The sequence below is a fragment of the Terrabacter terrigena genome (assembly GCF_042676085.1).
Lineage (GTDB): Bacteria > Actinomycetota > Actinomycetes > Actinomycetales > Dermatophilaceae > Terrabacter > Terrabacter terrigena.
The window spans coordinates 167,545-223,427 of the sequence record NZ_JBHTKH010000004.1; the positions used below are offsets into that span (position 1 = coordinate 167,545).

Consider the following 55,883-nt stretch of genomic DNA (forward strand, 5'->3'; position numbering starts at 1 on the left):
TCAGCGCTCGCCCGAGGCCCACTTCCCGTATTCGTCGTACTCGTCGTCGTCGACGGACCGCGGCTGGTTGGACGAGTCGCGTTGCGACGGCCCGTGCAGCTCGCGCTCCAGCGCGCTCAAGTCCGTGTCAGGTGTGTAGTACTTGAGCTGCCGTGCGACCTTGGTCTGCTTGGCTTTGGCTCGGCCGCGCCCCATGGCGTGACCCCCTCGTGCGTCGTGCCGGGACGGCATCGCTCCTCGGAGAACCGGGTGGTCCTTCGATGTCCGCGTAGCGGCCCCGGGAATGTGTGTGTTCTCGTGGGGCTAACGCTACATGAGTGAGGCAAATCCTGCGCCCACGGACCCCCGTGCCGGTGTCGCGTCGCCGGCCGTGGCGGAGAGCGCCCGCCAGGGCCCTTCCGAGCCCGTCGGACCCCATTACACCCCAGGGTGGCATAGGGGGACGATTTGACTCTTTTCTGTGATTAACCGCCATTGGACGGGTCCAGACTTTACTCTTGCTTTACCGAGCCCCGCTTGGGGCGATGCGTGTCGCTGCACCTAGCGACAGGGTGGTGGGGAAATGACAATGACGACTCAGGATCGACACGAGACCGAGAAGCTGCTGACGCCTGCCGAGGTTGCGGCCCTCTTCCGAGTGGACCCCAAGACGGTCACTCGATGGGCCAAGGCAGGAAAGCTGACTTCGATCCGGACCCTTGGTGGGCACCGGAGGTACCGCGAGTCAGAGGTACGCGACCTTCTGGGTGGCGGGCACTGACTCAGTCGCTGGTTGGGGGCATCCAGCGCCACACGCAGGGGAGGGACACCACGGTGTCCCTCCCCTGACTCTTTCAACCTCATATCGTGGCGGGCATGACGACCCGCCCTGACCTGTCCGCCGTCACGCTGGGCGTTCGCGACGTCGAGGCCTCTCGCGCGTTCTACGTGGACGGCCTCGGCTTCCGGGAGGTGCTGCACCTTCCCGGCGACATCTGCTTCGTGCAGGCCGGGCCGGGCCTGCTGCTCGCCCTCTGGAACGTGGGCCAGATGCCGAGCGAGTACGGCGACGTCGCCCACGGCAGCGCCGCGCCGCCGATGTCGCTCGGGCACAACGTCGAGCGCCCCGAGCAGGTCGAGCAGCTGTATGCGGCCGCGATCGCTGCCGGGGCGACCTCCGTCACCACCCCAGCCGTTCGCGAGTGGGGCGGGTCGAGCGCCTGTGTGGCCGACCCCGACGGCTTCCGGTGGGACTTCGTGCACAACCCGGGCTTCCGCGTGGACGCCGACGGCACGGTGCACCTCGGTGCGGGCTGAGCCGGGCTCGGACCGGAAGGTGTGAGCGGGCGTCAGGTCGCGGCGTCGAGCAGGGCGTGCCACGGGTGCCCCGGTGCGTGGGTCCTCACGAACTCGGCGAGGAAGGTGCGCTGCGCCCTGGTGAGCAGGGGGAGCGCGGCCGCGAGGTCGTCGTCGTCCTTGGGGCGCCCGGTCGCGACCTTGTGGCTCAGCACGAGCTCGGGGGCGAGGTAGCGCACGCCGTCGCGTTCCCAGGTGACGGCCTCGAGTGGCGCGCTGAAGGTGGTGTCGCGCTTGGACTGCCAACGGCCGTCGACGTCGCGGTTGAGCAGCAGCTCGCAGCTCCACGGAGCGAGGGCGTGCTCGCGCACCCAGACCTGCTCGGCGATGTCGGGCAGGGCGCGACCTGGGCGAGGTGCAGCAGTCCCTCCTGGCTGGCGGCCCAGAGGTGGAAACGCGACTCGAGGTGCGTGCGGACCGCCGGCAGGTCGCGCCGGAACACCGACAGGTCGAGGTCCTCGTGAGGTCGGGCCACGCCGGTGAACGCCTCGATGGCGCAGCCCCCGACCACCCACCACGGCACGTCGAGCCCGGCGAGGATCTCCCCGGCCTGCGCCGGCGTCCACGCTCGCACCGGGCCGTAGATCCGCTCGAACTCCGAGTGGGTGAGCCAGGTCCGCGTGTCGCGTTCGGCCGTCGCCTCGCCCATGCCGGCCACGGTATCGAGGTCGCCCGGTCGGGTGGGCCGAACGTCAGTGTCCGAGTGCCCGGAGCTGCAGGCGCAGGGCCAGGCGCGTCTCGGGGTCGTGCAGGTCGAGGTCGACGACGTCGGACAGGCGCTGCATGCGGTAGCGCAGGGTGTTCGGGTGCACGTGCAGCCGGGCTGCGGCCTCGCGTGGGTCGCCGGGGTGGTCGAGCCAGGCGGCCACGGTCTCGAGGTATGCCGTCTGGTGCGACTCGTCGTGGTCGCGGATCGTGGCGACCGGGCCGAGCAGCTCCTCGGTCCAGATGCCGCCGAGGGCGCGGGCGTTGGTGACGGCAGCCCAGGCCTCCTCGACCGTGGTGGTGGTCCCGGTCACCCTGCCGATGTCGCGCAGGCGCTGCACCTCCGTGGCCTCACGGCGCGACCGGTCGAGGTCGACGGCGCGGGAGACGCGACCACCGGCGCTGGCAGTGGCGCTCGGCGTGGCGCCGGCGACCTCCTCGACGACGCCGAGCAGCCACTCCCAGGTGCCCGGCGAACCGTCGCCGGGCACGTCCCGCACCAGCGCGAGGGCGACGCCGTCGAAGATGGCGAGGAGCGGCTGGCGCCATGACCGGCGGCGCGCCACCGACTCCCAGACGTCGAGCTCCCGGTCGGCATCACGAGGCGCGGCCGCCTCGCGGGCGGGCGCTCCGCCTGAGTCCCGGGCTGTTGCCGCTCGAGGACGAGGGCCTATCGGACCGTCGTCACGGTGTGCTCCGGACAGCACGACGACGCGCCACGGTGCGGCGGGGAGCCAGCTCTCCGCCTCGAGCGTGTCGCCGCTCAGCAGGGCCCTGAGCCGGTCGGCGGAGACCCGACGCGCCAGGTCCGCCTGCGACCTCATCCGGAGCAGGTGGAGCGCCACGACCGAGGCGGTCTGGGCGAGCGATCCCATGACGTGCTCGGCCGGCTCGTCGTCGACGACGGCCCAGATCGAGCCGAGCCACTCGGTGCCGGCGCGGACGGGAACGACCACCCGGGCACGCAGCCCCCGCCCGGCGGGCACGAAGAAGGGCTCGTCGGACCGGGCCAGCCGCCGGAAGACGCCGCGTCCACGCAGGTTGGCGATGACCTCGTCGGGCACCCGGCGGCCGACGATCGTCGACACGCGCGCAGGGTCGGCGACGTCCTGCGTTGAGGAGTAGGCGAGCACCCGCGACTGCGTGTCCTCGATGGTGATCGGGGCGTCGACGAGGGCCGCACAGGCGTCGGCCAGGGCGAAGAGCTCGTCGAGCACGGGTCCCTCGGCGCGGACCGCCGGGCCGCTCGCCGCCCGGTCGAGCACGCCGCGCAGCAGCCACACGACGTGCGCCCACGAGGCGTGGTCGGCCAGCTCCACGAGGCTCACGCCGAACCGGGCGGCGGCGGTCTTGACCTGCTGGTGGCGCGCCGCGGCCCGCCGCAGCACCACGGCACCGGTGTCGACGGCGGCGGCCGCCTCGAGCAGCGCCGTCGCCTCCGCGGGCCGCTCGACGCCGACCCCCAGCAGCAGGTCGCCGGCCTGGCCGAACACCCCGGAGGCAGGCTCCGCCAGGGTCACGTCGTCGACGGGCGGGCCGCCCGCGTCGACGACGACGGTCAGCAGGCCCCCGCCGAGTGCCCCCACGAGCTGGGCGACCGGGAGCCCGACCGGGGTCGTGGACGACGTACGCGTGGCGCCGGCGCGCGAGCGTCGGGAAGCCGGGGCGGACCGGGCGGACGGCATACCTCATCATGCCGCACGTGCTGTGCTGCGCGCACAAGCAGAGGCGCGAACTCTGTCAGCACGGCACCAAGGGGTCGTCCCGCGCAGGCACCACCATGGTCGCAAGGCACCCACCCACCCACAGGAGTCGATCCGCATGCCTGCCGTGAACACCGCTGGTACCCCGGTCCCCGAGCGCGTTGCCGTCGTCGGAGCGGGCATGGTCGGTCTCGCGACCGCCTGGTTCCTCCAGGAGCGTGGCGTCGAGGTGACCGTCATCGACCGCGACGGCGTCGCCGCGGGTGCGTCCTGGGGCAACGCGGGCTGGCTGACGCCGGGCATCGCGACGCCGCTGCCCGAGCCCGCCGTGCTCAAGTACGGCCTGCGCGCCGTGCTCAGCCCGAGCTCCCCGGTCTACGTGCCGCCGAGCGCACGCCCCGACTTCCTGCGCTTCGTGACCGGTTTCACGCGCCACAGCACGATGAAGGCGTGGAAGAAGGCGATGGGCGCACTCGTGCCCGTCAACGACCTCTCGCTGCAGAGCTTCGACCTGCTCAAGGCCGGCGGCGTCGACGCCGACACCTACGAGGCGAAGTCGTTCACGGCCGCCTACCGCACCGCCGAGGAGCGCCAGACGCTGCTCGAGGAGATCGAGCACATCCACGCCTCCGGCGGCGACATCACCTTCGACGTCCTCTCCGGCGACGACGCCCGCGCCATCGAGCCGGCCCTCTCCGACGAGATCGGCGCCGCGATCGTGCTGCACGGCCAGCGGTTCATCAACCCCGGCGCGTACGTCGCCGCGCTCGCCGACTCGGTCACCGCCCGCGGCGGCAAGATCGTCACCGGCAGCGCCGTCGCGCGCGTCACAGACACCCCGACCGGCGTCCTCGTCACGAACGACTTCGGTCAGGCCGAGCACTACGACGCCGTCGTGGTCGCGACGGGTGCGTGGCTCGGCAAGCTGGCGCGCGACTTCGGCGTCAAGCGTGTCGTCCAGGCCGGCCGCGGCTACTCGTTCTCGGTCGAGGTCGAGGACCTGCCGAACGGCCCCGTGTACTTCCCCGCCGCCCGCGTCGCCTGCACGCCGGTCGGTGACCGCCTGCGCGTGGCCGGCATGATGGAGTTCCGCCAGCCGGAGGCCGCACTCGACCGCCGCCGCATCGGGGCCATCGTCGAGTCGGCGCGCCCGCTGCTCAAGGGTGCCGACCTCGACCACCGCCAGGACGAGTGGGTCGGCTCGCGCCCCTGCACCATCGACGGCCTGCCGCTCATCGGCGCGTCGCAGAACCCCAAGGTCTTCGTCGCCGGCGGTCACGGCATGTGGGGCATCACGCTGGGTCCCGTCACCGGCCGCCTGCTCGCCGAGCAGATCGTCACCGGCAAGGCCCCCGAGCAGCTCAGCCCGTTCAACCCGCTGCGCTGAGAAGCACCGGCACCGCCGGGCGGACGGACAAGGCCCACCTGACGAACCTCGTCAGGTGGGCCTCCGTGCGCGTCCCCCCGCGCAACCGAGGCGCGGCAGCGTGCCCGCACCGACGGCTGCCGCCGGACCCCTCAGTTCGGCGGCGGCCGTCGACTGTGCTTCGGAGACGTCACGGAAACGGATTGCTGCCGATCGCTCGTGGACGATCCCTCGAGCGGCGCGACGCGCGTGCCGTCGGCCGGATCGAGCACCCGGGCAGTGACGTGCACACCTGCCGCCGCGTCAGGCCGGGGTGAGGACGACGAGGGTGTACGCGCCCACCGAGACCGTGCCGCTGGCGGGCTGGTCGTCCAGGGACTCCTCGACCGCGTCCACGTCGTGGGTCTCGTGACCCGCGAAGAGGGCGCTGTAGGTGGCCGCGTCGGAGTTGAAGCGGACCACCCACGGGCCGGCGGACGGCATACCCGTCGTGATGTCACGTGCCTCCGCACTCGCGTTGACGGCGACGACGGCGACGTCGTCGCCGGAGCGCCGTGCCCACACGAGGGCTTTGGCCTCGTCGTCGAGGTGGAGCACCTCGAAGCCCTCGCCGCGCAGGCCGCGTGAGACGCCGTCGACGTCTCGGCGCAGGTGGATGAGGTCGCGACCGAGGCGGACGATGTCGCGGAACTGCTCGGCCCGCTCCCAGTCGAGCGGCACGTCGTCGCGGAACCACTCGTCCTCGAGGAACTCCTGGCCCTGGAAGAGCATCGGGATGCCCGGCGACGTCAGTGCGATGGCGAGGCCGAGGGTGGCCCGCTTCTGCGCCGCCCAGCCGCTCGGGTCGTCCCCGTCGACCTCGTGGGGGATGCGGAGCTTGCCGTTGGCCACCTCGTCGTGGCTCTCGGTGTAGACGATGCGCCGGAACGGCTCGTCGGTGCCGCCCAGGGCGTCGGCGAGGTCGGTCATGGAGCGCTCCGCGTCGTCGACGGCCGTCAGCAGGCCCCTCACCGGGTGGACGAAGCTCGTGTCCCACTGTGCGTGGAACCCGGCCCCACCGTCGTCGGTGGAGGTGATCGCCGGGTCGCCCTGGAGGTCCTCGGCGATGAGGATCTTGTCGGGATGCCGCTCGCGGACCGTCGTCGTGATCGAGCGCATGAGGTCCCAGCCCTCGGGCAGGTCGCCGGTGCCGAGACCGTCGATGGTGCGCACGTAGAGCGTCGCGTCGAACCGGAGCCCGTCGAGGTGGAACTCCTCGAGCCACATCATGGCGTTGTCGTGGAGGTAGGTGCGCACCTCGTCCCGGCCGTAGTCGGGTCGGGTGTCGCCCCACGGGGTCGACGAGCGCTCGTCGTTGTAGAAGTAGATCCCGCCCTTGCCGTCCTCGCTCCAGCCGTCGAACTGCCACAGGGAGAGGTCGCTCGGGCCGTAGTGGTTGATGACGACGTCGAGGATCACGGCGATGCCGTGACGGTGTGACTCCTTGACGAACGCCTTGAGCGCGTCGGCGCCTCCGTAGGTGCTCTCGACGGCGAACGGGTTCGAGGGGTTGTAGCCCCACGAGTAGTCGCCGGCGAACTCGGCGACGGGCATCAGCTCGACGGCGTTGATGCCGAGCTCGGCGAGGTAGCCGAGCTTGCCGGCCAGACCGCCGAGGTCGCCCGCGTCACCCTCGGTCGCGACGAACGACCCGATGTGGGTCTCGTAGATGACGAGCTCGTCGTGCGGCGGGCAGCCGAACGTGTCGCCGCTCCAGTCGAAGGCGTCGCGGTCGTAGACGACGGCGTTGCCCGACGAGCTCGTCACGACGCGGGCGCGGGGGTCGACGCGCATGAGGCGCTGATCGCCGTTGGTGATGACGAACTGGTACTCGTCGCCGGGACGCACGCCCCGGACGTCGGTGTACCAGTGCCCGTTGTCCTCGGCCACCATGGCGTGGCCGTCCTCTGACCAGTCGGTGAAGCTGCCCGTGACCGCGACGGCGTCGGCGTTGGGCGCCCACACACGAAAGGCGGTGCCGTCCGCGTGGGGTAGCGAGCCCAGGCCGGGGCGGTGGGCGTCGTGATCGGACATGCGGGACTCCAGTCGGCTGGTGAGGGTGCCCCGAGCCCGGCCGGGCTGTCGAGGCCGACCTGGGACGTACCCGATCGGCGCAGCCGGCCCCCCGGGGTGTCCATCGGGGGTTCGCCGGCGCTCGGGCGTCAACCGGCGAGCAGGTATGCCGGGTGCTCGGGAACGCTGCCTTTCTCGAGCAGGTGCCGGGCGAGCAGCAGTGCGCCGTCGAGCGCGCCGCCGAGCGCAGGTGAGCGGGCGACCCCCGTCCGGGCCAGTGCGGCGTCGAGGGCGTCCACCACCGGTGGTGCCGCCAGCAGGCCGCCGGTCGCGGTGAGGCTCGGTGACGGGAGCCCCTCCGCGGCGCGGAGCAGCGCCTGTGCGAGAGCCGAACCCGTTCGCGCGCACAGGTCTCGGGCGACGGGGTCGTCTGCGGCGGCTGCCGTGACGAGCGGGGCGACGGCGGCGAGACGCTCCGGCGCGTCGGGGGTCGTCATGACCTGGCGCGGCCACGTCTCGGGTGGTCCGAGCAGGGCGGTCGCCGCGTCGAGGAGGGCGGGCGACCCGTCGGGGAGGCCGTCGTGGGCCCGGAGTGCCGCCCGCAGGCCTCCCATCCCCAGCACCGCGGCGGACCCGGCGTCGCCGAGCACGTGACCCCACCCGTCGACGCGCCGCCACTGTCGTTCGAAGTCCGTGCCGAAGGCGACCGCGCCGGTGCCGGCCGCGACGACGGCACCCGGACCGATGCGTCCGGTGGCGCCGACGAGGTTGGCGACGGCGTCGCTCACGACGACGGTGCGTCGGGCGCCGAGGCCGTGCACCACCGTGCGCAGCACCTCCGCGCGGTCAGCGAGGAAGAGCAGCCCCCGCATCGACCACACGACGACCGCGGGGGGTCCTGCGGCAGAGGTCAACCCGTCGTCGAGAATCCGGCGCGCATCCCCGACGAGCGCCGGCACGTCGATGCCTCCGGCCCCGACCCGCACGCCCGCGGCGGTGCGCACGGGACCCGGCGAGCCGGCATACGTCTGGAGGCGAAGACCCGAGCCGCCGACGTCGACGGCAACCACCGTGTCGGTCGGCTCGCTCACGTGAGCGAGCCGATCACTTGGCCATGCCGGCGGTCAAGCCCGCGACGATCTGCTTCGTCGCGACGAGGAACAGCACGATGAGGGGGACGGTGGTGATGACGAGCCCGGCGAAGACGGCCGAGTAGTTCGTCGCGTTCTCGCCGAAGAAGGTCGTGAGGCCGACGGGGAGGGTGTACTTCTCCTCGCGGCGCAGCAGCACGAGCGGGAAGAGGAAGTCGTTCCAGATCGGCACGAAGCGGAAGACCGCCACGGTCGCCAGGGCGGGACGCACGAGCGGAACCATGATGCGCCAGAACGTCTGCCAGCTCGTCGCGCCGTCGAGGGCCGCCGCCTCCTCGAGCTCCTCGGGCAGCTGCCGGAAGAACGTCGTGAGCACGAAGATCGAGAAGGGGATGCCTGACGCGGCGTACATGAGCATGAGGCCCAGCCGGGAGTCGACGAGCCCGAGCCCGTCGAAGAGGTAGAAGATCGGCAGGATCGCGAGGTGGATCGGCAGCATCAGCCCCGAGAGGAAGAGCGACTCGAGCCACCGGAAGATGCGTGAGCGGCTCCGCGCCAGGGCATACGCGGCCATCGTCGCCACCGCTGTCGAGATGGCCACGGCGCCCACGGTGACGGCGAGCGAGTTGCCGAAGTACGTCGCGAAGCTGCCCGTGGTCCACGCCTCGACGTAGCTCGCCGTCGTCGGAGGGCTGGGCAGCCCGAGCGGGTCGGTGATGAGGTCGGCGTTGGTGCGGAAGCTGTTGCCGACCATGAGCAGCAGCGGGACCAGCGCGAGTGCGGCATACCCCCACAGGAGCACGCCGGCACCCGTTCCGCCCACGGGACGGTTGGGCCGGGGTGGCCGCCGCCGACTGCGGGGGGCGGACGACGTCGTGGCCTGCCGCGCGGGTGCCTCGGGAGTGACGACGGCGGTCGTCATGCGGTGATCCTCCGCTCGTGTCGGCGCAGCACGGCCGTGGCCGCGTAGGCCCCGCCGAAGATGATGAGGAACAGGAGGGTCGCCAGGGCCGACGAGCTGCCGATGGCGTCGGTGGCGCCCGAGTCGAAGGCCGTGCGGTAGAAGAGCAGCGAGACGAAGTCCGTTGCGCCTGCTGGGTTTCCGGTCGAGCCGCCGAATGCGTACGGCAGGGCGAAGGCCTCCATGGCGAAGATGAACGTCAGCACGGAGACGGTGCCGACAGCGGGGACGAGCAGCGGCAGCGTGATGCGGAAGAACGCCTGGCGGTTGCTCGCGCCGTCGACGCGGGCAGCCTCGGTGAGCTCTTCGGGCACGCCACCGAGAGCCGCGCCGTAGAGCAGCACCGGGAAGCCGATCCACTGCCAGACGCTGACGAGGATGACGACCCACAGGGCCGTCTTCGGGTCGCCGAGCCACGGCAGGGCCCACGACTCGAGGCCGACCCTCGTCAAAAGGGTGTTGACCGGCCCGAAGGTGGGCGAGAGCAGCAGCGTCCACAGGTAGCCGATGACGATCGGGCTCACCAGGTAGGGCATCGCGTAGAGCGTCTGCAGCACCCGACGGCTGCGCGGGCGGCTGTGGAGCAGGTACGCGATGGTGAGCCCGACGGTGTTCTGGATGAGCATCGTGCCGACGAAGAAGAGCACGTTGTGCAGCAGCGCCTGGGGCAGGTCGGTCGTGAAGGGTGCCCGCGTGAAGAGGGTCGTGAAGTTCGCGACCCCGGAGAACGCCCCGCGGGTCGTGCCCTGCCAGTGGAAGAAGGCGTACGAGAACGCCGTCACCATCGGGTAGAGCACGAACACCGCGAAGAGCGCGAGCGCCGGGGCCACGAAGAGCAGGCCGGTGCGCCGCCTCATGCCGTGCCTCATGCCGTGCCTCATGCCGTGCCTTTCGGGTCGGGCGTCACGCGCTCGGCTTGAACCACGTCTTGATGCCGGTGTCGAGGTCCTTGCTCACCGTGGCGGCGTCCTTGGAACCGAGCAGCATCTGCTGGATGCCCTTGCCCAGCAGCTCGGTGCCCGAGGGGGCGCCGTAGCGGAAGTCGGTCAGCAGCAGGTAGGGCGAGCCGGACTTCGCGTAGTTGTCGCTCATCTGCTTGAGCAGCGGGTCGGTCGGCTCGACGCCGGGCACCGCGGAGAGCTGCTTGATCTCGTCGTTCACCATCTGGCCGAACTGCTTGGAGGTCATCCACGTGACGAGCTCGGTGGCCTCGGCGGGGTGCTTCGACCGGGCGGACACGGCGAAGTTGCCATCGGCCCATCCTGCCGTGGTCGCGGCCGAACCGCTCGGCGAGCCCGGGGCCGGCGGCACCTGGAAGATCCCGATCTTCATCGCCGGGTTCGCCTTCTGGAAGACCGACAGGTCGAAGCTGCCACCGGGGATCATCGCGGCCTTCTCGGCGGAGAACAGCGTCTGCGCGTCGGTCTGGGCGACGCCGGTGACGTTCTTGGGCATGTACTTCGCCAGGTCGGCGACGACCTTGACCGAGCCCACCCACTCGGGGTCGGTGAAGGACTTCCTGCCCGACTGCACCTCGCCCTGGAAGGCCTTGCCACCGAAACGGGCACCGGCGAGCACCTCGTGGACGATCGGCAGGGTCCAGTCGTCCTTGGCGCCCACGGCGATCGGGGTGACCCCGGCGGACATCAGCTTGTCGTTGGCGGCGACGAACTCGTCCCACGTGGTGGGGGCCTTGATGCCGAGCTTGTCGAACAGGCCCTGGTTGTAGAACATCTGGACCGTCTGGCGCGCGAGCGGCACGGAGTAGGTCTTGCCGTCCTCCTTGCCCTTGGCGCTCGCGACGACGTTCTCGTCCCAGCCGGACAGGTCGACCTTGCCGTCGAGCGGCAGCAGCGACCTGCTCGCCACGGTGCCCTGCAGCTGGCCGTAGGAGCGGACCTGCGGCACGTCGGGACCGTTGGCGCCGGCCAGGCCGGTCGCGAGGATCTTGTTGTACTCGGTCGCCTTGAAGGCCTTGAACTCGACGTTCACGTTCGGGTGGGACTTCTCGTAGGCGTCGAAGATCTTGTTGTACGCCGCCTCGTCCTCCACGCGCCACGACCACACCGTCAGGGTGGTCCTGCCGTCGTCGCCGGCGCCGGTCCCTCCCGAGCCTCCCGACGAGGACGGCGAGCAGGCCGTCACGACGAGGGCTCCGGAGAGGACGGCGATCGTGAGGACGGTGCGGCGGGCCCGCGACGAGCCGGTGAGGTGTGGGGCGAACGTCATTGTCGTGCTCCTGTCGGGTTCTGCGTGGTGCCGGTGGCGCCGGTGGTGGGGGAGGGCGGTGCGGGAGTTCGGGGCGGGGAGGAACGGCGTCAGCGCACTGCCGTGCTGCCGAGGGACGGGCCTCCGAGCGCGACGAGGGCCTTCGCGACCGACCCGTCGTGCTCGGCGATGGCGCGGCGGGCCGTGGCGGCGTCGACGCCGGCGAGCATCGACAGCAGCGCCGGCTTCAGCTCGCCCCCGGCCTCGTCGAGGGCGGTTCTGGCCTGCCCGGGATCGGCGCCCGTCGCCTCCTGGAGGATGCGCAGCACGCGGCCGCGCAGCTTGGCGTTGGTGGCGACGACGTCGACCATGAGGTTGCTCCACGTGCGCCCGAGCCGGATCATCACGGCCGTCGAGAACGAGTTGAGGACCAGCTTCTGCGCGGTGCCGGCCTTGAGCCGGGTCGACCCGGTCAGCGCTTCGGGCCCCGTCCGCACGTCGAGGAGGTGGTCGGCGTGCTCGGCGATCTCGGCGTGCGGGTTGGCGGTGACGAGGGCGGTGACGGCGCCGCGCTCGCGGGCACGTTCGAGCGCGCCGGCCACGAACGGCGTACGCCCTGAGGCCGTGAGGCCGACCGCGATGTCTCCCGAACGGAGGGTGTCGGCCTCGGAACGACCGAGGTCGGCGTCGTCCTCGACGTTCTCGACGGCTCGGACCAGGGCTTCGGGACCGCCCGCGTGGTGGGCGACGAAGAGGCCCGCCGGAACGTTGAACGTCGGGAGCAGCTCGGCGGCGTCGAGCACGGCGAGGCGCCCCGAGGTGCCGGCGCCGAAGTAGTGGACGGTGCCGCCGGCTCGCAGCGAGTCCACCGCCCGGTCGACGAGGCGGGCGAGCTCGGGCAGCACCTCGCCGACGGCGGCCGCGACGGTGGCGTCCTCGGCGTTGAGGGCCCGGAGGATGTCGAGCGAGGTGTGGGTGTCGATCGACGTCGTCCCCGGATGGCGCTCCTCTGTGGGGGCGTCCACGGTCACCTCTTTGCTCACCCGATGGAGGTTAGTTTCCTACGCCTATGCCGTCAATGCCGTAAATGAGTCACGTGCGCGTCACGACTGGTGGGAGTCGGCAGGCGGAGGCACTCCTAGTCGGTGACGTGGTGGCCGGCGACGGCCTCGCGGGTGTCGGCAACGGCCTTGCGGGCGCGGCGCAGGTTGCGCTGGGCCACGGCGATGTAGAGGCAGTCGACGACGGTGAGGGCCGCGATCCGGCTCGCGGTCGCACCCGACCGCAGGCTGGTCTCGCGGGCGGCGGTGGTGAGCAGGAAGTCGACGCCCGAGGCCAGGCGCGACAGGGGGAAGTTCGTGATCGCGAGAGTCCTGGCTCCGGTGGCGCGCGCGGCTGCCAGGGCCTCGATCGTCTCGGTCGTGGTGCCGGAGTGCGAGATGCCGACGGCGACGTCGCCCGGCCCGAGCAGCGTGGCGCTCGTCAGGGCGATGTGCGGGTCGTTCCAGGCGAAGGCCACGATCCCGATGCGGTGCAGCTTCTGCTGGAGGTCGGTGCCGACGATCGAGCTGGCGCCGATGCCGTAGATGTCGATGCGCCCGGCCCTGGCGATGGCGGCCGCCGCTGCGGCGAGGGCCTCGCGGTCGAGCTGCTGGGCCGTCTCCTCGACAGCGCTGGCGTCGGTGAAGGCGACCTTGGCGATGATGTCGTCGATCGAGTCCTTGGCACTGATGTCGGTGCCGCTGCTGCTCATCGTGCGCGGCTGCGCGGACTCCTCGGCGAGGGCCAGGCGCAGCTGCGGGTAGCCGGGCAGACCGAGCCGTCGGCAGAACCGCAGCACCGTCGTCTCGGACGTGCGGGCTGCGGTGGCCAGCTCGCTGATGGTCAGGCCGGCGGCCCGCCGGGCGTCGGCCAGCACGATATCGGCCACGCGGTCCTCGGCGGGCGAGAGCGAGGGCTTGATCCCCCGCAGGCGGATGAGCAGGGACGCGCTCGCTGCGCTCGGCGCACCTGCGGGGGCGGGGGCCCCGCCGTCGGTCCTGGGCATGGGCCTACGCTACGGCGTCGCGACCCTGCAGCCGCCACCCGTCGGAGGTGAACGCGCCGGGTGTCTTCTCGCCGTCGAGCAGGACACCACCGGGGCCGTTGACGACGATGTCGTCGACCGCGACGCCGCGCCCGAGGTAGCCGCCGTCGGTGGTGTGGCGCCAGCGCAGCTGCTGCGAGCCCGCCGTCAGGTCGGCCCGGACCTGCACCCAGCGACGGGTGCCGGCGCGGGAGACGACGCCGTCGGCGCTCTCGGTCTCGCCGCGGTCGACGACCTCGAACGGCACCGCCGACCAGGTGGCGCCGCTGTCGGTCGACCGCTCGAGATGGAGCAGGTCGGTCTCCTCGGTGTCGAGGAAGAGGTCGAAGCCGAGGCGTGCGCCTCCGGGACCGACGGCGAGGGCGGGCGTCGTCAGGGTGGTGGTCGTCGCGTTGTCGGACCCCGTGAACCAGGCGGTGTCGCCGTGGCGCGGGCGGATGCCCATCGACGCCGCGAGTCCGTGGGCCCACTCGCGACGGGCGAGGTTGATCGATCCCCAGCTGCGGGAGGGGTGCACGCGGTTGGTGAGCAGGATCGCGAACGACCGTGACGTGAAGTCGATGACGATCGACGTGCCGGTGTAGCCGGTGTGGCCCGCGGTTCGTGGCCCGGCCAGGGCGTCCATGTACCAGCGCTGGTCGAGCTCGAAGCCGAGCCCGTGGCTGTCTCCGGGGAAGTCGCCGTTGAAGTCCGTGACGAGCTGCTCGACGCTCCTGCGGCTGAGGACGCGGCGCCCCTCGTAGGTGCCGCCGTTGAGCAGCGCCTGGGAGAGGACGGCGAGGTCGTCGGCCGTCGAGAAGACGCCCGCGTGCCCGGCCACCCCTCCGAGCGACCACGCGTTCTCGTCGTGCACCTCGCCGCGGACCAGGCCGCGCGGTGGGGCGGTCTGGTACTCCGTCGCCGCGGTGCGTGCGCGGTCGGTGGGGTTGTAGCCGGTGTCGCCCATGCCGAGGGGCGCCGTGATGCGGTCGTGCACCACGCTGTCGAGCGGCGCGCAGCGCAGCTTCTCGACCATGACGCCCAGGGTGATGAGGTTGAGATCGCTGTAGAGGTAGGTCGACCCGGCAGGGTTGGTCAGCGGCTGGTCCATGACGGCCTTGATGCGCGAGGCCTTGTCGGGCCACTTGCTCCACAGCGGCAGCCACGAGGTGAAGCCGGACGTGTGCGTCAGCAGCTGGCGCACCGTGACGGCCCCCTTGCCGCCCGCGGCGAACTCCGGGAGGTAGGCCGCCACTGGGCTCTCGAGGGAGACCTTGCCCTCCTCGACGAGCTGGACGACGGCGATCGAGGTGAAGAGCTTCGACACCGACGCCAGGTCGAAGATCGTGTCGGTGCGCATCGGCTCCCACTGGTCGCGCGGGAGCTCGGTGCTCGCGTCGGCGTAGCGCAGCGCCCAGCCGCTGGCGTGGCGCTCGACGATGCGCCCCTCGTGGCCCATGATCCCGACGGCACCGGCGAAGAGCGGGTGGCCGCTCGCGTCGACCTGCTCGTGGGCGTGGATGCGGTCGACGGCCTCTGCGATCGGGTCGGGGTCGAGACCCAGCGAGGCCGGGCTCGCGTCGGACAGCACGGTGTTGGGCGGGGCGAAGCCGCGGTCGGGCTTGCTGAAGTCGTCGGCGCGGGCGGAGCCGACGGGCCCGGCCGTCACGAGGCTGCCCGCCAGGGCGAGGCTGCCGAGGACGGCCGGGACGAGGGTGCGCAGGCGCATGTCACTCCTTGATCGTGCAACAGGTCGTGCAGCGGGTGGTGAGCCGGCGGACAGGTCAGTGCGAGGGGCCGCGGTAGAGGAGGTACTGCTGGCGCCGCGCGTCGAAGGCGGCCAGCTCGTCGCGCCACGCCCCGACCACCTCGTCGGCCGGTGCGCCGGCGAAGATCTGCGTGCGCAGGCGCTGCGAGCCGGTCAGCTTGTCGATCCAGTAGGGCCGAGCCGGGTCGTAGGAGTCGTAACGCCACGCGAAGTCGCGGTAGAGGGCCTTGGCCGCGACGAGCATCTCGACGGTCGAGCGGATCGGGTCGAAGGCCCCCGGGTCGGTCACGTGCAGCTGCACGCCGCCGCAGACCGCGCCGACGTGCTTGCTGAAGGTCGGCGTGAAGTAGGCCTCGCGGAACCCGACGCCCGGGAGACCAAGCGCCGCGAGGCGCTCGGCCCACCTGTAGTCCACGTAGGGCGCGCCGATGAGCTCGAACGGGCGCGTCGTGCCGCGTCCCTCGGAGAGGTTGGTGCCCTCGAACATCCCCGTGCCGGGGTAGACGAGCGCGGTGTCGGGGGTCGGCATGTTGGGACTCGGCATGACCCACGGCAGCCCGGTGACGGCATACGGCACGTCGCGGCGCCACCCCTTGACCTGGATGACTGTCAGCTCGGTGAGACGTCCTCCCGCGTCGGCGGGGAGGAACTCGGCGTCGAAGTAGCGGGCCAGCTCGCCGACCGTCATGCCGTGCGCCTGGACGATCTCCTTGGCGCCGACGCCCGAGGTCCACGGCGTTGTCATCATCGGCCCGACCGCGTTGCCGCCGATGGGGTTCGGGCGGTCGAGCACGACGAAGCGGGCCCCGACGGCGACGGCCGCGCGCATCGCCGTGTACATCGTCCAGATGTAGGTGTAGAACCGCGAGCCGACGTCCTGGATGTCGAAGACGACGGTCTCGACGCCGGCCGTGCGCAAGAGCGTCGTCATCTTGGCCGCGTTGGCACCGTAGGCGTCGTAGACCATGAGCCCGGTCCGCGGGTCGGTGTGGTTGCCCTCGGAGTCGCCGGCCTGCGCGGTGCCGCGGAAACCGTGCTCGGGGCCGAAGACGCCGACGATGTCGACGGCGCCCGACTCGTGCATCTCGTCGACGACGGTGCGCAGGTTGGTGAGGATGCCGGTCGGGTTCGTGATGACGCCCACCTTCTGCCCCGCAAGGGCGGACCAGCCGGCCGAGGCAGCAGCCTGCGCGCCCGTCGTGACCTGGTTGCTCGGGTAGGTCCGGGCGTATGCCGCCGGGCCGGCCTGCGCCGCAACGGAACCCGTCGCTGTGGCCGGGACTGCGACGGCGCCGAGGGCTCCTGCGGTGAGGAGCTGCCTGCGGTTGAGGTTCGTCATCGGGAGCTCTCCGATCCTTGGTCGAGAAGCACGGTCGCGGAGACGGCCCGGTGGTCGCTCGCGCCGAGGAGGGTGGGGGCGACGGCCCAGGCGTCGTTCAGGCGGTTCCAGAGGGGTGCGAGCTCTGGTGCGGTGCCCTCGGCGTTGAAGTCGCCGAGCAGCACCTGGTTCGCGCCCTCGGGGTCGCGGTCGAGGATCGCGAGGGTGTCGGCGACCTGGAGCGCGCGCATCGTCGGGTCGCCGCGCGGAACGGCTGCCGCCTCGGCCGATGCGCTCGTGGAGGTGGTGGCCGCCGCGACGGAGAGGACCGTCGCAGCGGCCACCGTGGGCAGGGCGCCCATGTCAGTAGGTCAGCCCGTGGCCGAAGGGGAAGAGAACCGTCGACGGGTCGCCCGCGGCGGGGATGTCGACCGGCAGCGACGCCGTTGGCGACACGTCGCCCGTGATGACCCGTGCCGCCGCCTCGATCGCGACCGGGCTGTACGAGTAGGTCGCGAGATAGGTGGGGGCGGCCGTGAAGTAGGCGATGTCGTACGGGTCGCGAACGGCGACGACGACGACGGTCTTGCCGGTCGCGAGCAGCTGCTTGACGAGCTTCTGCTGGCCGCCACGCGCGTCGGTGACCGAGGTGTCCCACGCCTTCATCGTCGTGACGACGACGACGTCCTTGTCGGCGGCAGCGGCCAGGGCCGTCGCGACCTTCGCGTCGGTGGGTGACGTGCCGGTCTCGAGCGTCTGGACCGTCGCGCCCCTGGTCGTCAGGGCCCGGGCGAGCGTCGCCGTCGTCGAGAGGCCGTAGCCCGTGACGAGGACCTTCTTGCCGCTCGCAGCGAGCGGTAGGGCGCCCGCGTCGTTCTTGACGAGCGTCGTCGTGCGGTCGGTGACAGCGTCGGCGGCGGCGAGGTGCGCGGGGATTCCGACGACGGACGCGACCCGCGCCGGGTCGGCGTACGGCTGGGCCACGACGCCTCGGCGGTGCTTGAGGCGCAGCACGCGGCGTACCTTGGCGTCGAGCTCGTCGGGGCGGATGCGGTGGCTGCGGACGGCATCCAGGACGGCGGCATACGCCGCGTCCATCGCCGGGCTCATGAGCAGCTGGTCGGCGCCGGCGAGCAGCGCCCGGACGGGCACCTCGGCGTCGCCGTACTTGTCGCGCACGCCCTGCATGCCGAGCGAGTCGGTCACGATGACGCCGTCGTAGCCGAGCTCCTCGCGCAGGACGCCGGTGAGGATCGGGCGGCTCAGCGTCGCCGGGTCGCCGGAGTCGTCGAAGGCGGGGAACGCGAGGTGCGCGGTCATGATCATGTCGATGCCCTCGCGGATGGCCGCCTCGAACGGCGGGGCGTCGACGGTCTGCCACTGCTCGCGCGTGTGCGTGATGATCGGGAAGGCGACGTGGCTGTCGGTCGCGGTGTCGCCGTGGCCCGGGAAGTGCTTGGCCGACGACGAGACGCCGCCGTCGCGCTGGTAGCCGGCGACCTGCGCCGCGGCGAGCTCCGCCGCGAGGTCAGGGTGTGAGCTGAACGAGCGGGTGCCGATGACGGGGTTGAGGGCGTTGACGTTGACGTCGCAGACCGGCGCGAAGTTGGTGTTCACGCCCATCGCGAGCAGCTCGCGGCCGGTGATCGCGGCGGCGGTGCGGGCGTCGGGGTCGCTGTCGCCGGCGCCGAGGGCCATCGCACCTGGGAACTGGGTGGCCGGCGGGCCGATGCGGGTGACGACGCCCTGCTCCTGGTCGATCGCGATCTGCAGGGGCACGGGCGCCTTGCCCCCCTGGGTGAGCGCCGCCTTCTGCAGGCCGTTGGAGAGGCTGACGATCTGGTCGGGGTTCTGCACGCTGTCGGTCCACGCGAAGTAGATGACGCCGCCGAGGTGGTACTTCCGCACGACCTCGGCCGGGCTCGCGACGCCGTAGAGGGGGAGGTTGCGACTGTCGGGCGTCGTCGCGTCCTTGCCGTAGACGTTCTGGATGAAGAGCTGACCGACCTTCTCCTCCAACGTCATCCGGTTGAGCGTCGAGGTGATCCAGCCCTCCTCGCCGGAGACTCCTGAGACTCCTGCGGGGAAGGCAGCTGCTGGGGTCGCGGCGGCGGCGGCTCCGCCGGCGGCCACGCCCAGGGCCGTCGTGGCGAGTCCGCCCGCGAGCACCGAGCGACGGGACAGGTCTGACATGGACATGGGTCCTCCGATGAAATGTGAACAATTCACGCATACTGCCGTCCGTTCGGAACTTACCTACGGAGTGTGGGGTCGGCAACAGATAGCGGCGCGTCCTCGCAGGACGCGCCGCTCGTGGCCCTCACCTCACCAGCCGGCGAGCGACCGCACGGTCTGGACGGTGTCGATCTCGGAGACCGGCTTGTCGTCGCGGTAGCGCAGGACCCGGGCGAAGCGCAGCGCCATGCCGCCGGGGTAGCGGCTCGAGCGCTGCACCCCGTCGAACGCGATCTCGACGACCTGCTCGGGACGCAGGGGCACGACGCCCCACGGCTGGCCCGAGCGCCCCGCCTCGACGTCGCCGGGGTCGACCGCGAGCTCCTTGAACCGCTCGGTCTGCCAGGCGAGCATCTCGTCGGTCATGCCCTTGAAGGTCTTGCCGAGCATGACGAGCTCGCCGGTGTCGGCGTCGCGCGCGCCGAGGTGGATGTTGGAGAGCCAGCCGCGCCGCCGGCCGCTGCCCCATTCGACGCCGAGCACGACGAGGTCGAGGGTGTGCCGGGGCTTCACCTTGACCCACCCGGGGCCGCGCCGACCGGCGGCATACGGCAGGGCGGGGTCCTTGACGACGACCCCCTCGTGACCGGCCGCGACGAGGTCGGCGAAGAGCTCGTGCGCGCGGACGGGGTCGTCGGTGAGCTCGCGCGGCACGAGCCACGCCGGCGGAACGGTGGCGGCCAGCCGGGCCCAGCGCGTGGCGGCGGGCTCGTCGAGCAGGTCGGCGCCGTCGAGGTGGAGCAGGTCGAAGAAGAACGGGGTGAGCGGCACCTCCTCGCGAAGGCGGTCGACGTCGGCGGTGCTCGCGGTGCGGGCACCGGTGACCTGGAACGGCAGGGGACGGCCGCCCTCGGCGAGGGCGATCACCTCGCCGTCGAGCACGAGCGTCTCGACCTCGAGGGTGGCCAGTGCCTCGGTGATCTCGGGCATGCGGTCGGTCACCTCGTCGAGCGTGCGGGTGAAGAGGCGCACGGTGCCCGGGCTCGTGCGGTTGTCGACGTGCGCCTGCAGCCGTATGCCGTCGAGCTTGGTCTCGACGACCACCTCGCCTCCCAGCGTGGCGAGCGCGGCGGCGACGTCGGGAGCCGAGCCGGCGAGCATCGGCCGCAGCGGCCGGCCCACCTCGAGGGTGAGAGCCTCCAGGGCATCGACGCCCCCGGTCAGGGCGGCGCTCGCGACAGGGCCGGCGAAGCCGGCGAGCATCACGGCCCGGCGTACCGCGGCGTCGGGAACCCCGGCCGCCCTGGCGACGGCCTGGAGCATCACCCCGTCGCCCGCGCCCTGGCGGGTCTCGCCCGTGATGAGGCCGCGGAGCCACAGCTGCTCGTCGGCGGTGGCGCGTGCGAAGAGGTCGCGCACGGCGGTGGTGCGGGCCGCGGCGGAGCCCGACCCGCCGATGGCGGCGATGGCGGAGGCGGCTGCGTCGACCTCCTGGACCGTGAGGGTGCTGGTGGCCGCCGGCTCGGGCAGACCCTGCAGGCCGCGCCAGCTGACGCCGATGCGGCGCTGGGGGAGCACGCCCGACAGGTGCGCAGTGACGACCTCGACGGTGGCCGGGCCGTCGGCGGCGGCGCGGGCGAGGCAGGCGGCCAGGGCCTCGACCTTCGCGGTGCGCGAGGACGTCGCGGCGACGGCATGGGACGTGGCGACGACGTCGGAGAGCTCCATGCCCAGATCCTGCCCGCTCCCACCCACATCCCAACCATCGAGAGGCCACCTGTGGCCCCCGCGCAGCGGTCTAGAGGCCACCCGCGTACGCGTCGGGTCTAGATTCGACCCATGCGCGGCACCGGGCTCAGGACACGCGCCCTGGCGCGAACCACCGCGCGGGGTGCGGCCGCCGCCGCAGGTCTGCTCGCCGTCGCGACCCGGGTGACGCCGTGGCCGTCCGCCCTGGCCATCCGGGCGGTCTTCGACCGCGGCGCCGCGCGGGCGAGCGCCTCCCTCGAGCGCCACGTGCCCGTCGGGCTCGTCGAGGACCTGGACGAGGCGTACGACATCTCCTCGCCCGACGGGCGGCTCGACGTCTTCCGTCCCGAGCGAGCCGGTCCGCTGCCGGCAGTCGTCTGGGTGCACGGTGGCGCCTTCGTCTCCGGTTCCAAGGGCGACGTCGCGAACTACCTGCGCGTGCTCGCCGGCCGGGGCTTCGCGACGGTCGGAGTCGACTACTCGGTCGCCCCCGGGTCGCGCTACCCGACGCCGGTGCGGCAGGTGGCCGCGGCCCTCGACCATGTCGTCGACCACGCCGACCGGCTCGGCATCGATCCCACGCGCATCGTCCTGGCCGGCGACTCCGCGGGAGCCCAGATCGCCGCGCAGGTGGCGCTGCTCACCACCGACGAGGCGTACGCGCGTGGCGTGGGGATCGCCGTCGACCTGGCTCCCGAGGCGCTGCGGGGGGTCGTGCTCTTCTGCGGCGCGTACGACTTCACGCTGGCCCGCGGGTCCACGCGGCTCGGCAGCTGGCTCGTCGACACCGCCATCTGGTCGTACCTCGGCCCGCGTCGGCGCGACGACACGATCACCAGGCAGGGCTCGATCCCCCCGAACCTGACGCCCGCCTTCCCGCCGACCTTCGTGTCGGCGGGCAACGGGGACCCCCTGCTGCCGCACACACTGGCCCTGGTCCGGTCCTTGGGATCGCACGGGGTCGACCACGAGACCCTTGTCTTCGCCGACGACCACGAGCCCCGGCTCGGACATGAGTTCCAGCTCGACCTCGACACGCCGGCGGGACGCGAGGCGCTGGACCGCGCGGTCGCGTTCATCCAACGCGTCACGTCCTGAGGAAACGGGCCAGAAGTGGCCTCTCGACGGTTGAGGGGTGGGAGGTGGTCACTTGACGTGGGTGCCTCGGAGTCGCCAAGGTAAGCAAGCGCTTAGTCCATCGCGAGGAGCAGCATGCCCGACACCGCCGTCGTCACCGGAGCCGCCCGGGGCATCGGCCGAGCCATCGCCACCCGCCTCGCGCGTGAGGGGTGGCAGGTCGTCGTCGCCGATCTCGACGCCGACGAGCTCGCCGCCGTGGCCGCCGAGACCGGCGCGCCCGCGGTCGCCGGCGACACGTCGACCGACGCCGGCGTACGCCATCTCGTCGACACGGCATACGGGCACCTCGGGCACCTCGACGTCTTCTTCGCCAACGCGGGCATCGGCACGCTCCAGGGGCTGGACGCCTCGGACGCCGAGTGGGCCCGAGCCCTCGAGACCAACGTGCTCGCCCACGTACGCGCCGCGCGGGTGCTCGTGCCGCGCTGGCTCGAGGCCGGCGGGGGTCGCCTCGTCGTGACCGCCTCTGCCGCTGGGCTGCTCACGATGCTCGGCGACGCGCCCTACTCCGTGAGCAAGCATGCGGCCGTGGCCTTCGCCGAGTGGTTGAGCGCGACCTACCGGCACCGCGGCATCGTCGTGCAGGCGATCTGCCCCCAGGGTGTGCAGACCAGGATGCTCGACCACTCCGGCGCCCTGCGCGACCTCCTCACCCGTGACGACGTCGTCAGCGCCGACGAGGTGGCCGACGCCGCCTGGCGTGCGCTGTCGGGTGACGCGTTCTACGTGCTGCCGCACCCCGAGGTGAGCGACTACCACGCCCAGCGCGCAGCCCACCCCGACGCCTGGCTCGCCGGCATGAACCGGCTCCAGCAGAAGCTCGACACGTACACCCCCGACAGCCCCACCGACCAGCCAGGCCACCACCAGCAGCAGGAGAACGCATGACCGACCAGACCAGCACCCAGCGCACCGCCATCGTCACGGGTGCCGCGCGCGGCATCGGCGCGGCCGTCGCCAGGCGACTCGCCACCGACGGCTTTGCCGTCGCGGTGCTCGACCTCGACGAATCCGCTTGTGCTGCCGTGGTATCCGAGATCGAGGCGGGGGGCGGCAAGGGTCTCGCGGTTGGCGTCGACGTCTCCGACGAGAAGGGCGTGCAGGCCGCCGTCGACCGCGTCGCCGCCGAGCTCGGTGCCCCGACGGTGCTCGTCAACAACGCGGGCATCATCCGCGACAACATGCTCTTCAAGATGACCGCCGACGACTGGGACGCCGTCATGAACGTCCACCTGCGCGGCTCCTTCCTCATGACCCGTGCCACCCAGAAGCACATGATCGACGCGAAGTGGGGCCGTATCGTCAACCTCAGCTCGACGTCCGCCCTCGGCAACCGGGGCCAGGCCAACTACTCCGCCGCGAAGGCGGGCCTCCAGGGCTTCACCAAGACACTGGCCATCGAGCTCGGCAAGTTCGGCGTCACCGCGAACGCCATCGCCCCGGGCTTCATCGCGACCGACATGACCCGCCAGACGGCCGAGCGCATGGGCATCACCTTCGAGCAGTTCCTCGAGGGGGCGGCCAAGGAGATCCCGGTCGGTCGCGTCGGCCAGCCCGAGGACATCGCGGCGACCGCGTCGTTCCTCGTGAGCGTGGGCGCCGGGTTCGTCTCGGGTCAGGTCGTCTACGTGGCCGGCGGCCCGAAGGACTGACGTGACCGACCCGGACCTGCACGCCCGCCCCGAGACACCCGACGCCGACCCGCCCGGGCTCGACCTCAGGCGGCTCGCCGCGTTCCTCGCCACCGAGGCGCCCGGACTGCTCACCGGGCCGTTGGCCGGGCGCGTCGTGGCGGGCGGCAAGTCCAACCTCACCTACGAGGTCGGCGACGGCAGCAGGAGCGTCATCGTGCGCCGCCCTCCGCTGGGCCACGTGCTGGCCACGGCGCACGACATGGGTCGCGAGCACCGGGTCATCACCGCCCTGCGCGACACCGCGGTCCCGGTCCCGACCACGTATGCGGTGTGCGCCGACCCCGACGTCATCGGGGCGCCGTTCTACGTCATGGAGCGCGTGGCGGGCACGCCCTACCGGTTCGCCACACAGCTCGCCCCGATCGGCCCCGATCGGGTGCGTGCGATCAGCGAGCGCATGGTCGACACGCTCGTCGCACTCCACTCCGTCGACCCGGAGTCGGTCGGGCTCGGCGACTTCGGCCGCCCCGAGGGCTTCCTCGAGCGACAGGTGCGCCGGTGGAAGCAACAGCTCGACGCGTCGCGCAGCCGCGCCCTGCCCGGAATCGACGAGCTGCACGAACGCCTTGCGGAATCGGTCCCGGCACAAGGTGATCCGGCGATCGTGCACGGCGACTTCCGGCTCGACAACCTGCTCGTCACCGACGCTGACGAGGTGTCCGCCGTGCTCGACTGGGAGATGGCCACGATCGGTGACCCGCTCACCGACGTCGCGCTGCTCGAGGCGTACCAGACGCTCCCGCTCATGATGGACAGCGTCGCCGTCTCCGACGTCTCGCGCACGCCGGGCTTCATCACGGGGCCCGAGCTGCGCCAGAGGTATGCCGCGGCGAGCGGTCGCGACCTCACGCACCTGTCGTTCCACCTCGGGCTCGCCTACTTCAAGCTCGCGGTGATCCTCGAGGGAATCCACTACCGCTACACCCAGGGGCAGACCGTCGGCTCGGGCTTCGCGCGCATCGGGGAGGCCACCGGGCCTCTCGTCGTCGCGGGGCTCAGGGCCGTCCACGCCGAGGAGGACTGAGCCACGATGGACTTCGGATTCGACGCCAGGACCGAGGAGCTGCGGCAGGAGCTGCTCGGCTTCATGGACGAGCGCATCGTGCCCTCCCTCAAGGTCTTCGACGAGCAGGTCGCCGCCCTCGACGACCGGTGGGCGTGGAGCACCGTGCCGGTGCTGCAGACCCTCAGGGCCGAGGCCCGCGACCTCGGCCTGTGGAACGTCTTCCTCCCGGGAGACCGAGGGGCGGGGCTCACCAACCTCCAGTACGCCCCGCTCGCCGAGATCACCGGGCGTTGCATCCGCCTCGCGCCCGCGGTGCTCAACTGCGCCGCGCCCGACACCGGCAACATGGAGGTGCTCGCCCAGTTCGGCACCGAGGACCAGCAGGCCGAGTGGCTGGACCCCTTGCTGCGGGGCGAGATCCGCTCCGCCTTCGCGATGACCGAGCCCGACGTCGCGAGCAGCGACGCCACCAACGTCGAGCTCTCGATCCGCCGTGACGGTGACGACTACGTCATCAACGGTCGCAAGTGGTGGATCACCGGTGCGATGAACCCCGAGTGCCGGATCCTCATCGTGATGGGCAAGACCGACCCGACGGCCGACCGGCACCGGCAGCAGTCGATGATCCTCGTCCCTCGCGACACACCGGGCCTCGAGGTCGTGCGCGGCATGGAGGTGTTCGGCTACGACGACCACGACCACGGCGGCCATGCCGAGCTGCGGTTCACCGATGTCCGTGTGCCCGCCTCGAACCTCGTCGGGGGAGAGGGTGACGGCTTCGCGATCGCCCAGGCGCGCCTCGGCCCCGGGCGGATCCACCACTGCATGCGCTCCATCGGCCTCGCCGAGGTCGCCATCGAGGCGATGTGCCGACGCGCGTCCGAGCGCGTGGCCTTCGGCCGCCCGATCGCCGAGCAGGGCGTCGTGCGCGACTGGATCGCCGAGTCGCGGGTGCGCGTCGAGCAGCTGCGTCTTCTCGTGCTCAAGACCGCCTGGCTCATGGACACCGTCGGCAACAAGGGTGCGCACACCGAGATCCAGGCGATCAAGATCGCCACGCCGAGGACGGTCGAGTGGATCCTCGACAAGGCGATCCAGACGCACGGCGCCGCCGGGCTCAGCCAGGACACCGACCTCGCCGCCGCCTTCGCCGGCATCCGCACCCTGCGCTTCGCCGACGGCCCCGACGAGGTGCACAAGAACGCTCTCGCCAAGGCCGAGCTGAGGAGGCACGCCTGATGGACTTCGACCTCAGCTCCGAGGAGCGCGAGATCCGAGACTGGGTGCGCACCTTCGTGCGCAAGGAGGTCATGCCGCTCGAGCAGCTGGTGCTCGAGCGGGAGCGGCGACACGAGCGCGGGATCACTGCGGATGAGCTGAAAGCCTTGCAGGACAAGGCGAAGGCATCGGGCTTCTTCGGCATCCAGACCCCCGAGAGCCACGGCGGCATGGGGCAGGGCGCGGTCGTCGCGGCTCTCATCGAGATCGAGCTGGGCCGGTCGTTCGTCCACTTCACGTTCGCCGGCGAGGCCGACAACATCCTCTTCAGCGCGACCGAGGAGCAGCAGCAGCGCTACCTCGAGCCGACGATCGAGGGCACGCGGAAGTCCTGCTTCGCGATCACCGAGCCCGGCGCCGGGTCCGACGCGCGAGCCATCCGCACGAGCGCCCGGCGCGAGGGCGACGAGTGGGTCATCAACGGCGAGAAGACGTTCATCACGGGTGGGCACGAGGCCGACTTCGTCATGGTCTTCGCCGTCACCGACAAGGAGAAGGGGGCCGACGGTGGCGTGACGTGCTTCCTCGTCGACCGCGACCGCGGCTGGGAGAGCCGGCCGATCGACACGATGGGCGAGTGGGGCCCCGCCGCCCTCGTGTTCGAGGACGTGCGCGTGCCCCACTCGGCGATCCTCGGCGAGGAGGGCAAGGGCTTCGAGCTCGCCATGCGATGGATCGGCAAGGGGCGCTACATGCTGCCGGCCCGCGCGCTCGGCGCCTGTGAGCGGCTCGTCGAGATGGGCATGGAGCACGCCCGCAACCGCGTCACGTTCGGCGAGCCCATCGCGCACCGGCAGGCGATCCAGTGGATGGTCGCCGACTCCGCCGTCGAGATCGAGGCGCTGCGCTGGCTCGTGCTCACCGCCGCCTGGCAGGTCGACAGGGGCCTCGACTCGCGGCAGTCGCAGTCGATGGCCAAGCTCTTCGGTGGCGTCAAGGCCAACGAGATCGTCGACCGTGTGCTCCAGATGCACGGCGGCATGGGCTACACGCGGGAGCTGCCGGTCGAGCGCTGGTACCGCGAGCTGCGGCTGCTGCGGATCTACGAGGGCACCGACGAGATCCAGCGCCGCACCATCGCCCGCAACCTGCTTCGGGGCCACGCGTCGGTGCGCGGGCACCTGGGCTGACCTTCCACCTGATCTCGCTCGCGCGCATGCTGGAGGCATGGCAGGCCCGCCCGCAAGTGCCAAGCAGTTCAACAAGGTGGCCGTGCGCCTCGCGGGGCACCGGTTCCTCCCGCTCTGGGCCGTGCTCCGGCACACCGGCCGCAAGAGTGGAAGGCCCTACCGGACCCCGGTCGCCGTGGTCGCGACGCAGACGACCTTCCTCATCGCGTTGCCGTGGGGCCGGGGCACCGACTGGGTTCGCAACGTGCGGCACGCGGGCGGGTGCACCATCCGCTGGAAGGGCCGGGACTTCATCTGCACCGACCCGGCGTTCGTGGGCAAGGACGTGGCCCTCGCGGCAGCCTCCGGCATGCTCCGTCGTGGCATCGAGCGGCAGGAGCTGCCCCACGGCTTCCTCCAGCTCACCCGCGTGCCGGCTCCGCAACGCTCGGCCATGCAGTCGGGGTGGTAAGGGCCTGCGACCACGACACGGCGCGATACGTCCCTTTTGTCGGATTGCGCGGGTGTCTGCGACAGAATGGGCCAATGAGGTCCGCGCAGATGGCAGGGGCACGCGGATCAGCGCGGCCGAGCCCGTCAGGGGCCGCCAGGTGACGTGGCGGGGAACGGCCCGCTGGAACTGGTGGGCCTGGGCCCTGCTCGCGCTGGTCGGCGTCTTCGTGCTCGGCGCCACCGCGGTGCGCTTCGCCCCGCCCGGGTCGACCGTGGCGGTCTGGTGGCCGGCGGCCGGGCTCGCGGTCTCGTTCCTGCTCGCGACCGGACGTGACCGACGCGCGTACCTCTTCCTGGTCGGCGTGCTCGTCTCCAGCGGGGCCGCCAACTACTACGGCGGGCGGCCCCCGCTCGTCGCGCTCTGCTTCGGAGTCGCGAACGCAGCCGAGGCCGCCGTCGTCCACGGCCTGCTCACCCGATCCGTACGCCGTCCCACGCTGGCCTCGATGGAGGACCTCTGGCGACTGCTCGCGGCCACCCTCGCGGGAGCCCTCGTGTTCGGGATCCTCGCCGGGCTCATCGTGCGCGTCGGTCTGGGTGGGCCCTTCCTCTCGACGGTGTCCGCCGTCACGGCGTCGCACGCCGCGGCGGTGCTCGTGCTGGCGCCCATCGGGCTGGCCGCGCGTGCCCGCCGGCCGCAGCCGCTCGGGGTCGAGGACCTCGTTCAGTGGGCCACCGTCGTGGGGGTGACCGTCTGGGTCTTCCACGCCGGTCAGCAGCTTCCCCTCGCCTTCCTGCCCATCCCGGTGCTCGTCTGGGGCGCGCTGCGACTCGGCCAGCGCACCGTGGCGGTGCAGCTGCTCGTCATCGGCGTGACCGCCGTCGTCATGACGAGTCTCGGGGGTGGCCCGTTCGCGGCCGCGGCCGTCACGGGGGGCATCCGCCCCGAGACGGTGGGCGCCCTCACCCAGGCCTTCCTCGCCACTGCAGCCGTCACCGCCCTCTCCCTGGCCGTCGCCTCGACCCAGCGCCGGAACGCCCTGGCCGAGCTGCGCGACGAGGCGGAGCTCAGCCGTGTCGTCCTCGACACCGCCGCGAGCGCCATCGTCGTCGTCGACTGCACCGGCACGGTCGCACGGCTCAACGCCACCGCTGCGCGGCTCATGGGCGACTCGGAGGAGGCCCTGGTGGGTCGGCTGGCTGCCGACGTCTTCCCCGTGGCCGACCGCGACCGGGTGGTGAGGACGATGGCCGGCATCGCCAGCGGCCAGGCCCCCCTCACCGAGGAGCACGACTGGCACGTCGAGGGCCTCGGTGTGCGCCGCCTCGTGTGGACCAACGCGTACCTCACGGACGACAGCGGCCGCCGCACCCACCTCGTCAAGACCGGCGCCGACGTGACGGACGAGCGAGCCGCCCGCACCTTCGTCGAGGCGGTGCTCGAGGCGGCGACGGCCACGGCCATCATCGGGATGGACCTCGACGGCGTCGTCACCCTGTTCAACCGCGGTGCCGAGAACGTCCTCGGCTGGCAGGCGACCGACGTGGTGGGTCGGCGCGACTGGCCCCTGCTCCATGACCCCGACGAGGTCGCACGTCGCGCGGCCGAGCTCGGGGTCGAGCCCGGCTTCGACGTCCTCGTGCACCTCGTCAGGGAAGGCGCGCCCGCCGAGACCCGCGACTGGACCTGCGTGCGCAAGGACGGCACGCGCCGCACGATGTCCCTCACCATGAGCGGCATCCGCGGCGCGGGCGGGCACCTCACCGGCTACCTCGCCGTCGCCGAGGACGTGACCCGCCGCAGGCAGGCCGAGGTCGCCCTCCAGGTCGCGCTCGGCCGCGAGCGCCAGGCCGTGGAGGAGCTGACCGCGCTCGACCGCACGAAGTCCGACTTCGTCTCGGCCGTCAGCCACGAGCTGCGTACGCCACTGGCCAGCGTGCTCGGCTACGTCGAGATGCTCGAGGACGGTGCGGCAGGTCCGTTGACCGATCGCCAGCTCGAGCTCGTCTCGCGCGTCGACCGCAACGGGCGGCGGCTGCTCTCGCTCATCGAGGACCTGCTCCTCAACTCCCGCATCGAGGCCGGTCGCCTGCAGCTCGACGTGCGACGCTGCGACCTCTCCGACGTCGTGGCGAGCGCGTGGACGTCGGTCAACACCGTGACGGCGCAGCGCGACCTCGTGCGTCGCGTGGACGTCGCGGAGCAACCGGTCTGGATCGAGGGCGACCCCGTGGCGCTCGAGCGCATGGTGACCAACCTGCTGTCCAATGCGGTCAAGTTCACGCCCGACGGGGGCCGGGTCAGCCTCGACCTGCAGCCCGACGAGCAGGAGCCGAACATGGTGCACCTGGTCGTCGCAGACTCCGGCATGGGCATCCCGGCCGCAGACCACGAACGGATCTTCGCGCGGTTCTTCCGCTCCAACGCCGCCAACGAGAGGGCGATCCAGGGCCCCGGGCTCGGCCTGTCGATCGTGCGGGCCATCGCCGAGGGCCACGGCGGCACCGTCCGGGTGGAGTCCGAGCCCGAGCACGGCGCCACCTTCATCGTGTCGCTGCCAAGGTCGGCTCCAGAGGTGAATTCGGACGGACCGGCCCTGTTGCGTGCGGGTGGGACATATCGTGACCAGAAGGATGATTCCTGACGAAGCGCGCCCGACGGACGGACGGGCCGAGATGAGAGCCGCACAGAAGCGGACACACGAGCGGAAGGCCAGGGGACCGGGGTGCGCGACGGCGTGACGTGGGAGGTGCGAGCGCTCGGGCGACTCACCGACCTGATGAACCGGGTCAGTGCGCAGGACGACCTGTCGAGCCTGTTCGAGATGGTCGTCGAGGGCGCGGCCGACGTCGTCGGCTTCAAGGTCGCCGCGATCAGCCTGGTCATCCCGTCGGGTGACGTCGAGGTCGTCGCCGTGGCAGGCGACGACGATGCGCGCACCGAGCTGATGGGGCGGCGTACTCCCCGGATCAACCTCGAGGCGGAGTTCGCGGTGGCCGAGCGGTGGGGCAGCCTGCGGTTCGTCCCCGCCGGGCACCTGCCCGCTGGCTCCGAGGACGGCTGGGTCGCCTCCGACTGGACGGCGCCGGCCGACGACCCCGATGCCTGGAGTCCCGAGGACACCCTCATCGCCCCGTTCTTCGACGCCGTCGGCAACCTCCTCGGCATCCTGTCGGTCGACCTGCCACTCAGCGGACGTCGCCCCGACGTGACCCAGCGCGCCGTCATCGAGCTCTTCGCGCACCAGACCGGCATCGCGATCTCGGCTGCGCGGCAGCGCAACGCGCTCTCCGAGCGGGTCCGGCTCGTCGAGGCTGTGCAGACGGTGGCGCGCATCGCGCAGGAGGACCTCGACCCGGCCAAGGTGCTCGACGTCGCCTCCGACCCGATCGCCGCCGGCCTCGCCACCGCAGGGCTCTGGATGCGGGTCTTCGCCGGTGAGAACGACGACGAGCGCGAGAGCGTCGCGGCCCGCAGCGGCGGCCCGGTGCGCACCCCCGTCTCGCTCGTCGCGATCGCCCGTGACATCGCGACCCGCCGGTGGCGTACGGGCGGGGTCGCCGTGGTCCAGAAGGACGGGAGCGGTGACCCCGACCTCATGTGGCGCGCCGGTGACCTCGCCGAGGTGCAGGTGTTCCTGCGCGACGCGCGGGCACGCTCGATCCTCGTCGCGCCGATCGGGTCCGGGACGGCCTGTTTCGGCTACATCGCCTGCACGCGCGGGCCCTCCGACCCCGAGTGGACGGAGGCCGAGGCGGCTGCCGCCCTCGAGATCGGCCGCGACCTCGGCCGGGCCATCCGCAACGCCCGCCTGTATGCCGCCGAACGCCGCGTCGCGGCCGAGCTGCGCGAGTCCGACCGCAGCAAGACCCAGCTGTTCTCGACGGTGTCGCACGAGCTGAAGAACCCGCTCGCCTCGATCGTCGGGCACGTCGAGCTGCTGCGGCAGGAGCCCGACAGCAACCCGGACTGGTCGCTGGGCGTCATCGAACGCAACACCCAGCGGCTGCAGCACCTCGTCGACGACCTGCTGACGCTGTCTCGCGTCAGCGACCCCGACCGGGCGCTGCCGGAGGCAGATGTCGACCTTGGGGTCGTGTCGCGCGACGTCGTCGACATGTTCCGCCCGCGGGCCGACCACCAGGACGTCACCCTCACCTTCGACCTCGAGCCCGAGCTGCCGCTCGTGCGCGGCAGCGCCGGCGACCTCGAGCGCGTCGTGCAGAACCTCGTGAGCAACGCCGTGAAGTTCACGCCGCGGGGTGGTTCGGTGGCGGTGTCGGTCGCGAGCCGACGCGACCGTGTCGTGCTCGAGTGCGCCGACGACGGTCTCGGCATCTCGCCGGAGGACCAGGCGAGCCTGTTCACCGAGTTCTTCCGCGGCACCAACCCCGACAGCCTCAAGGTGCCCGGAACCGGGCTGGGTCTCAGCATCGCCCAGCGGGTGGTGACGCGGCACGGTGGCCGCATCCACGTCGACTCCGAGCTCGGGCGCGGCACGAGCGTCCGGCTGCTGCTGCCTGCCGTCTGACGCGCGCGAGACCGCCCGGACCGCACCGACGGCGGCCGACGGCGTCAGGACGCGTGGCGACCGCGCGTCGTCGCCCGGGTTGTCGCCTGGGTCGGGGCCATGCCGGTGGCGAACGCCCGGGCCCGTAGCAACAGGGTGGCGCCCACGACGATGCAGACGATCTCGGAGGCGGCCGCGGTGAAGACGGCGACGCCCTTCCACTCCGTGTGGACGCCGAGCAGACCCACCGTCGAGGCGATGATGAACGCGCCGAGCGTCGCTGCGCCGAAGCCGAGCGTGAGGAACGCCGGGATCCAGCTGTCCCAGCGCACCAGCAGGATGGCGATGACCACACCCGCCACCACGTTGACCAGGAACATCGGCCCGACGGACTGGTTGCGCACGCCGTCGAACCACAGGTAGCCGTGCACGGCGGCGGAGACGATCAACGCCACGGCGCCGAGGATGCGGAGTCTCATCAGGTCACTCCCGTCGTCAGAGCCACCCGCGGCGTCCGGTTGGCGCCGTGGTGTCGGACTCGCACACGGAGACGACCAGTGGGAGGCGACGGTTCACCAGAGCCCCGCGCCGCCCCGCCCTTCAGCCGCCCCGCGCTTCAGCCGCCGCCCGGGCCGTAGGCCGTGAGGAACCGGTCGCGGAAGCGGTCCATCGGCCAGACGGGCGCGTTCGTCGCCGGCCGCAGCCCGTCCTGCCACCCCCAGGTGCGGATGCGCTCGAGGACGGCCTTGTCGCGGGTGACGATGCTGACGGGGACGTCGTGGCTCGCGTTCTCGCCGGACACGACGCTGACGGGCTGGTGGTCGCCGAGCACGACCACCACGAGGTCGCGGTCCTTCGTCCCCGTCAGGAACGACACGACGCTGTCGAGGGAGTACGCGACGGTCTGTCCGTATGCCGTCCGGATCCGGTCGGTGCTGCGCCACACGACGTCGCGCGTGGGTGCCTTCCCGGCGTCGGCGAGGAAGACCGAGCCGTCGCCGAGGGCGGACCAGTCGACGAGGCGCGGCAGGGGTGCCCACGGCACGTGGCTGGTGACCAGGTCGACCTCGGCCATGAGCGGTGGCCGGTCGCTGGGGGCGAGCTCGAGCCGGTCGAAGGCCGACAGCGTGTACTGGTCGGGCATCGGCGCGTAGCCGTAGCCGGGTCCGGCGTAGCCGAGGGTGCGGGCGTCGTAGACGCGGTCGTAGCCGTAGAAGGCCCTGCCCTCGGGCCAGTCGCGGTGGTTGGCGGGCACCACGTCCACGGTGCGCCAGCCGGCCTGCGAGAAGGCCCGGGCGAGGGTGAGGCGCCGCGTGTCAAGCAGCTGGTCGTAGCGCTGCTGGCTGCTCACCCAGAGCCCGGACTGGAGGGTCGAGTGGGCGAGCCAGCTGATGCCGCCGAAGGTCGGCGACGTGAGCCACGCGCTGCGCGTCGACCACCCGCCCGTCCGTAGGCTGCTCGTGCCGGTGGACAGGGCCCGAGCGACGTCGGGGCTCTGCTCGACCGCCACCCTCCCGTAGCTCTCGACGAAGACGACGACGACGTCCTTGCCGCGCAGGGCGGTGAGGAGCCGGTCGGGCCGGGTGTCGGCGAAGGCGTCGACCGGGATCTGGGTGGCGAAGGCAGCGCGGTCGGCGGCCGCGTCGCGGACCGTCGTCACCTCGTGGGCGGTGAGGGCGGCGGTGGTCGCCGACGCGACGGGCAGGTCGGGGCCGACGCTGACGCCGAGCGGGGCACAGACGGCCCACGCGACCGCCCCGGCGAGCACGGCCCGCCAGGCTGCGGTGCGGTGGCGACCGACGAGCCGACCGACGCGGAGGACGGCCCACGGAGTGACGACGAGCAGGCCGAGCAGCAGCAGCCCGGCCGCTGTCACGACGAACACCGCAGCCGTCGACCCCAACGAGTCGCCGACGAGGTCGTGCGCCGACCCGACGTAGCGCCAGTCGGTGAGCGCGTTGAACTGCCGGTAGAGGGCGGCTACGAAGACGGCGTCGAGCACCCGGATGGCGAGCATGGCGCCGAGGACGACGCCGACGACGAGGGCCAGCCACCGCCGTACGCCCCCGCGGAGCACGAGAAGGGCCGCGACGAGCACGACGCCCTCGAGCGGGATCCGCAGGAGGGCGAGGGGTGTGGTGCTCCAGCCGATGGCGGGGACGGGAGCCACGAGCGCGACCCAGAGCACCACCAGGGCGAGCGCGGTGGCGACGTGCCCGGCGGCCCGACGCGTACGGGCGCGTGGACCGGTGACGGTCACCGGACCGCCCGGGCCACGGTCGGGTCGAGCGGGACCGGGTGGGGAACGGGCGCGCCGACGCCGGCGACGCCGGCGACGCCGCCGACGCCACGCGCGGCCTGCCGACGGAGCGCGACCACCTCGGTGCCGAACGAGACGAGCAGCAGCCCGAGCCCGGCTGCGACGACGGCCGTCACCACCGGTGCGGCGAGCACGTCCGCGGCGGCCAGGGTCAGGGCGATCCCCTGGTACGCCGCCACCGCCTTGCGCCAGCGACGCGCAGGCACCTGCCCGCGCAGCCACGGCGCCCACCGTCCCGCCACGCCGACCGCGAGGAGGACGTAGCGGGCAGCGCCGATGCCGAGCACCCACCACCCGAGGTCCCGCGCGACCTGCACGCTGAGCACGAGGATGAGGAAGGCGTCGGTCTCCATGTCGAAACGGGCGCCCATGGGGCTGGCCGTTCGGGTGCGGCGCGCGACCCAGCCGTCGACCGCGTCGAGCACCAACGCGACCGCCGAGACGGCGACCAGCACGGCAAGGCCGGTCGGACGGCCGGCGGTGTCGGCCACGAGCGCAGCCACACCGCAGGCGAGGACGGCCCTGGTGAGCGTGACGCGGTCGGCGGGCAGCAGCGAGTGCCGTGCGAGGCGCAGGAGGCCGTAGGCCAGGGCGGCCGCGAGGACGACGCCGCTCGCGAGACCGGCCAGCCACCCTCGCGGACCCAGCCCGACGACGTCGTGCAGCCCGGTGAGCAGGCCCAGCACGCCGACGAACCCGATGGCCGGGCTGGGGGGGATCAGCTGACGCACGCGCCTCCACCTCATCGAAAGGGTTTCCTACCAAGGACGACGTGGCCGCCGATGGAGTTCAGGGTTCGCTCTAGTCTGGACGCGTGTCCAGCGTCGCGCAGGCCTTTTGGGTCGCCGAGCCCGGCAGGGGCGAGCTCCGTCCCGTCAGCCTGCCGGTCGTGGGTCCCGACGACGTGCTCGTGCGCACCCTGCACTCCGGGGTCAGCCGGGGCACCGAGACCCTCGTCTTCCGCGGTGACGTGCCCGCCGACCAGTACGCCGTGATGCGGGCGCCGCACCAGGAGGGCGACTTCCCGGGGCCGGTCAAGTACGGCTACCTCAGCGTCGGCGTCGTCGAGCAGGGGCCGCCCGGTCTGGTCGGGCGCACCGTGTTCAGCCTGCACCCGCACCAGACGGCATACGTCGTGCCGGCGGAGGCGGTGGTCGTCGTGCCCGACGACGTGCCGCCCCGGCGGGCGGTGCTCGCGGGCACCGTCGAGACGGCCGTCAACGCGCTCTGGGACGCGGCACCGCTCGTCGGTGACCGCGTCGCCGTCGTCGGGGCCGGCATGGTCGGCTGCTGCGTCGCCCGGCTGCTCGCGCGCGTCCCCGGCACCGAGGTCACGCTCGTCGACGTGGACGGGTCGCGGGCCCAGGTCGCGGCCGGACTCGGGGTCGGCTTCGCCCGACCCGACGACGTCGAGAGGGACGACCGCGGCCGCGACCTCGTCGTCCACACGAGCGCGACGGGCGCGGGCCTGCAGCTCTCGCTCGAGCTGCTCGCGCCGGAGGCGACGGTGCTCGAGCTCAGCTGGTACGGCGACTCCCGGGTCGAGCTCGCCCTCGGCGGGTCGTTCCACTCGTCGCGACTCGGCATCCGCGCCAGTCAGGTGGGTTCCGTTGCGGCAGCGAGGCGCTCGCGGTACACGTATGCCCAGCGGCTGGCGCTCGCGCTCGACCTCCTCCGCGACCCCGCCTTCGACGTGCTGCTCACCGGGGAGTCGTCGTTCGCTGAGCTGCCCGACGTGCTGCCGCGCCTCGCCGACGGCAGCCTGCCCGCCATCTGCCACACCATCGCGTACCCCTGCTCCGACTGACCCGTCCGAGCACCACCGACCCATCCACCTACTGATCGGGGAGCCCGTTGTTCAGTGTCACCGTCCGGGACCACATGATGGTCGCCCACAGCTTCCGCGGCGAGGTCTTCGGGCCGGCCCAGCAGCTGCACGGTGCGACGTTCGTCGTCGACGTGACCTTCAAGGGACCCCGGCTGGACGACGACGACATCCTCGTCGACATCGGGCTCGCGACCCAGCACGTCCACGAGGTTGTCGGTGAGCTCACCTACCGCAACCTCGACGACGACCCGGCGTTCGCGGGCGTGAACACGTCGACCGAGGTGCTGGCGCGCACGGTCGCCGACCGCGTCTGCGAGCGGGTGCGCGCGGGCCGGCTCGGCGCTGCCACACACCAGGTGACCGGCCTCGCGGTCACGCTCCACGAGTCGCACGTCGCGTGGGCCACCTACGAGCGCGACGTGTGACGCACGTCCACGCGGTCGTTCCCGACGGCATCGACGACGCCACCCGACCGAGCGGGGGCAATGCGTACGACCGGCGTGTGCTCGACGGGCTGCGGGTCGCCGGGTGGACGGTCCACGAGCACCCTGTCGCCGGCGAGTGGCCGCACCCGGACGCGACGGCGCTGGCGGGCCTGGCATCCGTGGTGGCCGAGGTCCCCACGGGCTCGGTCCTGCTCGTCGACGGCCTCGTCGCGTCGTGCTCTGCCGACGTTCTCGTCCACGAGGCGGCGCGGGTGCGCCTCGTCGTGCTCGTCCACCTGCCGCTCGTGGCCGAGGACGCCGCAGCGGGGCCCGAGGAGGGACGGGTGCTCGCGTCGGCCGCGGCGGTCGTCTCGACGAGCCAGTGGACCCGAAGACTGCTGCTCGACGCGTACGCGCTCGGTGACGACACGGTCCACGTCGCCCACCCGGGGGTCGACGACGCGCCGCTCGCGCCGGGCACGCCGACCGGCGGCTCGCTGCTCTGCGTCGGTGCCGTGTCACCGCTCAAGGGCCAGACAGATCTCGCCGACGCGCTCGGCCAGGTGGCCGACCTGCCGTGGCGGGCTGTCCTCGCGGGAGCCCTCGACGTCGCCCCCGAGCACGTCGCCGACGTGCGGCGGCGGGTCGCCGCCGCCGGCATCGGCGACCGGGTGGGCCTCGTCGGGCCGCTCGCGCCGCAGGCCCTGGACCGGGCGTATGCCGCCGCCGACCTCGTCGTCGTCCCCTCGCGCGTCGAGACGTACGGGATGGTCGTGACCGAGGCGCTGGCCCGGGGGCTGCCCGTCCTCGCCACGCACGTCGGCGGCGTGCCCGAGGCACTGGGCGACGCACCCGACGTGCCGGGCCTGCTCGTGCCGCCGGGCGGGGCGGGGCCGCTGGCTGCCGCCCTGCGGGCCTGGCTCGGTGACGGCGACCTCCGATCCCGGTTGCGGGCTCGCGCGGCGAGACGTCGTGCGACGCTGAGGCCGTGGTCGAGGACGGTCGCCGACGTCGCGCGCGTGCTGGAGGGGGTCAGCCGTGACTGAACCCGCCGTCGCCGATCGACGTCGTCCCGAGGGAGAGCCGCAGCGGGAGTCGTCACGGAGAGGCCGGTGGACCATGCAGACGAGCCGGCACCTGCTGCGACCGCTCGGTGGCGTGGTGTTCCTCGCGGTCGCCTTCTGGAGGTTCGGCTCGGGCGCGGTCGTCGACGCCCTCCGCGGCATCGACGGGTCGGCGCTCGCACTGGCGGCGGCATTCGCGGCGCTGACGACGGTGTGCGGGGCGTGGCGGTGGGTGCTGGTGGCCAGGGGCCTGGGCGCCGACCTGTCGCTGCGCTCCGCCGTGGCGGAGTCCTACCGGTCGCAGTTCCTCAACGTGACGCTGCCCGGTGGCGTCGTGGGAGACGTGCGCCGCGGCGTGCGCCATGGGCGGGCCGCCGGTGACCTCGGTCGTGGCCTCCGGGCCGTCGTCTGGGAGCGCGCGGCCGGGCAGGCCGTCCTCGCCGTCCTCGCCGTCGGGGCGCTCGTGCTGGTGCCGTGGGTGTTCCGCCCGGGTGCGCGGGCGCCCGTGAGCGCGGGCACGAGTGCCGTCGCGGTCGTCGCCGCCGTGGCCGTCGTCGGTGCCGTCACGGCGCTGCTCCTCTCCCGCGGTCGAGGGCGCGCACGTCGCCTCGTCCGGCTGGTCGCTGCCGACCTCCGTGTCGGCGTGCTGAGCCGTCGGACGTGGCCGGGTGTCGTCGCCGCGTCCGTGCTCGTCGTCGCCGGTCACGTGGCGACCTTCGTCGTCGCCGCTCGTACCGCCGGCGTCACGGCGCCCTCACCCAGCCTGCTGCCGCTCGCCCTGCTCGTGCTCGTCGCGATGGGGCTGCCTCTCAACGTGGCCGGCTGGGGCCCCCGCGAGGGGGCCGCCGCGTGGCTGTTCGGTGCCGCCGGTCTGGGCACGACCGCCGGAATGGGTACGGCAGTGGTGTACGGGGTGCTGGTGCTCGTGGCCAGCCTCCCCGGGGCGGCGTTGCTGTTCGTGTCCCACCGCACCACCCGGCGCGGGGGGAGTCCCGACCGCTGCGTCGCGCCCGCCGAACCTGTCGTGGATCTCGAAGCTGACGTCGAGGCTGATGTCGAAGGAGCCGCCCGTGGCTGACCGGCCCTACACCCTGCTCAGCTGCGGCATGTCGCTCGACGGCTACCTCGGCTCGGGGACCACGACCCGACTCGTGCTGTCCAACGAGGCGGACTTCGACCGGGTCGACGGCGAAAGGGCCGCGAGCGACGCGATCCTCGTCGGGGCCGGCACCATCCGCAAGGACAACCCGCGACTGCTCGTGCGGTCCGCCGACCGGCGTGCCGCACGCGTCGCCAAGGGCCTGGCCCCGTCGCCCACCAAGGTGACGGTGACCCGGCGGGCCGAGCTCGACCGTGAGGCGAGCTTCTTCGCCGCCGACGGCGCCGACAAGATCGTCTACTGCCCGAGCGACGCCGTCAGCACTGCGCGGGGCCGTCTCGGCTCGGCCGCCGCCGTCGTCGACGCCGGCCGTCCCGTCACGATGAGCCGGGTGTGCGACGACCTCGGCGAGCGCGGCGTGCGCCGGCTCATGGTCGAGGGCGGAGGCACCCTGCACACACAGCTGCTCACGGCCGGCCTGGCGGACGAGCTTCAGCTCGTCGTCGCGCCGTTCTTCGTCGGCGACTCGTCGGCCTGCCGCTTCGTCGGCGACGGGCGCTTCCCCTGGAACGCCGACCGGCGGGCGACGCTCGCCGAGGTGCGCCAGATCGGTGACGTCGTGCTGCTGAGGTACGCGTTGTCGCCGCGCTTCGACGCGGACGGCGCACCCGTCGGGGGGCGAGATGGCTGAGGCGGCCGCGGCCTCGATCCGCACCCAGGTGCTCGTTCCGCTGACCTTCGGCGACGGCTACACGACGACGGCTCGGGTCTTCACCTTCGACGGGCTCGTCGACGGCCTCGAGCACGTCGCGCTGGGGCTGGGCGACCGTGCCGCCACCGTGGAGCAGGGCTCGACCCTCGCCGCAGCGACCCTCACCCGACTGCACAGCGAGTGCCTGACCGGAGACGTGTTCGGCAGCCGACGCTGCGACTGCGGCCCGCAGCTGCGTGAGTCCGTCGAGCGGCTCGCATCCACGGGCGGGTTCCTGCTCTACCTGCGGCAGGAGGGCCGCGGCATCGGTCTCTACGCCAAGCTCGACGCGTACGTCCTGCAGGACACCGGCCTCGACACGTACGAGGCCAACGTGGCTCTCGGCTACGGCGCCGACGAGCGTGACTACACCGTCGCGGCCCAGATGCTCGGTGCGCTCGGCGTGAGCCGGGTCGCGTTGCTGAGCAACAACCCCGACAAGGCGGAGCAGCTGCGCAGCCTCGGGATCACCGTCGCCCGCCGCGTGCGCACGGGCGTCCACCTGTCCGACGCCAACGCCCATTACCTCTCGACGAAGGTCCGGTACGGCGCGCACACCATCGACCTCGGCGCAGACCTCGCCGCAGACCTCGGGGTCGACCTCGGGCCGGACATCGACCGCGACCTCGGTGTGGGGCGCGACAGGCGGCGCGGCACTGCCTGATCGCATCCTTACGACGGGTGGGTTCCACACGGTGTCAGGCCGGTTCGCGCATGACGTTGAGCTCGACGGTGAGCGCCCGGTGGTCCGACACGGGGAGCCGCACCGCGGCCGAAGCGGCGGCCCGCACCGCCCCGCGCACCAGCACGTGGTCGATCTGCTGCTGCGGGTCGTCGACCGGGAACGTCGGCTCCGACGCGGCAGCCCGCAACCCGGTGATGCGTGTGGCGCGGGCAGGGCCCATGTTGAGGTCGCCCATCAGCACCAGGGGCTGCCCGTCGTCGGCCACGTCGGCCATGAGGCGGCGCAGCTGGCGGCCGTTCCACCAGTCGATGAACGACAGGTGGGTGTTCACCACCGTCACGACCCCGGCCTGCGTCTCGACGTCGGCGACGACCGCGACCCGCGGCTCGTCGCGCACGAGCTCCGGCCGCAGGCGCCCCCGGAACTTCATCGGCACCCGGACGGGCACCGGGGCGAGTCGCACCACCCGCCAGCCGCGCACGGGGAAGCGCGAGAGCAGCGCGATGCCGTAGGCCGCCGCGTCGGGATGCTCCTCACCCGTCGCCGCGATCCACGTGGCCCCCGGGCTGCCCGACAGCGCCGCCACGAACCGGTGCTCCGGGGCACCCATCGCCTCGGCAGCGATCGCCGTGAGGTCGGCGTGGTCGGAGCGGTGCTGGTTGTGGTCGACCTCCTGGAGGGCCAGGACGTCGACGTCGAGGTGGCGGATCGCCGACCGGAACCCGTCGAGGTCGACGTGCTGGTCGGTCGGCACGCGTCCGTTGAGGATGTTGAACGTCGCCACTCTCATGTCGTGGCCCTACCCGACGCACGCCGCCTGCGCACGTGCGCGCCTGGCACCCCCCACGTGCCCGGCGCACGGCATACGCGAGGGGCGTCGTAGGTCGGGCAGGTCGGGTATGCCTTGGGCATGGGAGTCGACGACGAGCCGGACCTGCGTGAGGCGCTCAAGACGGTCGCCGTGGCGCTCAAGGGTGCGGGCGTGCCCTTCGCGCTCATGGGCGGCTACGCCGCCTGGGCGCGTGGCGGCCCCGAGCCGGACCACGACGTCGACTTCCTCGTCGCCGACGAGGACGCCGACCACGTGGCGCAGTACCTGGCCGGGCAGGACCTCGACGTCGTCCAGCCGCCGGAGGACTGGCTCTTCAAGGTCTACTGCAACGGCGCGATGGTCGACATCATCCACGGGCCGGTCGGTGGGGCGGCGCACCGCGCGGAGGTCGAGCGCGCCTCGGTCATGGACGTCCTGTCCGTCGAGATGCCGGTGCTCGAGGCGACCGAGCTCGTCGTGCACAAGCTGAACGCGCTCGACGAGCACTACTGCGACGTCGCCAAGGTGCTGCCCGTCCTCCGGGCGCTGCGCGAGCAGGTCGACTGGGAACGCGTCGCGTGCGAGACCGCCGACAACGACTTCGCCGCGATGGTGCTGTTCCTGCTCGACCGACTGGGCATTCTCCGGAGCTGAGCTGCTCGACGGCAACCGTTCACCCGTCGGCAATCTGTGAGTCGATCTCACCGCATGGTGTCGGCCCTAGCGTCCGACTCGGCGCCGGATGGCGTCCGACGACACATGAGTGAGGAACAGCTCAGATGCGAACCAGGATCAAGGCGACCGGCGCGGCCCTTGCGGCCCTCGCCGCGGTCGCAGGGGCGGCGAGCGCGATGGCGGCTCCCGCGGCAGGCGCACAGGGCGCCGACGACGGCCGGGTCAAGAACGTGATCTACCTGCTGGGTGACGGCATGGGCCGCACCCACGTCGACGCGGCGCGACTGCGTTACTACGGCGCCCACGGCAAGCTCAACATGGAGCAGTTGCCGGTCGTCGGCCAGAACGCGACGTACTCCGTCGAGAAGAACTCGGGTCAGCCGGGCGAGGCGGACTTCCACCCCAACTACGTCACCGACTCGGCCTCGGCGGCGACCGCCTGGGCGTCCGGGGTCAAGACCTACAACGCCGCACTCGGCGTCGACGCGAAGGGCAAGGTCGTCCCGACCGCCATGGAGCTCGCGAAGTCCGCGGGCTACGCCACCGGCAACGTCTCCACCGCCGAGATCACCGACGCCACACCGGCCGGCCAGGTCAGCCACGCCCTCGCGCGCGGCTGCCAGGGCCCGAACTACAGCGCGAGCTCGTGCCAGGACCTGGCGATCACCGGCCAGCCGCTCCCGACGAGCGACATCCGCGTGACGCCGATCGCCGACCAGATCGCGCGCAACGGCACGGCCGACGTCCTCCTCGGTGGCGGGCTCTCGCGGTTCGACGCCTCCGACGAGGGCGCGCTCAAGGCGCAGGGCTACTCGGTGCTCGGCTCGCCCGCGAGCCAGACCGTCGCGACCCGCTCCGACCTGCAGGGTGCCAGCGGCAGCAAGGTCTTCGGCCTGTTCAACAAGGGCAACCTGACCATCGAGAAGTTCAAGCGCGAGAACCCAAGCGCCCCGCAGGCCGCGGAGCCCTCGCTTCGCGAGCTGACCACCAAGGCCATCGACCTGCTCGACGGCAAGGCCCAGTCCGGCAAGGGCTTCTACCTCCAGGTCGAGGGCGCACTCATCGACAAGCGCTCGCACGCCAACGACGCGGCGCAGACGCTCGATGAGGTCAAGGCCTTCGACGACGCCGTGAAGGCCGCCACCGACTTCGCCAAGCGCGACGGTCACACGCTCGTCATCGTCACGGCGGACCACGAGTGCGCCGGCTTCAACATCATCGAGAAGGGCACCTTCACCAACGCCGAGGCCGCGGCGCCGCCCACGAACGTCGACGGCGGCAACACGGCGAACAGCTCGACGCCGCTGCGCAGCTCGGGCAACGTCAAGGACGCGACCCGTTCGACGGGCATCGTCAACGGCGCCGGCTCGGCCGACCCGAAGAACTTCGCGCCGGCGACCTTCCGCACCAAGGACGACCCTGCGGACGTGAAGGACGGCTCCCCGGAGGCCGGCCTCTGGCTGACCTACCTGTCGGGCAACCACACCGGCGCCGACGTGCCGTTGTTCGCGTACGGGCCGGGGTCGACGCAGCTCGGCGGGGAGATCGACAACACCGACCTGTTCGACGTCGTCACCGGCGCGCTGCGCCTCAAGTGACACCTGCGGGTCATGTCGTCACCCGCTGACGACATGACCTGAAGACACCCGGGTGGGCCGTGCGGACGTATGCCGCGTGGCCCACCGCGGGTCGTCACCGACCACCCAGCCGGACCCAGTGCCCCCGCAACCAGGCACCAGCCGTCGGCACACGCGAACAGCCGACGCCGCGTGAACAGCAAGGACGCACCACATGAAGCGCTCGACCGTCATCACCGCCCTCCTCGTCGTCGCCGTCTTCTCGGCGGCGTGGGGAGTCACCCGGCTCGTGGCCGGGTCGAACACCGACTCCGGCACGGGCTCCTCTGAGTCCGTAGCCGCCCCGGCATCCGCCGTGGCGCGGGTCTCGCTCCCGGGCAACGTCCCGGCGACGGGCGAACCCCAGCTGGCGTCGCTGTCGATGCTGCACCCGCGGCCGGGCAGCGCCGTCCAGGCGCCCGGCCCCTTCGACGACCGCTTCACCATGACCGGGCTGCGCTTCGACGGCAGGTCCGTGAGCGCGACGGCCACGATCACGACCGACGTCAGCGACGTGCTCGAGTTCGGGGCGCTCGCCGGCTTCTACGACACCCGGGGCGTGCTGATCGGCACGGCACGTTTCGAGTACCACAACGACGAGAGCGCCCCCCGGCACGAACACGCAGGCCCGCCCAGCGAGCTCGAGGCCGTGAGCATCGCGGTGCCGAAGGCGCTCCGGGGCAGGGCGGTGTCGGCTGCGGTCGGTGTGCCGGTCCTCGTCAACGAGTAGGCCCCGCCGGGCTCGCGTCGACCGCGTCAATCGCTAGGCCCTGCGCGCAGCCGATCCCGAATACGATGGGGTGTTGGAGCATCCGGGGTCCAGACACGTGCCGTCGCCCGCTCCTCAACCCCGAAGGCGCAGTCATGGGACGAAGTTCTGCTCTCGTACTCATCAGCCCCGACCAGGACGAGCTGGACCAGCTGCGGCACGCCCTGGAGCGGTCGCAGCAGAAGGTCCACCACCTCGAGACGGCGCTCGTGCACAGCCGCGACATCGGGGCGGCCATGGGGGTCCTCATGGCCATGCACAAGGTGGGCCGGGACGCGGCCTTCGAGATGCTGCGCACGGCCAGCCAGAACCAGAACCGGAAGCTGAGCGCCGTCGCCCTCGACGTCATCGAGCTGGGGTGCCTGCCGACAGCCGCGAGCCAGTCCGCGCGCTGAGGGATGCTGGCAGGCCCTCGACGCGGGTGCACCTCGAGCGGGCAGTCCTAGTCCCATCGTCCGGCCCCCACCCCTCAGATTGGGTGCCGGAATCCAGGCCGCTACGCTCAGCCTGTTGCGACGATTGATCCACCGGCCCGTCGCACGTCCCCCTCGGCGGGTCCACGGCACCGAACCCCCCCGTCGGTGCCAGAGCCTCCGGCCGCCCCCTCCAAGGGGCGGCCGGAGGCCACGTCGAGCCCGGTCTCGAGCGTTGCAGCACGAGCGAACCGGGCGAGAACTTCCATCGGACGGGTACCTGCCGAGATGGCGCCAGGGCCCGGAGAGCTCAGCAACGTGGTCCCGGGCGGTGGCGCGTTCGTACTGTCTCGCGTTCGTGAGGTCACCCGACCGCTTGTCCGACGACGTGGAGCGCCGACAGCCCGTCGGCCTCGGCCGACGCCATGAGCTTGCCGACGTCCGCACAGCTCAGCCCGCGCCCCACCTCGTACGCGGCGCCGGCACCCTGCCCCCGCTCGGCCACGCGCTCAGAGGTCCTCCTCACCTCCACCGTTCTGGCCTTGACGTCCCTGCACGTCAGGCGGACCGTGAGTAGGTACGTCCAGGCCCTGAAGGGATCAGCCACGAGTGATGAGCAGGTCCACGGCTGCTCCTGGCGTGGCTGCCGTCGCGCAGGCCGGCGTCGCTCCTGCGGAGGTGAGGACGGATGAGGGGTCTCAGCGAGTTCGTGCTGGCCCGCGCCACGGATGACGAGGAGCTGGCTGTACGGCGATCCGGGCAGCCTGACCTCCGGGGTGGCCTGGGCGATGGACGTCAACCGACGCGTGCTGGAAGTCGACCCCTCCCGGCTGGTCGCCGAATGCGAGGCCAAGCGGCGGATCGCGGCCGAGTTCGTCGACGCGGTGTCGAGCTACGAGGTGAAGGTCGGACCCGAGGGGGAGGTCACCCGCCTGACCTTCGTGCTCCGGGCGCTTGCCCTGCCGTATGCCGACCACCCGGACTACCAGCCGGAATGGCGCATCTGAGCCTGAGGCACCGGCCCCAGGCGTCGGGCGCCGAACCAGTGCCGCGGCGGCCACACCCGGGCAACCCGACGTGCCACGATCGAGGCGCACCGTGCCACGACCTCAGGCACACGTGCGTGACGCTCCTGCTGACCGAAGGGGTCGCGCCGCACATCGTCCAGGAGATCGTCGGTCACAGCGCGATGATCGACGTGACGATGACGATCTACGCGCACACTTCGCTGGACGAGAAGCGGAAGGCTCTGCAGCTGCTCGGGGAAAGGCTCGCCTGATGCAGATTGCTATCAACATCGCTATCAACGAGCCGTTGGAGACATAGCGGCTGCCGCCCGGGTCAACCGTGCGTGTGACTCCTGGAATGACGAAGCCGCAGGTCAGAGTGCTCTGAACCTGCGGCTTCGGGTGTTGTGGCCAGGGGCGGGGTCGAACCGCCGACCTTCCGATTTTCAGTCGGACGCTCGTACCAACTGAGCTACCTGGCCGGGACAACGTGACGAACTATAGCCGACCCCTCACCCCATCTCGCAAACCGCCCGGCGCGGCCATCCTCGTGGCGGGGGAGTGCGTCGGCGAGGGACGCGCGAGGGGGTATGGACAGGGTCGCCGGTCGGGGGATGAGCGTCTCAGGTGAGCCGACGACGAGCCGGTTTGCCAGTGGTGTCCGCGATCATGAAAGATTCAATTACCGTGGGTCGTGAGAGCATGCCGCGACCCATCCTTCGTTCCACGGGAGAGACCATGACCGACAACGCATCCGCGCTGAGCGGTGACTGGGACTTCGACCCGGCCCACACCCGCATCGGTTTCTCCGCGCGCCACGCCATGGTCACGACCGTCCGCGGCTCGTTCAACGACGTGACCGGTCGCTTCTACGCCGACCTCGACGACATGTCCAAGTCCTACGCCGAGGTGACGCTCAAGGCCGCCAGCGTCGACACGCGCAACCAACAGCGCGACGACCACCTGCGCAGCGCCGACTTCTTCGACGTGGAGAAGTGGCCCGACATCCACTTCGAGAGCACGCAGATCGAGGAGATCGAGGAGAACGCCTACCTGGTGGCCGGTCGCCTCACGATCCGCGACATCACCAAGCCGGTCTCGATCCCGCTCGAGCTCATGGGTGTGCAGACCGACGCCTTCGGCGCACTGCGTGCCGGATTCGAGGGCTCGCGCCGCATCAACCGTCGCGACTTCGGGCTCGAGTGGAACATGCCGCTCGACGCCGGCGGCGTTCTCGTCTCCGAGAAGATCTCGCTCGAGTTCGAGATCTCGGCGGTCAAGCGCCACAACGACAACCAGGGCTGACACCGGTTCGAGGTGACGGGTCGCGCTCGACCGCGACGGATCACCTCGAACCACCTCGAACCATCTCGAACCACCGGAAGCCCCCGCTGGGCCTCGGTCAGGCGCCGGGTCCCTTGGTGCGCACGTCGGCGACGTGCGACATCGCCTCGCGCAGCTCGTCGAGCCAGTCGCTCTCGTGCTGGCCGACGAGCTTGACGCACCAGGCGAGCGCCTCGGCCCGGGACCGGGCGACGCCGGCGTCCACGAGCGTGTCGAGGACGAGCCGCTCCGGCTGGCGCAGGCGCGTCATCGCGGGCGCGGCCACGTGTGTGAACAGCTCGGTGCGGTCGCCGACGCGCACCGCCCAGGACACCTTGCGGTCGAAGCGGTGCTCGGCCTCGCGCGCGATCTCGATGCGGCGACCGCGCGTGTCCTCGCGGAAGGCCTTGGTGCGGCCGGCGCGCGCCTCGTCGCGCTCTGCGTCGCTCGACCCGTCGGGCAGGTCGACGTCGCCGATCGTCAGGACGACGGTGATCTCCTCTCGGTCGACGGTGATCTCCGGTGGCGTCGAGCGCCACTCCTCGGGCAGGCGGCCGACGAACCAGCCGCGCACCCGTTCCAGTGCTTCGTTCGTAATCATGTAATCAGGATTACTCCATTACGAGACGGGGTCAACGGGTTACGCCCGGGGCAGAGCGCAGCGGACGTATGCCGCCCGGCTCGGCCCGGCGGCATACGTCCTCGGTCGTCGGTGGGCGTCGGCGTCAGCTGGTGCGCGCCAGCTCCGGCTCGGACTCGGGCGCGCGGTCGACGGAGCCGGCGCGGTCACCGAGGGCGTGGTCGTCGCGGGCGAGCCTGCTGGGCCACCACATGCGCCCGCCGATGTCGAGGTTGAGGGCCGTCACGAGCACCGACCGCACGACCAGGGTGTCGAGCAGCACGCCGAGCGCGACGGCGAAACCGATCTCGGCGAAGGCGACGACCGGCATCGTCGCGAGCACGGCGAACGTGCCGGCCAGGACGAGGCCGGCAGAGGTGATGACGCCTCCGGTGGCGGCGAGACCGATGAGGGCGCCGCGCCGAGTGCCCACCTGCTTCGCCTCCTCGTGGACCCGGGTCATGAGGAAGATGTTGTAGTCGATGCCGAGCGCGACGAGGAAGACGAAGACGAACAGTGGCAGCGACGCGTCCGCTCCGGCGAAGCCCAGGATGTGCCGGAACACCAACGCGGACAGGCCGATTGCGGCACCGAACGACAGGACGACGGTTCCGATGAGGACCAGCGGCGCCGTGACCGCCCGCAGCAGCAGGATGAGGATGAGCAGCACCACCCCGAGGATGACCGGGATGATCCGGACGTTGTCGTCGGCGCTGGCCCGAAGCGTGTCGGCGCGGGTCGCGGTGTCTCCGCCGGCGATGGCGTTCGCACCCGGCACGGTGCCGATGGCGTCACGGATGCGGTCCAGGGCTGCCGTCGCGGCGTCGGAGTCGGGTGCGTCGGCCAGGGTCGCCTGGATGAGCGACCGGCCGTTCCTCGACACCGCCGGCGCCACGGCGTCGACGCCCTCGACGCCCTTGACGGCGGTCATGACGGCCCCGGCCTTCGCCTCGTCGGCCAGGACGAGTACCGGGGATCCCGCTCCCGCGGGGAAGTGCCTGGCCGCGCTCTGCTCGCCGACGACCGACGGAGGCGCCGTGTAGTACGAGTCCTTGTTGGAGAGCCCGACTGCGTTCAGCTGCAGCACCCCGACCGAGGCGACCACCAGCAGCAGGGACGTCACGACCCAGGTCCGCCGGGGGACGCGCGCGATGCGGGCGCCGATCCGGGCCCAGACGCCGTCCCGCGTGTGGTCGACCGAGCCGAACGTCGGGCGCACCGGCCAGAAGACCCAGCGGCCGAGCACGACGAGCATGGCGGGCAGCAGGGTCAGCATGACGAGCAGGGCGACGGCGATGCCGATGGCGGCGACCGGCCCGAGCCCCTTCGTCGAGCTCATCGTCGCGAAGAGCAGGCACAGCATGCCGGCGATGACGGTGGCGCCGGAGGCGATGATCGCGGGCCCGGCGCGGTGCAGCGCGACGGCCATCGCCTCGTGGCGGTCCTCGTGGCGACGCAGCTCCTCGCGGTAGCGCGCGACGAGGAGGAGGGCGTAGTCGGTGCCGGCGCCGAAGACGATGACGGTGAGGATGCCCGAGCTCTGCGCGTTGACCGTCAGCGCCTCACCGTCGGCGAGGAAGTAGATGGCGCCTTGGGCCACGAAGAGCGCCGTACCGGCCGAGAGGACCGGCACGAGCCACAGCACCGGGCTGCGGTAGGTGACCAGCAGGATGGCGATGACGACCGCCATGGCGCTGTAGAGCAGCTTGCCGTCGATGCCGGAGAACGCCTCCGACGAGTCGGCGGCGTAGCCGACCGGGCCGGTGATGTGCATCGAGAGGCCGGTCGGTGTGTCCTTCGCCGCGTCACGCATCTTCGTGACCGTGGCCCCGAGCGAGTCCCAACCGGCCTCGCCGGCATCGACCGGCACGATGACCTGCAGGGCCTGCTCGTCGGCGGACGGGATCGGGCCGATCGCGTCGCGTTCGACCGTGTCGATGGCGTTGAACCGCGCGACCTGGGCGGAGACCGCCGCGAGATCGGCGGGGGTGATGCCCGCCGGCCGTTCGTAGACGACGACGGCGGGGAACTCGTTCTTGCTCTGGAAGTCGGCGATCTGGGCAACGACCCGGGTCGACTGCGCGTCCTCGGGCAGCCACGAGGCGGCCTCGTTGTTCAGCGCGTCGGGGAGCTTGGACGCCGGGCCGAACATCAGGCCCAGGGCGAGGACCCAGAAGCCCACGACGAGCCACTTGGAGACCCGCGTCGACGGGATCCTCGCGAAGTGTCCGATCTCGCCGGTCTTGTTGTCTTCCATGGTGACTGCCCCTCTGCCGGAGTGGGGTCGCACGCCAGCGGCCCGCATCCACGCTAGGACCGTCGGGCGGTCGCGCACAGGGGTTGCGGGCGGAATCGGGACTGCCTCAGGGTTGGCTCCGGGCAGACCCTGATGGGTGGACGTGAACCCGCGACGGTCGTGTGCCGCCTACCATGGTTCCTCGTGCAGTTCCTCAACGGTCTCCAGCCCCAGCTCGACCTCACCTACGACGACGTCTTCATGGTGCCGAGCCGCTCGTCGGTGACGAGCCGTCTCGACGTCGACCTGTCGTCCGTCGACGGTTCGGGCACGACCATCCCGCTCGTCGTCGCCAACATGACCGCCATCGCCGGCCGTCGCATGGCCGAGACGGTGGCCCGCCGCGGCGCCCTCGCGGTCATCCCGCAGGACATCCCGGTCGACGTCGTGCGCGAGGTCGTCGGATGGGTCAAGCGGCGTGACCTCGTGCACGACACGGCGATCACCCTCGAGCGGCACATGACGGCGGGCGAGGCCCTCGTGCTCATCGGCAAGCGCGCCCACGGGGCCGCAGTCGTCGTCGACGGCCCGAAGCCGGTGGGCATCGTCACCGAGAAGGACCTCACCGGCGTCGACCGCTACACGCAGGTCCACGACGTCATGCACGAGGACATGGTCGTGCTGCCCGACAGCATCGACCCGCAGGAGGCGTTCGAGCGGCTCTCGGCAGCGCGGCGCAAGCTGGCGCCGGTCGTCTCCGAGCACGGTGAGCTCGTCGGCATCCTCACCCGTGGCGGCGCGGTGCGGGCCGGCCTCTACCAGCCGGCTGTCGACGCGCAGGGCCGCCTGCGGGTCGCGGCCGCCGTCGGCATCAACGGCGACGTCGCCGCCAAGGCCGGCGAGGTCCTCGCCGCAGGCGCCGACGTCCTCGTCATCGACACGGCGCACGGCCACCAGGACAAGATGATCGACGCGCTGCGCGCGGTCCGTGCCCTCGACCCGGGCGTCCCGGTCGTCGCCGGCAACGTGGTCTCGGCCGCCGGCACCCGTGACCTCATCGAGGCCGGAGCCGACATCGTCAAGGTCGGCGTGGGCCCCGGCGCCATGTGCACGACCCGGATGATGACCGCGGTCGGTCGCCCGCAGTTCTCTGCCGTGCTCGAATGTTCCACGGCCGCAAGGCAGCTCGGAAAGAACGTCTGGGCCGACGGCGGCGTGCGCCACCCCCGTGACGTCGCGCTCGCGCTGGCGGCCGGCGCCTCGAACGTGATGATCGGCTCGTGGTTCGCCGGCACTCTCGAGTCGCCCGGTGACCTCTACACCGACAACGACGGCCGGCAGTACAAGGAGTCGTTCGGCATGGCCAGCTCACGAGCGGTCCGCAACCGCACGGCCACCGACTCCGACTACGACCGCGCCCGCAAGTCGCTCTTCGAGGAGGGCATCAGCACGGCGCGCATGTACATCGACCCGGCCCGTCCGTCCGTCGAGGACGTCATCGACCAGATCGTGGCGGGCCTGCGCAGCAGCTGCACGTATGCCGGCGCGCGCAGCCTCGAGGAGTTCCACGAGCGCGCGGTCGTCGGCCTCCAGAGCACGGCCGGCTTCGCCGAGGGCCGCCCCCTCCACACCTCCTGGTGAGCTTCAGCGCCTCCTGACCGGGGCGGGACCGTTCGACGGGTCGCCCCCGACGTATGCCGCCGTGCGCCGCGGGTAGCGCGACGCGAGCTGAGACCGGTCCACCGGCGTCCCGGTGGGCTCGTCGTAGACCTCCCCGCCCTCGGGCGCACCGCTGCCCTCGGCGTACGGGTCGCGTCCCGTCCTGGCCTGCCACGCCTCAACCGCAGCGAACTCCAGCAGCTCGGCGGTCGCGATCTGCTCGTCGTCGCCCGGGCCATCTGGGCCACGAACTGTGCCTCATAGGCGACGATCCGCTCCGGGGTCATGGCCTCGAGCTCGGTCGCCAGCTTCGCAGCGGCACGGCAGGGTGGTGGTCCTGGTCGAGGACGTGTCTGCGCGGGGCGACGGTGGCCCTCCCGTCGGGGCGTACACGAACCACCCCGACCCCTCGACCGACGGGACCGGACGCTGCTCGGGGGGCAGGTGGGTCGCCCGGCTGATGGTCCGCCGGCCGGTGGGGTGATCACCACACCGGGTGCAGGGCCATGCCGCAGTCCATGAAGGCCCAGGCCGAGACGGCATACGCCCGCAGGTCAGTGGCGCTTGCGGCCGACCTCGACGACGCGCCATCCGCGCTCGCGGGCCAGCTCGCGCAGCTCGCGGTCGGGGTTGACGGCGACGGCGGTGCCGACCCGCTCCATCATGGGCAGGTCGCTGATCGAGTCGCTGTAGGCGGCGCACCTCGACAGGTCGTAGCCGCGCTCGGCCGCCAGCTTCTCGATCTCGATGACCTTGCCTGCGCCGTAGCAGAACTCGCCCGTCAGGTGCCCCGTGTAGCGGCCCTCGTCGTCGAGCTCGCTGCGAGTGGCGACCGCGCCCTCGAGCCCGAGCGCCGTTGCGATGCGGCTCACGAGCTCGATGGGTGAGGCCGACACCACGATGCGGTCGTGGCCCAGCGCGCGCGCGTCGGACAGCAGCGTCATCGAGGCCGGGATGGCCTTGCGCACGATGCCGGGGACGATCGCGTCGGTGAGGTGGATGATGTCGGACTGCCGGATGCCGGCGACCGCACGGAGGATGCGCTCGCGCAGCGCCTCCGAGCCGGCGTCGGTGGATCCCTTGCGGTGGAAGGAGATCGCGTTGAGGGTGTCCTTGACGAGGTCGCGCCACGGCACGTGGCCACCGCGGAACGCCGCGATGGCCAGTGGGTAGTTCGCCGACCCCCGGATCAGGGTGCGGTCGAGGTCGAAGAAGGCGGCCGTCGGCGTGGGTCGTGCCCCCGCCTCACCCGACACTGGCCACCATCGGCAGGGAGGCGCGGCGCGGGGGGACCGGCGCGTTGAGCACGTTCTTGGGCAGAGCCTTGGGGCGCGGTGGCAGGGCGAGGCGGAAGACCTTGGCCCACGCCTGGTAGACCTGCCTGGGCAGCGGGCCCGTCGTGTAGGGCAGGCCGTACCGCTGGCAGATCTCGCGCACCTCGACGGCGACCTCGTGGTAGCGGTTGCTCGGCAGGTCTGGGAAGCAGTGGTGCTCGATCTGGTGGCTGAGGTTGCCGGTCATGAGGTGCATGAGCTTCGACCCCGAGATGTTGGCGGACCCCAGCATCTGGCGGATGTACCAGTCGCCCCGGGTCTCGCCCTCGATCTCGTCCTCGGTGAAGGTGTCGACGCCGTCGGGGAAGTGCCCGCAGAAGATGACCGAGTGTGCCCAGACGTTCCGGACGGCGTTGGCGGTGAAGGTGCCGATGAGGGCGTGCTTTGCCGAGCCGAACGGTGCAGCGGCGAGCGGCGTCGCCACGTAGTCCTTGGTGAACTGGCGAACGACCTTGCGGCCCAAGGCCTTGAGGTCCTTCTTGAGGTCATCCTTCGACTTCTCCCCGTTCTGCACCGCCTCGAGCTCGAGGTCGTAGATCGCGATGCCCCACTCGAAGAAGGGCGCGAGGATGCCGTTGATGGCGGGGTTGAGGATGTTGAACGGACGCCATGGCTGGTCGTCCGCCATGCGGAGCGTGGAGTAGCCGACGTCCTTGTCCTTGCCCAGCACGTTGGTCCACGTGTGGTGCAGGTCGTTGTGCGTGTGCTTCCAAGCGGCGGCCGGGGTGACGAAGTCCCACTCCCACGTGGTCGAGTGGATGTCGGGGTCACGCATCCAGTCCCACTGGCCGTGGAGCACGTTGTGGCCGATCTCCATGTTCTCGAGGATCTTGGCGACGCTGAGCATCGCGGTGCCGGCGACGAGCGCCGTCTTCTTCTTCGACAGGAGCAGCGTGGCGCGCCCGGCGACTTCGAGCGTGCGCTGGACGCGGATGACGCGACGGATGTAGGCGGCGTCCTTGGCCCCGCGCGAGGCGATGATGCGGTCGCGCACGGCGTCGAGCTCCTGGCCGAGGCGCTCCACGTCGGAGTCGGAGAGGTGTGCCGCGGCAGCGGGACGCTTGGTGGGCCCGCCGGACGGCGCGAGGATCGGCTTCTTGGGCCGGATCGTCGTGGCCGGGCTCTCGACGGGGGGACGGGCGCCGGTGGGCCCCGTGCTCGGTCGGTTCGTGGTGGCGGTCATGGTGTTCCCTTCTCAGATGTCCAGGTGGACGGGTCCGGCGGCCGCGTTGACGCAGGTCTGGATGAGCTCGCCCTCGTCGCCGTGGACCTCGCCGGTGCGCAGGTCGCGCACCTTGCCGGCCACGAGCGGTGTGAGGCAGCTGCGGCAGATGCCCATGCGGCAGCCGCTGGGCATGACGACGCCGCACTCCTCACCGGCCTCGAGGAGGGGCACGTCGCCCCCCACCTCGACCTCCTTGTCGGACTTCTCGAAGGTGACGAGGCCACCCTCGCCACCGGCGCCCTCGAGGAGCACGGGGGCGAAGCGCTCGATGGTGAGGTTCTCGTGGGTGTCGTCGCCGTCGTGCCGCCACAGCTCGGTGGCGGCGTCGAGGAAGTCGGTGGGACCGCAGGCGTATGCCGCCCGCTCGCGCCAGTCGGGACACAGCGTCTCGAGGTCGGCCGAGCTGGAGAGGTCGAGGCGGCGGCCGCCCTCCTCGCGGGTGTACCAGTGCTTGACCCGGAGTCCCGGGAACTGGTCTGCGAGCTCGAGCAGCTCGTCGTGGAAGAGGGCGTCCTCGCGGGTGCGGGCCGAGTGGACGAGCACGACGTCGGCGTCGGGGCGGCGGGGGACCAGCGTGCGGATCATCGACATGACCGGCGTGAGGCCGCTGCCGGCCGTGAGCATGAGCAGCGGTCGAGGGTGCTCGGGCAGCACGAAGTCGCCCTGCGGGGTGTCGAGGAAGAGGATGTCGCCGACCTTGGTGTCGCGGGCCAGGACGGTCGAGACGAACCCGATCGCGGTGACGGTGATGGCCGGGTCGTGGCCCACGGCGGCCGACAGCGAGTAGCTGCGCCACTGGCGCACGCCGTCGATCTCGACGCCGATGCGGGCCCACTGACCCGCGGCGTGGGGGTTCCAGCCGCGGCCCGGGCGGAAGTGGATCGTCGTCGACTCCGGCGTCTCACGGGTCACCTTGGTGACGACTCCGCGCAGCTGCCGTGAGGAGGACAGGGGGTTGACCAGACCGAGGATGTCCTCGGGCGCGAGCGGGGTCGTCAGGAGCGACGCCATACGCCGAAGAGCTCTGATCTGGGCCATGTACCAATTCTCCCGTCCCGAGGGTGCCGATATCTTGCGGCTGCGCGTAGGGTTTGAGACAAGAAACTGTCGTCTCGCGACAAAAGGCCGGTGGATGGAGTGGCGCAGGACACGTCTGACCCGCCGTGGTTGTCTCTCCCCGCCGAAGTGAGCGCGGTTCTGAGGCCGGTCGTCGGCGACATCGTCGAGGCCATCATCGAGGGAATACCCCGTGACGTCCCGGTCTACGCGATGCCGATGGAGGGCCGCTTCGGCCAGGGCGTCCGGCAGGGCGTCACGGTAGCGCTCAACCGCTTCCTCGACCTGCCCGGCACCCGCCTCCCGGCCCTCTCCGAGGACGGCAAGTGGGTCTACGAGCGGCTCGGGAGGGGCGAGGTCCGCTCGGGCCGGAGTCTCGAGTCGCTGCTCGCGGCCTACCGATACGGAGCTCGCGTCACCTTCCGGGCGATCTCGCGCACGATCGACGTCTCGCGGCTGCCGCCGGAGACGCTTCTCGCGCTCGGCGAGTCGCTCTTCGCCTACATCGACGAGCTGTCCGCCGCGAGTGCCCAGGGGTATGCGCAGGAGCAGTCCGAGCGCGCCGGCGAGCAGCTGCGGCTGCGGGGCGAGCTGCTCGAGATGATCCTGCGAGGCGACTCCAGCGACGGCGGTGTGGCCCGTCTCGCGGCGGCCGTCGGCTGGACCCTCCCCGAGGTCGTCGTCGTGGCGCTCGTGCCGTTCCCTCACGTCGACGGGCTCCGCGCGGCGCTCGGTCCCGACGGTCTGGTGGCCGAGCGTGGCACCGACGTCGTCATCGTCTTCCCGTTCGTCAGCCGAAAGCCGCGGCGGCGCGACCTGGAGCGGGCGCTGCGGGGTCGTCGCGCGATCGTCGGGCCCGCCCGCCCGTGGCAGCAGGCGAGCGAGTCGCTCCATCTCGCGACGGCAGCGGGAGCCCACGGCGTCGCACCCGGCCCCGAGCAGCCGCACGGTGACACCGCCCCCGTCTGGGTGGAGGACCACCTCGCCGAGCTCGTCGTGCAGGCCGAGCCCCTCGCCACTGCGGACCTCGCCCGCACGCGCCTTGCGCCGCTCGACGGGCTGCGCCCGGCCGTGCGCGAGCGCCTCACCGAGACGCTGCTGGCCTGGCTGCGCCACCAGGGCCAGCGCGCCCCGATCGCCGACGAGCTGTTCGTGCACCAGCAGACCGTGGGCTACCGCGTGGCGCAGCTCAAGGAGCTCTTCGGCGACGCGCTCGAGGACCCCGAGGTGCGGTTCGAGCTCGAGCTGGTGCTCCGCGCCGGCCACCGCTGACGGTTGCTG

Annotated in this window: 52 protein-coding genes and 1 tRNA gene; 27 read left to right on the plus strand and 26 right to left on the minus strand. The window is 71.9% G+C overall.

The window, feature by feature from the left end; genetic code table 11:
- Positions 1 to 195, minus strand: coding sequence for a DUF3073 domain-containing protein (locus ACFQ2V_RS08320; RefSeq protein ID WP_386052204.1), 195 nt, complete (start codon positions 193 to 195; stop codon positions 1 to 3).
- 373 nt (positions 196 to 568) lie between these two features.
- Here ACFQ2V_RS08320 and ACFQ2V_RS08325 point away from each other — a divergent pair, with 373 nt between their 5' ends.
- Positions 569 to 760 carry a BldC family transcriptional regulator gene (locus ACFQ2V_RS08325; protein WP_045191048.1) on the plus strand — a complete coding sequence of 64 codons (192 nt, stop codon included), beginning with the start codon at positions 569 to 571 and terminating at the stop codon, positions 758 to 760.
- Positions 761 to 855: 95 nt separating this feature from the next.
- Positions 856 to 1,296: a VOC family protein gene (locus ACFQ2V_RS08330; RefSeq protein WP_386052205.1), complete on the plus strand. Its 441-nt coding sequence runs from the start codon at positions 856 to 858 to the stop codon at positions 1,294 to 1,296.
- Positions 1,297 to 1,328: 32 nt separating this feature from the next.
- Here ACFQ2V_RS08330 and ACFQ2V_RS08335 read toward each other — a convergent pair whose 3' ends face one another.
- Positions 1,329 to 1,646, minus strand: coding sequence for a hypothetical protein (locus ACFQ2V_RS08335; protein ID WP_386052206.1), 318 nt, complete (start codon positions 1,644 to 1,646; stop codon positions 1,329 to 1,331).
- Between the two features lie 381 nt (positions 1,647 to 2,027).
- Entirely contained in the window at positions 2,028 to 3,725 is a 1,698-nt protein-coding gene (locus tag ACFQ2V_RS08340) for a PucR family transcriptional regulator (protein WP_386052207.1), read from the minus strand.
- A 136-nt stretch (positions 3,726 to 3,861) separates the two neighbouring features.
- On the opposite strand from ACFQ2V_RS08340, the gene ACFQ2V_RS08345 reads away from it, so the two are divergent.
- Positions 3,862 to 5,130: an NAD(P)/FAD-dependent oxidoreductase gene (locus tag ACFQ2V_RS08345; RefSeq protein ID WP_386052208.1), complete on the plus strand. Its 1,269-nt coding sequence runs from the start codon at positions 3,862 to 3,864 to the stop codon at positions 5,128 to 5,130.
- Positions 5,131 to 5,412: 282 nt separating this feature from the next.
- On the opposite strand, the gene ACFQ2V_RS08350 is transcribed toward ACFQ2V_RS08345, so the two are convergent.
- The 12 genes from ACFQ2V_RS08350 to ACFQ2V_RS08405 form a co-directional block, all read right to left on the minus strand.
- The gene (locus tag ACFQ2V_RS08350) at positions 5,413 to 7,182 is read right to left on the minus strand and encodes an alpha-amylase family glycosyl hydrolase (RefSeq protein ID WP_386052209.1); all 1,770 of its coding nucleotides are present in this window, start codon (positions 7,180 to 7,182) and stop codon (positions 5,413 to 5,415) included.
- A gap of 128 nt (positions 7,183 to 7,310) precedes the next feature.
- On the minus strand, positions 7,311 to 8,252 hold the full coding sequence (locus ACFQ2V_RS08355) for an N-acetylglucosamine kinase (protein ID WP_386052210.1): 942 nt from the start codon (positions 8,250 to 8,252) through the stop codon (positions 7,311 to 7,313).
- A gap of 13 nt (positions 8,253 to 8,265) precedes the next feature.
- Positions 8,266 to 9,174, minus strand: coding sequence for a carbohydrate ABC transporter permease (locus ACFQ2V_RS08360; RefSeq protein WP_386052211.1), 909 nt, complete (start codon positions 9,172 to 9,174; stop codon positions 8,266 to 8,268).
- Complete coding sequence (locus ACFQ2V_RS08365; protein WP_386052212.1) at positions 9,171 to 10,070, minus strand: carbohydrate ABC transporter permease; 900 nt, start codon at positions 10,068 to 10,070, stop codon at positions 9,171 to 9,173. Before ACFQ2V_RS08365 ends, ACFQ2V_RS08360 begins: the two co-directional genes overlap by 4 nt.
- 46 nt (positions 10,071 to 10,116) lie before the next feature.
- The gene (locus ACFQ2V_RS08370; RefSeq protein WP_386052213.1) at positions 10,117 to 11,442 is read right to left on the minus strand and encodes an extracellular solute-binding protein; all 1,326 of its coding nucleotides are present in this window, start codon (positions 11,440 to 11,442) and stop codon (positions 10,117 to 10,119) included.
- An 89-nt stretch (positions 11,443 to 11,531) separates the two neighbouring features.
- Entirely contained in the window at positions 11,532 to 12,446 is a 915-nt protein-coding gene (locus ACFQ2V_RS08375; protein WP_386052214.1) for an N-acetylmuramic acid 6-phosphate etherase, read from the minus strand.
- A gap of 113 nt (positions 12,447 to 12,559) precedes the next feature.
- Positions 12,560 to 13,468 carry a MurR/RpiR family transcriptional regulator gene (locus ACFQ2V_RS08380; RefSeq protein ID WP_386052215.1) on the minus strand — a complete coding sequence of 303 codons (909 nt, stop codon included), beginning with the start codon at positions 13,466 to 13,468 and terminating at the stop codon, positions 12,560 to 12,562.
- Positions 13,469 to 13,472: 4 nt separating this feature from the next.
- A complete protein-coding gene (locus ACFQ2V_RS08385; RefSeq protein WP_386052216.1) occupies positions 13,473 to 15,215 on the minus strand; it encodes a serine hydrolase in 1,743 nt (580 codons plus the stop codon).
- Between the two features lie 55 nt (positions 15,216 to 15,270).
- Positions 15,271 to 16,593, minus strand: a complete 1,323-nt coding sequence (locus ACFQ2V_RS08390; protein ID WP_386052217.1) for an exo-beta-N-acetylmuramidase NamZ family protein — start codon at positions 16,591 to 16,593, stop codon at positions 15,271 to 15,273.
- Positions 16,590 to 16,934 (minus strand): hypothetical protein, encoded by a 345-nt coding sequence (locus ACFQ2V_RS08395; protein ID WP_386052218.1) that lies wholly within the window; start codon positions 16,932 to 16,934, stop codon positions 16,590 to 16,592. Before ACFQ2V_RS08395 ends, ACFQ2V_RS08390 begins: the two co-directional genes overlap by 4 nt.
- Before the next feature lies 1 nt (position 16,935).
- The gene (locus ACFQ2V_RS08400) at positions 16,936 to 18,765 is read right to left on the minus strand and encodes a glycoside hydrolase family 3 protein (protein ID WP_386052219.1); all 1,830 of its coding nucleotides are present in this window, start codon (positions 18,763 to 18,765) and stop codon (positions 16,936 to 16,938) included.
- A 132-nt stretch (positions 18,766 to 18,897) separates the two neighbouring features.
- Entirely contained in the window at positions 18,898 to 20,475 is a 1,578-nt protein-coding gene (locus ACFQ2V_RS08405; RefSeq protein ID WP_386052220.1) for an ATP-dependent DNA ligase, read from the minus strand.
- Between the two features lie 111 nt (positions 20,476 to 20,586).
- On the opposite strand from ACFQ2V_RS08405, the gene ACFQ2V_RS08410 reads away from it, so the two are divergent.
- From ACFQ2V_RS08410 to ACFQ2V_RS08450, 9 genes are all read left to right on the plus strand, one after another.
- Positions 20,587 to 21,594, plus strand: a complete 1,008-nt coding sequence (locus tag ACFQ2V_RS08410; RefSeq protein ID WP_386052221.1) for an alpha/beta hydrolase — start codon at positions 20,587 to 20,589, stop codon at positions 21,592 to 21,594.
- Between the two features lie 114 nt (positions 21,595 to 21,708).
- The gene (locus tag ACFQ2V_RS08415) at positions 21,709 to 22,524 is read left to right on the plus strand and encodes an SDR family oxidoreductase (RefSeq protein ID WP_386052222.1); all 816 of its coding nucleotides are present in this window, start codon (positions 21,709 to 21,711) and stop codon (positions 22,522 to 22,524) included.
- Positions 22,521 to 23,288: a 3-oxoacyl-ACP reductase FabG gene (gene fabG / locus ACFQ2V_RS08420; protein ID WP_386052223.1), complete on the plus strand. Its 768-nt coding sequence runs from the start codon at positions 22,521 to 22,523 to the stop codon at positions 23,286 to 23,288. The genes ACFQ2V_RS08415 and fabG overlap by 4 nt, the downstream gene beginning before the upstream one ends.
- Before the next feature lies 1 nt (position 23,289).
- Complete coding sequence (locus ACFQ2V_RS08425) at positions 23,290 to 24,354, plus strand: phosphotransferase family protein (RefSeq protein WP_386052224.1); 1,065 nt, start codon at positions 23,290 to 23,292, stop codon at positions 24,352 to 24,354.
- A 6-nt stretch (positions 24,355 to 24,360) separates the two neighbouring features.
- Complete coding sequence (locus ACFQ2V_RS08430; RefSeq protein ID WP_386052225.1) at positions 24,361 to 25,575, plus strand: acyl-CoA dehydrogenase family protein; 1,215 nt, start codon at positions 24,361 to 24,363, stop codon at positions 25,573 to 25,575.
- On the plus strand, positions 25,575 to 26,744 hold the full coding sequence (locus ACFQ2V_RS08435) for an acyl-CoA dehydrogenase family protein (protein WP_386052226.1): 1,170 nt from the start codon (positions 25,575 to 25,577) through the stop codon (positions 26,742 to 26,744). Before ACFQ2V_RS08430 ends, ACFQ2V_RS08435 begins: the two co-directional genes overlap by 1 nt.
- A gap of 37 nt (positions 26,745 to 26,781) precedes the next feature.
- Complete coding sequence (locus tag ACFQ2V_RS08440) at positions 26,782 to 27,195, plus strand: nitroreductase family deazaflavin-dependent oxidoreductase (RefSeq protein WP_386052227.1); 414 nt, start codon at positions 26,782 to 26,784, stop codon at positions 27,193 to 27,195.
- Positions 27,196 to 27,334: 139 nt separating this feature from the next.
- Positions 27,335 to 29,821, plus strand: a complete 2,487-nt coding sequence (locus ACFQ2V_RS08445) for a sensor histidine kinase (RefSeq protein WP_386052228.1) — start codon at positions 27,335 to 27,337, stop codon at positions 29,819 to 29,821.
- Between the two features lie 81 nt (positions 29,822 to 29,902).
- Entirely contained in the window at positions 29,903 to 31,708 is a 1,806-nt protein-coding gene (locus ACFQ2V_RS08450) for an ATP-binding protein (RefSeq protein ID WP_386052229.1), read from the plus strand.
- A gap of 44 nt (positions 31,709 to 31,752) precedes the next feature.
- Here the strand turns inward: ACFQ2V_RS08450 and ACFQ2V_RS08455 are convergent, their stop codons facing one another.
- From ACFQ2V_RS08455 to ACFQ2V_RS08465, 3 genes are all read right to left on the minus strand, one after another.
- On the minus strand, positions 31,753 to 32,166 hold the full coding sequence (locus tag ACFQ2V_RS08455; protein ID WP_386052230.1) for a hypothetical protein: 414 nt from the start codon (positions 32,164 to 32,166) through the stop codon (positions 31,753 to 31,755).
- A gap of 137 nt (positions 32,167 to 32,303) precedes the next feature.
- Positions 32,304 to 33,947 carry a CDP-alcohol phosphatidyltransferase gene (locus ACFQ2V_RS08460; protein WP_386052231.1) on the minus strand — a complete coding sequence of 548 codons (1,644 nt, stop codon included), beginning with the start codon at positions 33,945 to 33,947 and terminating at the stop codon, positions 32,304 to 32,306.
- Positions 33,944 to 34,738, minus strand: coding sequence for a CDP-alcohol phosphatidyltransferase family protein (locus tag ACFQ2V_RS08465; protein ID WP_386052232.1), 795 nt, complete (start codon positions 34,736 to 34,738; stop codon positions 33,944 to 33,946). Before ACFQ2V_RS08465 ends, ACFQ2V_RS08460 begins: the two co-directional genes overlap by 4 nt.
- 83 nt (positions 34,739 to 34,821) lie before the next feature.
- Here ACFQ2V_RS08465 and ACFQ2V_RS08470 point away from each other — a divergent pair, with 83 nt between their 5' ends.
- The 6 genes from ACFQ2V_RS08470 to ACFQ2V_RS08495 all read left to right on the plus strand — a co-directional run bounded on the left by ACFQ2V_RS08470 (position 34,822) and on the right by ACFQ2V_RS08495 (position 39,838).
- A complete protein-coding gene (locus tag ACFQ2V_RS08470; protein ID WP_386052233.1) occupies positions 34,822 to 35,814 on the plus strand; it encodes a zinc-dependent alcohol dehydrogenase in 993 nt (330 codons plus the stop codon).
- A 47-nt stretch (positions 35,815 to 35,861) separates the two neighbouring features.
- Positions 35,862 to 36,260 carry a 6-pyruvoyl trahydropterin synthase family protein gene (locus tag ACFQ2V_RS08475; RefSeq protein ID WP_386052234.1) on the plus strand — a complete coding sequence of 133 codons (399 nt, stop codon included), beginning with the start codon at positions 35,862 to 35,864 and terminating at the stop codon, positions 36,258 to 36,260.
- Positions 36,257 to 37,306, plus strand: a complete 1,050-nt coding sequence (locus ACFQ2V_RS08480) for a glycosyltransferase family 4 protein (RefSeq protein WP_386052235.1) — start codon at positions 36,257 to 36,259, stop codon at positions 37,304 to 37,306. Before ACFQ2V_RS08475 ends, ACFQ2V_RS08480 begins: the two co-directional genes overlap by 4 nt.
- 73 nt (positions 37,307 to 37,379) lie before the next feature.
- On the plus strand, positions 37,380 to 38,402 hold the full coding sequence (locus ACFQ2V_RS08485; protein ID WP_386052236.1) for a lysylphosphatidylglycerol synthase transmembrane domain-containing protein: 1,023 nt from the start codon (positions 37,380 to 37,382) through the stop codon (positions 38,400 to 38,402).
- Positions 38,395 to 39,114: a RibD family protein gene (locus tag ACFQ2V_RS08490; RefSeq protein WP_386052237.1), complete on the plus strand. Its 720-nt coding sequence runs from the start codon at positions 38,395 to 38,397 to the stop codon at positions 39,112 to 39,114. Before ACFQ2V_RS08485 ends, ACFQ2V_RS08490 begins: the two co-directional genes overlap by 8 nt.
- Positions 39,107 to 39,838, plus strand: coding sequence for a GTP cyclohydrolase II (locus ACFQ2V_RS08495; RefSeq protein ID WP_386052238.1), 732 nt, complete (start codon positions 39,107 to 39,109; stop codon positions 39,836 to 39,838). Before ACFQ2V_RS08490 ends, ACFQ2V_RS08495 begins: the two co-directional genes overlap by 8 nt.
- A gap of 34 nt (positions 39,839 to 39,872) precedes the next feature.
- On the opposite strand, the gene ACFQ2V_RS08500 is transcribed toward ACFQ2V_RS08495, so the two are convergent.
- Positions 39,873 to 40,649 carry an endonuclease/exonuclease/phosphatase family protein gene (locus tag ACFQ2V_RS08500; protein WP_386052239.1) on the minus strand — a complete coding sequence of 259 codons (777 nt, stop codon included), beginning with the start codon at positions 40,647 to 40,649 and terminating at the stop codon, positions 39,873 to 39,875.
- Between the two features lie 120 nt (positions 40,650 to 40,769).
- On the opposite strand from ACFQ2V_RS08500, the gene ACFQ2V_RS08505 reads away from it, so the two are divergent.
- The 4 genes from ACFQ2V_RS08505 (at position 40,770) to ACFQ2V_RS08520 (ending at position 44,125) form a co-directional block, all read left to right on the plus strand.
- Positions 40,770 to 41,324 carry a hypothetical protein gene (locus ACFQ2V_RS08505; RefSeq protein WP_386052240.1) on the plus strand — a complete coding sequence of 185 codons (555 nt, stop codon included), beginning with the start codon at positions 40,770 to 40,772 and terminating at the stop codon, positions 41,322 to 41,324.
- A gap of 125 nt (positions 41,325 to 41,449) precedes the next feature.
- Entirely contained in the window at positions 41,450 to 42,943 is a 1,494-nt protein-coding gene (locus ACFQ2V_RS08510) for an alkaline phosphatase (protein ID WP_386052241.1), read from the plus strand.
- A 193-nt stretch (positions 42,944 to 43,136) separates the two neighbouring features.
- Positions 43,137 to 43,691 (plus strand): hypothetical protein, encoded by a 555-nt coding sequence (locus ACFQ2V_RS08515; protein ID WP_386052370.1) that lies wholly within the window; start codon positions 43,137 to 43,139, stop codon positions 43,689 to 43,691.
- 134 nt (positions 43,692 to 43,825) lie between these two features.
- Positions 43,826 to 44,125 (plus strand): ANTAR domain-containing protein, encoded by a 300-nt coding sequence (locus tag ACFQ2V_RS08520; protein ID WP_386052242.1) that lies wholly within the window; start codon positions 43,826 to 43,828, stop codon positions 44,123 to 44,125.
- Between the two features lie 382 nt (positions 44,126 to 44,507).
- Here ACFQ2V_RS08520 and ACFQ2V_RS08525 read toward each other — a convergent pair whose 3' ends face one another.
- Positions 44,508 to 44,669 (minus strand): hypothetical protein, encoded by a 162-nt coding sequence (locus ACFQ2V_RS08525; RefSeq protein ID WP_386052243.1) that lies wholly within the window; start codon positions 44,667 to 44,669, stop codon positions 44,508 to 44,510.
- Positions 44,670 to 44,871: 202 nt separating this feature from the next.
- Between ACFQ2V_RS08525 and ACFQ2V_RS08530 the strand changes: the two genes are divergently transcribed.
- Together ACFQ2V_RS08530 and ACFQ2V_RS08535 are read left to right on the plus strand one after the other, a co-directional pair.
- Positions 44,872 to 45,150 carry a DUF6221 family protein gene (locus tag ACFQ2V_RS08530; protein ID WP_386052244.1) on the plus strand — a complete coding sequence of 93 codons (279 nt, stop codon included), beginning with the start codon at positions 44,872 to 44,874 and terminating at the stop codon, positions 45,148 to 45,150.
- Positions 45,138 to 45,422, plus strand: coding sequence for a tyrosine-type recombinase/integrase (locus ACFQ2V_RS08535; protein WP_386052245.1), 285 nt, complete (start codon positions 45,138 to 45,140; stop codon positions 45,420 to 45,422). Before ACFQ2V_RS08530 ends, ACFQ2V_RS08535 begins: the two co-directional genes overlap by 13 nt.
- A gap of 136 nt (positions 45,423 to 45,558) precedes the next feature.
- Here ACFQ2V_RS08535 and ACFQ2V_RS08540 read toward each other — a convergent pair.
- Positions 45,559 to 45,632, minus strand: a tRNA-Phe gene (locus ACFQ2V_RS08540).
- 256 nt (positions 45,633 to 45,888) lie between these two features.
- On the opposite strand from ACFQ2V_RS08540, the gene ACFQ2V_RS08545 reads away from it, so the two are divergent.
- On the plus strand, positions 45,889 to 46,455 hold the full coding sequence (locus tag ACFQ2V_RS08545) for a YceI family protein (RefSeq protein WP_386052246.1): 567 nt from the start codon (positions 45,889 to 45,891) through the stop codon (positions 46,453 to 46,455).
- Between the two features lie 97 nt (positions 46,456 to 46,552).
- On the opposite strand, the gene ACFQ2V_RS08550 is transcribed toward ACFQ2V_RS08545, so the two are convergent.
- A complete protein-coding gene (locus ACFQ2V_RS08550) occupies positions 46,553 to 47,074 on the minus strand; it encodes a hypothetical protein (protein ID WP_386052247.1) in 522 nt (173 codons plus the stop codon).
- A gap of 124 nt (positions 47,075 to 47,198) precedes the next feature.
- Positions 47,199 to 49,349 (minus strand): MMPL family transporter, encoded by a 2,151-nt coding sequence (locus tag ACFQ2V_RS08555; protein WP_386052248.1) that lies wholly within the window; start codon positions 49,347 to 49,349, stop codon positions 47,199 to 47,201.
- A 183-nt stretch (positions 49,350 to 49,532) separates the two neighbouring features.
- Between ACFQ2V_RS08555 and ACFQ2V_RS08560 the strand changes: the two genes are divergently transcribed.
- Entirely contained in the window at positions 49,533 to 50,969 is a 1,437-nt protein-coding gene (locus ACFQ2V_RS08560; protein ID WP_386052365.1) for a GuaB1 family IMP dehydrogenase-related protein, read from the plus strand.
- Positions 50,970 to 51,541: 572 nt separating this feature from the next.
- Here the strand turns inward: ACFQ2V_RS08560 and ACFQ2V_RS08565 are convergent.
- From ACFQ2V_RS08565 to ACFQ2V_RS08575, 3 genes are read right to left on the minus strand one after another with little or no spacing between them, the layout of a single operon-like run.
- Positions 51,542 to 52,243: an HAD family hydrolase gene (locus ACFQ2V_RS08565; protein WP_386052249.1), complete on the minus strand. Its 702-nt coding sequence runs from the start codon at positions 52,241 to 52,243 to the stop codon at positions 51,542 to 51,544.
- Positions 52,233 to 53,504: a fatty acid desaturase family protein gene (locus ACFQ2V_RS08570; RefSeq protein WP_386052250.1), complete on the minus strand. Its 1,272-nt coding sequence runs from the start codon at positions 53,502 to 53,504 to the stop codon at positions 52,233 to 52,235. The genes ACFQ2V_RS08565 and ACFQ2V_RS08570 overlap by 11 nt, the downstream gene beginning before the upstream one ends.
- A 12-nt stretch (positions 53,505 to 53,516) precedes the next feature.
- The gene (locus ACFQ2V_RS08575; protein WP_386052251.1) at positions 53,517 to 54,584 is read right to left on the minus strand and encodes a ferredoxin reductase; all 1,068 of its coding nucleotides are present in this window, start codon (positions 54,582 to 54,584) and stop codon (positions 53,517 to 53,519) included.
- A 147-nt stretch (positions 54,585 to 54,731) separates the two neighbouring features.
- On the opposite strand from ACFQ2V_RS08575, the gene ACFQ2V_RS08580 reads away from it, so the two are divergent.
- Positions 54,732 to 55,874: a PucR family transcriptional regulator gene (locus ACFQ2V_RS08580; protein WP_386052252.1), complete on the plus strand. Its 1,143-nt coding sequence runs from the start codon at positions 54,732 to 54,734 to the stop codon at positions 55,872 to 55,874.
- Positions 55,875 to 55,883 lie beyond the last annotated feature (9 nt).

Coding starts and splice junctions, on each gene's coding strand:
- ACFQ2V_RS08320 (WP_386052204.1), bottom strand. CDS start 195: ATGGGGCGCGGCCGAGCCAAAGCCAAGCAGACCAAGGTCGCACGGCAG.
- ACFQ2V_RS08325 (WP_045191048.1), top strand. CDS start 569: ATGACGACTCAGGATCGACACGAGACCGAGAAGCTGCTGACGCCTGCC.
- ACFQ2V_RS08330 (WP_386052205.1), top strand. CDS start 856: ATGACGACCCGCCCTGACCTGTCCGCCGTCACGCTGGGCGTTCGCGAC.
- ACFQ2V_RS08340 (WP_386052207.1), bottom strand. CDS start 3,725: ATGCCGTCCGCCCGGTCCGCCCCGGCTTCCCGACGCTCGCGCGCCGGC.
- ACFQ2V_RS08345 (WP_386052208.1), top strand. CDS start 3,862: ATGCCTGCCGTGAACACCGCTGGTACCCCGGTCCCCGAGCGCGTTGCC.
- ACFQ2V_RS08350 (WP_386052209.1), bottom strand. CDS start 7,182: ATGTCCGATCACGACGCCCACCGCCCCGGCCTGGGCTCGCTACCCCAC.
- ACFQ2V_RS08360 (WP_386052211.1), bottom strand. CDS start 9,174: ATGACGACCGCCGTCGTCACTCCCGAGGCACCCGCGCGGCAGGCCACG.
- ACFQ2V_RS08365 (WP_386052212.1), bottom strand. CDS start 10,070: ATGAGGCGGCGCACCGGCCTGCTCTTCGTGGCCCCGGCGCTCGCGCTC.
- ACFQ2V_RS08370 (WP_386052213.1), bottom strand. CDS start 11,442: ATGACGTTCGCCCCACACCTCACCGGCTCGTCGCGGGCCCGCCGCACC.
- ACFQ2V_RS08380 (WP_386052215.1), bottom strand. CDS start 13,468: ATGCCCAGGACCGACGGCGGGGCCCCCGCCCCCGCAGGTGCGCCGAGC.
- ACFQ2V_RS08385 (WP_386052216.1), bottom strand. CDS start 15,215: ATGCGCCTGCGCACCCTCGTCCCGGCCGTCCTCGGCAGCCTCGCCCTG.
- ACFQ2V_RS08390 (WP_386052217.1), bottom strand. CDS start 16,593: ATGACGAACCTCAACCGCAGGCAGCTCCTCACCGCAGGAGCCCTCGGC.
- ACFQ2V_RS08395 (WP_386052218.1), bottom strand. CDS start 16,934: ATGGGCGCCCTGCCCACGGTGGCCGCTGCGACGGTCCTCTCCGTCGCG.
- ACFQ2V_RS08400 (WP_386052219.1), bottom strand. CDS start 18,765: ATGTCAGACCTGTCCCGTCGCTCGGTGCTCGCGGGCGGACTCGCCACG.
- ACFQ2V_RS08405 (WP_386052220.1), bottom strand. CDS start 20,475: ATGGAGCTCTCCGACGTCGTCGCCACGTCCCATGCCGTCGCCGCGACG.
- ACFQ2V_RS08410 (WP_386052221.1), top strand. CDS start 20,587: ATGCGCGGCACCGGGCTCAGGACACGCGCCCTGGCGCGAACCACCGCG.
- ACFQ2V_RS08415 (WP_386052222.1), top strand. CDS start 21,709: ATGCCCGACACCGCCGTCGTCACCGGAGCCGCCCGGGGCATCGGCCGA.
- fabG (WP_386052223.1), top strand. CDS start 22,521: ATGACCGACCAGACCAGCACCCAGCGCACCGCCATCGTCACGGGTGCC.
- ACFQ2V_RS08430 (WP_386052225.1), top strand. CDS start 24,361: ATGGACTTCGGATTCGACGCCAGGACCGAGGAGCTGCGGCAGGAGCTG.
- ACFQ2V_RS08435 (WP_386052226.1), top strand. CDS start 25,575: ATGGACTTCGACCTCAGCTCCGAGGAGCGCGAGATCCGAGACTGGGTG.
- ACFQ2V_RS08440 (WP_386052227.1), top strand. CDS start 26,782: ATGGCAGGCCCGCCCGCAAGTGCCAAGCAGTTCAACAAGGTGGCCGTG.
- ACFQ2V_RS08455 (WP_386052230.1), bottom strand. CDS start 32,166: ATGAGACTCCGCATCCTCGGCGCCGTGGCGTTGATCGTCTCCGCCGCC.
- ACFQ2V_RS08485 (WP_386052236.1), top strand. CDS start 37,380: ATGCAGACGAGCCGGCACCTGCTGCGACCGCTCGGTGGCGTGGTGTTC.
- ACFQ2V_RS08495 (WP_386052238.1), top strand. CDS start 39,107: ATGGCTGAGGCGGCCGCGGCCTCGATCCGCACCCAGGTGCTCGTTCCG.
- ACFQ2V_RS08500 (WP_386052239.1), bottom strand. CDS start 40,649: ATGAGAGTGGCGACGTTCAACATCCTCAACGGACGCGTGCCGACCGAC.
- ACFQ2V_RS08505 (WP_386052240.1), top strand. CDS start 40,770: ATGGGAGTCGACGACGAGCCGGACCTGCGTGAGGCGCTCAAGACGGTC.
- ACFQ2V_RS08510 (WP_386052241.1), top strand. CDS start 41,450: ATGCGAACCAGGATCAAGGCGACCGGCGCGGCCCTTGCGGCCCTCGCC.
- ACFQ2V_RS08515 (WP_386052370.1), top strand. CDS start 43,137: ATGAAGCGCTCGACCGTCATCACCGCCCTCCTCGTCGTCGCCGTCTTC.
- ACFQ2V_RS08520 (WP_386052242.1), top strand. CDS start 43,826: ATGGGACGAAGTTCTGCTCTCGTACTCATCAGCCCCGACCAGGACGAG.
- ACFQ2V_RS08530 (WP_386052244.1), top strand. CDS start 44,872: ATGACGAGGAGCTGGCTGTACGGCGATCCGGGCAGCCTGACCTCCGGG.
- ACFQ2V_RS08535 (WP_386052245.1), top strand. CDS start 45,138: ATGGCGCATCTGAGCCTGAGGCACCGGCCCCAGGCGTCGGGCGCCGAA.
- ACFQ2V_RS08545 (WP_386052246.1), top strand. CDS start 45,889: ATGACCGACAACGCATCCGCGCTGAGCGGTGACTGGGACTTCGACCCG.
- ACFQ2V_RS08550 (WP_386052247.1), bottom strand. CDS start 47,074: ATGATTACGAACGAAGCACTGGAACGGGTGCGCGGCTGGTTCGTCGGC.
- ACFQ2V_RS08555 (WP_386052248.1), bottom strand. CDS start 49,349: ATGGAAGACAACAAGACCGGCGAGATCGGACACTTCGCGAGGATCCCG.
- ACFQ2V_RS08570 (WP_386052250.1), bottom strand. CDS start 53,504: ATGACCGCCACCACGAACCGACCGAGCACGGGGCCCACCGGCGCCCGT.
- ACFQ2V_RS08575 (WP_386052251.1), bottom strand. CDS start 54,584: ATGGCCCAGATCAGAGCTCTTCGGCGTATGGCGTCGCTCCTGACGACC.